The sequence below is a fragment of the Thioclava sp. DLFJ5-1 genome, assembly GCF_002020115.1.
GTDB lineage: Bacteria > Pseudomonadota > Alphaproteobacteria > Rhodobacterales > Rhodobacteraceae > Thioclava > Thioclava sediminum.
On the sequence record NZ_MPZU01000007.1, the window covers coordinates 113246 to 169810 of the forward strand.

At 64.4% G+C, this 56565-nt stretch carries 53 protein-coding genes (2 of these 53 only partly in view); 31 read left to right on the plus strand and 22 right to left on the minus strand.

What is annotated here, in order from left to right; translation table 11 throughout:
• The 4 genes in view from choV to BMI86_RS18810 are tightly spaced (at most 35 nt apart) and all read right to left on the minus strand, a layout consistent with a single transcriptional unit that may run on beyond the window.
• A protein-coding gene (gene choV, locus BMI86_RS18795) for a choline ABC transporter ATP-binding protein (RefSeq protein WP_078542700.1) crosses the window boundary here: on the minus strand, window positions 1-101 show its 5' portion. 952 nt of this gene lie to the left of the window's left edge; 101 of the gene's 1053 nt are visible here — the first part of the coding sequence; its start codon is at window positions 99-101; its stop codon lies off the left edge, out of view.
• Window positions 98-934 carry a choline ABC transporter permease subunit gene (gene choW, locus BMI86_RS18800; protein WP_078522866.1) on the minus strand — a complete coding sequence of 279 codons (837 nt, stop codon included), beginning with the start codon at window positions 932-934 and terminating at the stop codon, window positions 98-100. The genes choV and choW overlap by 4 nt, the downstream gene beginning before the upstream one ends.
• An 18-nt stretch (window positions 935-952) precedes the next feature.
• Window positions 953-1594 (minus strand): hypothetical protein, encoded by a 642-nt coding sequence (locus tag BMI86_RS18805; protein ID WP_078542701.1) that lies wholly within the window; start codon window positions 1592-1594, stop codon window positions 953-955.
• A 35-nt stretch (window positions 1595-1629) separates the two neighbouring features.
• On the minus strand, window positions 1630-2574 hold the full coding sequence (locus BMI86_RS18810; RefSeq protein ID WP_078542702.1) for a choline ABC transporter substrate-binding protein: 945 nt from the start codon (window positions 2572-2574) through the stop codon (window positions 1630-1632).
• Between the two features lie 116 nt (window positions 2575-2690).
• On the opposite strand from BMI86_RS18810, the gene betI reads away from it, so the two are divergent.
• The 3 genes from betI to betA all read left to right on the plus strand — a co-directional run bounded on the left by betI (window position 2691) and on the right by betA (window position 6480).
• On the plus strand, window positions 2691-3272 hold the full coding sequence (betI, locus tag BMI86_RS18815) for a transcriptional regulator BetI (protein ID WP_078542703.1): 582 nt from the start codon (window positions 2691-2693) through the stop codon (window positions 3270-3272).
• A complete protein-coding gene (betB, locus tag BMI86_RS18820) occupies window positions 3269-4720 on the plus strand; it encodes a betaine-aldehyde dehydrogenase (protein ID WP_078542704.1) in 1452 nt (483 codons plus the stop codon). Before betI ends, betB begins: the two co-directional genes overlap by 4 nt.
• Window positions 4721-4824: 104 nt before the next feature.
• Window positions 4825-6480, plus strand: a complete 1656-nt coding sequence (gene betA, locus BMI86_RS18825; RefSeq protein WP_078542705.1) for a choline dehydrogenase — start codon at window positions 4825-4827, stop codon at window positions 6478-6480.
• 1 nt (window position 6481) lies between these two features.
• On the opposite strand, the gene BMI86_RS18830 is transcribed toward betA, so the two are convergent.
• Window positions 6482-6865, minus strand: coding sequence for a DoxX family protein (locus BMI86_RS18830; RefSeq protein WP_078542706.1), 384 nt, complete (start codon window positions 6863-6865; stop codon window positions 6482-6484).
• Between the two features lie 80 nt (window positions 6866-6945).
• Here BMI86_RS18830 and BMI86_RS18835 point away from each other — a divergent pair, with 80 nt between their 5' ends.
• Both BMI86_RS18835 and BMI86_RS18840 read left to right on the plus strand, forming a co-directional pair.
• A complete protein-coding gene (locus BMI86_RS18835) occupies window positions 6946-7596 on the plus strand; it encodes a thermonuclease family protein (protein ID WP_078542707.1) in 651 nt (216 codons plus the stop codon).
• Between the two features lie 71 nt (window positions 7597-7667).
• The gene (locus BMI86_RS18840; protein ID WP_078542708.1) at window positions 7668-7913 is read left to right on the plus strand and encodes a YdcH family protein; all 246 of its coding nucleotides are present in this window, start codon (window positions 7668-7670) and stop codon (window positions 7911-7913) included.
• Between the two features lie 61 nt (window positions 7914-7974).
• Here the strand turns inward: BMI86_RS18840 and BMI86_RS18845 are convergent, their stop codons facing one another.
• Complete coding sequence (locus BMI86_RS18845) at window positions 7975-9369, minus strand: helix-turn-helix transcriptional regulator (RefSeq protein ID WP_078542709.1); 1395 nt, start codon at window positions 9367-9369, stop codon at window positions 7975-7977.
• Window positions 9370-9604: 235 nt separating this feature from the next.
• Here BMI86_RS18845 and BMI86_RS18850 point away from each other — a divergent pair, with 235 nt between their 5' ends.
• The 5 genes from BMI86_RS18850 (at window position 9605) to BMI86_RS18870 (ending at window position 15661) form a co-directional block, all read left to right on the plus strand.
• A complete protein-coding gene (locus BMI86_RS18850; RefSeq protein ID WP_078522856.1) occupies window positions 9605-11137 on the plus strand; it encodes an acyl-CoA carboxylase subunit beta in 1533 nt (510 codons plus the stop codon).
• An 8-nt stretch (window positions 11138-11145) separates the two neighbouring features.
• A complete protein-coding gene (locus BMI86_RS18855) occupies window positions 11146-11667 on the plus strand; it encodes a DUF6497 family protein (protein ID WP_246831770.1) in 522 nt (173 codons plus the stop codon).
• 889 nt (window positions 11668-12556) lie between these two features.
• Window positions 12557-12949 carry a hypothetical protein gene (locus tag BMI86_RS18860; protein WP_078522855.1) on the plus strand — a complete coding sequence of 131 codons (393 nt, stop codon included), beginning with the start codon at window positions 12557-12559 and terminating at the stop codon, window positions 12947-12949.
• Window positions 12950-13298: 349 nt separating this feature from the next.
• A complete protein-coding gene (locus BMI86_RS18865; protein ID WP_078542710.1) occupies window positions 13299-13505 on the plus strand; it encodes a hypothetical protein in 207 nt (68 codons plus the stop codon).
• 152 nt (window positions 13506-13657) lie between these two features.
• Window positions 13658-15661, plus strand: coding sequence for an acetyl/propionyl/methylcrotonyl-CoA carboxylase subunit alpha (locus BMI86_RS18870; protein WP_078542711.1), 2004 nt, complete (start codon window positions 13658-13660; stop codon window positions 15659-15661).
• Window positions 15662-15759: 98 nt separating this feature from the next.
• Here the strand turns inward: BMI86_RS18870 and BMI86_RS18875 are convergent, their stop codons facing one another.
• Window positions 15760-16236 (minus strand): DUF4174 domain-containing protein, encoded by a 477-nt coding sequence (locus tag BMI86_RS18875; RefSeq protein ID WP_078542712.1) that lies wholly within the window; start codon window positions 16234-16236, stop codon window positions 15760-15762.
• Window positions 16237-16414: 178 nt separating this feature from the next.
• Here BMI86_RS18875 and BMI86_RS18880 point away from each other — a divergent pair, with 178 nt between their 5' ends.
• From BMI86_RS18880 to BMI86_RS18900, 5 genes are all read left to right on the plus strand, one after another.
• A complete protein-coding gene (locus BMI86_RS18880) occupies window positions 16415-17344 on the plus strand; it encodes a hypothetical protein (RefSeq protein WP_078542713.1) in 930 nt (309 codons plus the stop codon).
• On the plus strand, window positions 17316-19445 hold the full coding sequence (gene scpA / locus BMI86_RS18885; protein ID WP_078542714.1) for a methylmalonyl-CoA mutase: 2130 nt from the start codon (window positions 17316-17318) through the stop codon (window positions 19443-19445). The genes BMI86_RS18880 and scpA overlap by 29 nt, the downstream gene beginning before the upstream one ends.
• Before the next feature lie 234 nt (window positions 19446-19679).
• Window positions 19680-20366: a TerB family tellurite resistance protein gene (locus BMI86_RS18890; protein ID WP_078522912.1), complete on the plus strand. Its 687-nt coding sequence runs from the start codon at window positions 19680-19682 to the stop codon at window positions 20364-20366.
• On the plus strand, window positions 20366-21373 hold the full coding sequence (locus tag BMI86_RS18895; RefSeq protein WP_078542715.1) for an endonuclease/exonuclease/phosphatase family protein: 1008 nt from the start codon (window positions 20366-20368) through the stop codon (window positions 21371-21373). The genes BMI86_RS18890 and BMI86_RS18895 overlap by 1 nt, the downstream gene beginning before the upstream one ends.
• Window positions 21374-21417: 44 nt before the next feature.
• The gene (locus BMI86_RS18900; protein WP_078542716.1) at window positions 21418-21846 is read left to right on the plus strand and encodes a hypothetical protein; all 429 of its coding nucleotides are present in this window, start codon (window positions 21418-21420) and stop codon (window positions 21844-21846) included.
• On the opposite strand, the gene BMI86_RS18905 is transcribed toward BMI86_RS18900, so the two are convergent.
• The 4 genes from BMI86_RS18905 to BMI86_RS18920 are packed head-to-tail and all read right to left on the minus strand — an operon-like array spanning window position 21843 to window position 27468.
• Complete coding sequence (locus BMI86_RS18905; protein WP_078542717.1) at window positions 21843-23393, minus strand: Ppx/GppA family phosphatase; 1551 nt, start codon at window positions 23391-23393, stop codon at window positions 21843-21845. The two genes, BMI86_RS18900 and BMI86_RS18905, sit on opposite strands and share 4 nt — an antisense overlap.
• A 39-nt stretch (window positions 23394-23432) precedes the next feature.
• Entirely contained in the window at window positions 23433-25598 is a 2166-nt protein-coding gene (locus BMI86_RS18910) for an RNA degradosome polyphosphate kinase (RefSeq protein WP_078542718.1), read from the minus strand.
• A 50-nt stretch (window positions 25599-25648) separates the two neighbouring features.
• A complete protein-coding gene (locus BMI86_RS18915; protein ID WP_078542719.1) occupies window positions 25649-26323 on the minus strand; it encodes a DnaA/Hda family protein in 675 nt (224 codons plus the stop codon).
• A 2-nt stretch (window positions 26324-26325) separates the two neighbouring features.
• The gene (locus BMI86_RS18920; RefSeq protein WP_078542720.1) at window positions 26326-27468 is read right to left on the minus strand and encodes an AI-2E family transporter; all 1143 of its coding nucleotides are present in this window, start codon (window positions 27466-27468) and stop codon (window positions 26326-26328) included.
• Window positions 27469-27705: 237 nt separating this feature from the next.
• Between BMI86_RS18920 and proS the strand changes: the two genes are divergently transcribed.
• The 5 genes from proS to BMI86_RS18945 all read left to right on the plus strand — a co-directional run bounded on the left by proS (window position 27706) and on the right by BMI86_RS18945 (window position 31983).
• A complete protein-coding gene (gene proS, locus BMI86_RS18925) occupies window positions 27706-29043 on the plus strand; it encodes a proline--tRNA ligase (RefSeq protein ID WP_078542721.1) in 1338 nt (445 codons plus the stop codon).
• Window positions 29030-29548: a hypothetical protein gene (locus BMI86_RS18930; RefSeq protein WP_078542722.1), complete on the plus strand. Its 519-nt coding sequence runs from the start codon at window positions 29030-29032 to the stop codon at window positions 29546-29548. The genes proS and BMI86_RS18930 overlap by 14 nt, the downstream gene beginning before the upstream one ends.
• 146 nt (window positions 29549-29694) lie before the next feature.
• On the plus strand, window positions 29695-30987 hold the full coding sequence (locus BMI86_RS18935) for a lipoprotein-releasing ABC transporter permease subunit (RefSeq protein ID WP_078522841.1): 1293 nt from the start codon (window positions 29695-29697) through the stop codon (window positions 30985-30987).
• Entirely contained in the window at window positions 30980-31663 is a 684-nt protein-coding gene (locus tag BMI86_RS18940) for an ABC transporter ATP-binding protein (RefSeq protein WP_078542723.1), read from the plus strand. Before BMI86_RS18935 ends, BMI86_RS18940 begins: the two co-directional genes overlap by 8 nt.
• Window positions 31660-31983: an ArsC/Spx/MgsR family protein gene (locus BMI86_RS18945; protein ID WP_078542724.1), complete on the plus strand. Its 324-nt coding sequence runs from the start codon at window positions 31660-31662 to the stop codon at window positions 31981-31983. The genes BMI86_RS18940 and BMI86_RS18945 overlap by 4 nt, the downstream gene beginning before the upstream one ends.
• Before the next feature lie 91 nt (window positions 31984-32074).
• Here the strand turns inward: BMI86_RS18945 and BMI86_RS18950 are convergent, their stop codons facing one another.
• The 5 genes from BMI86_RS18950 to phaC form a co-directional block, all read right to left on the minus strand.
• The gene (locus BMI86_RS18950) at window positions 32075-32281 is read right to left on the minus strand and encodes a cold-shock protein (RefSeq protein WP_075775516.1); all 207 of its coding nucleotides are present in this window, start codon (window positions 32279-32281) and stop codon (window positions 32075-32077) included.
• A gap of 229 nt (window positions 32282-32510) precedes the next feature.
• A complete protein-coding gene (thrS, locus tag BMI86_RS18955; protein ID WP_078542725.1) occupies window positions 32511-34460 on the minus strand; it encodes a threonine--tRNA ligase in 1950 nt (649 codons plus the stop codon).
• Window positions 34461-34759: 299 nt separating this feature from the next.
• Window positions 34760-35308, minus strand: a complete 549-nt coding sequence (gene phaR, locus BMI86_RS18960) for a polyhydroxyalkanoate synthesis repressor PhaR (RefSeq protein ID WP_078522837.1) — start codon at window positions 35306-35308, stop codon at window positions 34760-34762.
• 150 nt (window positions 35309-35458) lie between these two features.
• Window positions 35459-35908, minus strand: a complete 450-nt coding sequence (locus tag BMI86_RS18965; RefSeq protein WP_078542726.1) for a phasin, PhaP — start codon at window positions 35906-35908, stop codon at window positions 35459-35461.
• Window positions 35909-36050: 142 nt separating this feature from the next.
• Window positions 36051-37844: a class I poly(R)-hydroxyalkanoic acid synthase gene (phaC, locus tag BMI86_RS18970; protein ID WP_078542727.1), complete on the minus strand. Its 1794-nt coding sequence runs from the start codon at window positions 37842-37844 to the stop codon at window positions 36051-36053.
• A 110-nt stretch (window positions 37845-37954) separates the two neighbouring features.
• Here phaC and phaZ point away from each other — a divergent pair, with 110 nt between their 5' ends.
• Window positions 37955-39265, plus strand: coding sequence for a polyhydroxyalkanoate depolymerase (gene phaZ, locus BMI86_RS18975; RefSeq protein WP_078542728.1), 1311 nt, complete (start codon window positions 37955-37957; stop codon window positions 39263-39265).
• A 129-nt stretch (window positions 39266-39394) separates the two neighbouring features.
• A complete protein-coding gene (locus tag BMI86_RS18980; RefSeq protein ID WP_078542729.1) occupies window positions 39395-40174 on the plus strand; it encodes an NERD domain-containing protein in 780 nt (259 codons plus the stop codon).
• Here the strand turns inward: BMI86_RS18980 and BMI86_RS18985 are convergent.
• From BMI86_RS18985 to pepN, 6 genes are all read right to left on the minus strand, one after another.
• The gene (locus tag BMI86_RS18985; RefSeq protein ID WP_078542730.1) at window positions 40160-40870 is read right to left on the minus strand and encodes an alpha/beta hydrolase; all 711 of its coding nucleotides are present in this window, start codon (window positions 40868-40870) and stop codon (window positions 40160-40162) included. The two genes, BMI86_RS18980 and BMI86_RS18985, sit on opposite strands and share 15 nt — an antisense overlap.
• A gap of 97 nt (window positions 40871-40967) precedes the next feature.
• The gene (locus BMI86_RS18990; protein WP_078542731.1) at window positions 40968-41711 is read right to left on the minus strand and encodes an alpha/beta hydrolase; all 744 of its coding nucleotides are present in this window, start codon (window positions 41709-41711) and stop codon (window positions 40968-40970) included.
• A gap of 72 nt (window positions 41712-41783) precedes the next feature.
• The gene (locus BMI86_RS18995) at window positions 41784-42755 is read right to left on the minus strand and encodes a DUF808 domain-containing protein (RefSeq protein WP_078542732.1); all 972 of its coding nucleotides are present in this window, start codon (window positions 42753-42755) and stop codon (window positions 41784-41786) included.
• Window positions 42756-42897: 142 nt separating this feature from the next.
• Entirely contained in the window at window positions 42898-44415 is a 1518-nt protein-coding gene (gatB, locus tag BMI86_RS19000; RefSeq protein ID WP_078542733.1) for an Asp-tRNA(Asn)/Glu-tRNA(Gln) amidotransferase subunit GatB, read from the minus strand.
• Window positions 44416-44501: 86 nt separating this feature from the next.
• Window positions 44502-44915: a hypothetical protein gene (locus BMI86_RS19005; protein ID WP_078542734.1), complete on the minus strand. Its 414-nt coding sequence runs from the start codon at window positions 44913-44915 to the stop codon at window positions 44502-44504.
• A 141-nt stretch (window positions 44916-45056) separates the two neighbouring features.
• Window positions 45057-47627 carry an aminopeptidase N gene (gene pepN / locus BMI86_RS19010; RefSeq protein WP_078542735.1) on the minus strand — a complete coding sequence of 857 codons (2571 nt, stop codon included), beginning with the start codon at window positions 47625-47627 and terminating at the stop codon, window positions 45057-45059.
• Between the two features lie 321 nt (window positions 47628-47948).
• Here pepN and BMI86_RS19015 point away from each other — a divergent pair, with 321 nt between their 5' ends.
• The 9 genes from BMI86_RS19015 to BMI86_RS19055 all read left to right on the plus strand — a co-directional run.
• Window positions 47949-48281: a hypothetical protein gene (locus BMI86_RS19015; RefSeq protein ID WP_078542736.1), complete on the plus strand. Its 333-nt coding sequence runs from the start codon at window positions 47949-47951 to the stop codon at window positions 48279-48281.
• Window positions 48282-48448: 167 nt separating this feature from the next.
• Window positions 48449-50614 (plus strand): malate synthase G, encoded by a 2166-nt coding sequence (locus BMI86_RS19020; protein ID WP_078542737.1) that lies wholly within the window; start codon window positions 48449-48451, stop codon window positions 50612-50614.
• A complete protein-coding gene (locus BMI86_RS19025; protein ID WP_078542738.1) occupies window positions 50611-51033 on the plus strand; it encodes a heme-binding protein in 423 nt (140 codons plus the stop codon). Before BMI86_RS19020 ends, BMI86_RS19025 begins: the two co-directional genes overlap by 4 nt.
• Before the next feature lie 133 nt (window positions 51034-51166).
• Window positions 51167-52912: an arginine--tRNA ligase gene (gene argS / locus BMI86_RS19030; RefSeq protein ID WP_078542739.1), complete on the plus strand. Its 1746-nt coding sequence runs from the start codon at window positions 51167-51169 to the stop codon at window positions 52910-52912.
• A gap of 74 nt (window positions 52913-52986) precedes the next feature.
• Entirely contained in the window at window positions 52987-54033 is a 1047-nt protein-coding gene (locus BMI86_RS19035; protein ID WP_078542740.1) for an SPOR domain-containing protein, read from the plus strand.
• On the plus strand, window positions 54033-55034 hold the full coding sequence (gene nagZ, locus BMI86_RS19040) for a beta-N-acetylhexosaminidase (RefSeq protein WP_078542741.1): 1002 nt from the start codon (window positions 54033-54035) through the stop codon (window positions 55032-55034). The genes BMI86_RS19035 and nagZ overlap by 1 nt, the downstream gene beginning before the upstream one ends.
• Complete coding sequence (locus BMI86_RS19045) at window positions 55027-55809, plus strand: ScpA family protein (RefSeq protein WP_078522820.1); 783 nt, start codon at window positions 55027-55029, stop codon at window positions 55807-55809. Before nagZ ends, BMI86_RS19045 begins: the two co-directional genes overlap by 8 nt.
• Complete coding sequence (gene scpB, locus BMI86_RS19050) at window positions 55806-56471, plus strand: SMC-Scp complex subunit ScpB (protein WP_078542742.1); 666 nt, start codon at window positions 55806-55808, stop codon at window positions 56469-56471. Before BMI86_RS19045 ends, scpB begins: the two co-directional genes overlap by 4 nt.
• Before the next feature lie 14 nt (window positions 56472-56485).
• Window positions 56486-56565: the start of a hypothetical protein gene (locus BMI86_RS19055; protein ID WP_078542743.1), read on the plus strand. The gene runs 136 nt beyond the window's last position; only the first 80 of its 216 coding nucleotides appear in the window; the start codon lies at window positions 56486-56488; its stop codon lies off the right edge, out of view.

The window sequence follows — 56565 nt, forward strand, 5'->3', positions numbered from 1 at the left end:
AGCCCTTCGTCCATCATCGGCAGCGCCTCTTGCGGGCGATCGCCGAAGACGATGGAGACATTGTCGAATTTGACGGCCGTTTTGGCTTTGGTCTGGGTCATTTCGAACCTCCGCGGCGCAGCATGCGGTCAAGGATGATGGCGACGACGACGATCACGAAGCCGGACTCGAAGCCGAGCGCCGTGTTGACGGTGTTGAGCGCGCGCACGACCGGCACGCCAAGCCCGTCCGCGCCGACCAGCGCGGCTACCACGACCATCGACAGCGAGAGCATGATCGTCTGGTTCAGCCCCGCCATGATCTGCGGCGTGGCGTAGGGCAGTTCGACCTTCCACAGAAGCTGGCTCTTGGTCGCGCCGAAGGATTGGGCGGCCTCGGTCAGCGTGTCCGGCGTCGAGGAGACGCCCAGGTGGGTCAGGCGGATCGGCGCGGGCAGCACGAAGATCACGGTCGCGATCAGGCCCGGCACCATGCCGATGCCGAAGAAGACGATGGCCGGGATCAGGTAGACGAAGGCCGGCAGCGTCTGCATCAGGTCCAAGACCGGTTGCAGCACCGCGTAGAGGCGCGGGCGGTGGGCGGCGGCGATGCCGATCGGCACGCCGATCCCCATGCAGACCACGCAGGCGGCGATCACGAGGGTGAGGCTCTCGGTGGTTTCCTCCCAGTAGTCCTGATTGAGGATGAACAGGAAGCCCACGATCACCAGGAGCGAAATCTTCCAGCTACGTTGCAGCAGGTAGGCGATCACCGCGAAGGCGAGGATCACGAGAAGGGGCGGGGGGCCTTGCAGCACCCAGAGCGTTGCGTCGATCAGCGCTTTCAACGCGACGGAGAGCGCGTCGAAGAGCGGTGCGGCGTGGTCCTGCAGCCAGTCGATCACGATCTTGGCCGTCTTGCCCACGGGGATTTTGGTTTCGGTCAACCAGTTCATAACTGTCCTTGCGAGTTGTTATTTCTGGCGCGTTTCGATGCGGTCGAAGGCGACTTGCGATTGCGCCTTGCCGGTTTCGGGGTCGAGCTTGGTGACGCGCAGGACCAGCCCGGCCTTGGGAGAGAATTCCTTGAGGAAGGCGGTGCGCAGCTTGCCCATCGCGATCCGTTCGACGACCTGCCAGACATCGTAGCGGCACGCGCCGATCTGCACCGAGCCGGTGCCGCGATAGGCGTAGGAGATGATGCCGCGATCCTTGGTCTCGCCGTCGACTTTCAGGCTCACCGGGGTGCGCCAGTTGCCCAGCTGCGGCAATTGGTCGAGCCGCGCGGGGTCGTCGTCATAGATGAGCGCGAAGCTGCGCCCGTCCATTTCCTGCAGGCTCACCGCCAGCGGATGGTCGTAGCGCTCGCGCTTGGGCGGCCGGCCGAGTTCGGGATCGTCGACCCGGTAGGAGGTCAGCGTGCCGTTCTCGTAGCGATAGGCCTGCGCCATTTTCGGGCTGTTGCGGGTGAGCGTGACGCCTGCCGCGTGCAGGGCCTCGGCGTCCGGGCAATCCGCGGCGCGCGCGGGGGCGAGGGGGGCGGCTATCATCGCCGCGAAGAGAAGGGCCGCGCCGGTGAGGGCGCGGACCGAGGGGAAGCGGGGGCGGAGGGGCATGCCCTGTCGCCCGCGCGAATATTTTGCCCGAAGGCTCACGAGTTCAGCGCTTTCTCGACCGCTGCCTGCGCGTCGCCGCCGTCCTTCGTGGTCACACCGTCGAGCCAGGCTTTCCACGCATCGGGGTTGGCTTTGAGCCAAGCCTTCGCGGCGTCCTTGGGATCATCGCCATCGTCGAGAATCTTGCCCATGATCTCGTTTTCCATCGCGAGGGTGAACTTCAGGTTGGAGACGAATTTGCCCGGGTTCGGGCATTCGTCGACATAGCCCGCGCGGACATTGGTCATGACCGTCGCGCCGCCGTAGTCGGGGCCGAAGAAGTCATCGCCGCCCGAGAGATAGGTGATGTCGAAGTTGGAGTTCATCGGGTGGGGCTCCCACGCGAGGAAGATGATCGGCTTGTCGGCTTTGTCGGCGCGCGCGACCTGCGCGAGCATGCCCTGCTCGGAGCTTTCCTTCAGGTCGAAATCTTTCAGGCCGAACGCGTCCTTGTCGATCATGTCGAGGATCAGCGCGTTGCCGTCATTGCCCGGCTCGATGCCGTAGATCTGGTTGTCCAGCTCGTCGGCGTGCTTGGCGATGTCGGAGAAATCCTTGATGCCGGCCTTGGCACCGGCGGCGTTGGTCGCGAGCGTGTATTTCGCGCCGGTCAGGTTGGTGCCGAGCGTCTCGACCGTGCCGTCCTTGGTGTAGGGATCCACGTTGGCGGCCATCGAGGGCATCCAGTTGCCGAGGAACACGTCGACATCGCCCTTCGAGAGCGCCTCGTAGGTCACCGGAACCGAGAGCACCTTGGTGTCGGTCTCGTAGCCGAGCGCTTCGAGGATCGTGGTCGCGACCGCGGTGGTCGAAGTGATGTCGGTCCAGCCGACATCGGAGAAGGTCACTTTCGAGCAATCGGCGGCCTGTGCGGGCGCGGTGCCTGCCAGTCCGAGCGAGAGCGCAGCCCCCATTGCGAGGAGCGTGGAACGAAGTTTCATGCTTTTTTCTCCCTGTGCAGCGTTAAGAAAAACCGCGGGATGCGGTTGTTGATTGACGAGTCAATAAACATGTTCTAGCTCGACATGCAAGCAAGCCACCCGGAAGGAGGCCGAACATGCCGAAGCTTGGAGCAGAGCCTATACGGCGCGCTGCCTTGGTCAAAGCGACTATTGAGACAGTGGGCGAGGCGGGATCGCTCGACGTGACGGTCGCGCAGATCGCCCGGCGCGCAGGTATGTCCTCGGCGCTGGCGCACCATTATTTCGGGTCGAAAGACCGGATTTTCCTCGCCGCGATGCGGTCGATTCTGTCGATCTATGGCGCGGAAGTCCGTGGCGCGATGGCGATGGCGCAGACCCCGCATGAGCGTGTTCGCGCAGTTGTGATGGGCTCTTTCGCGGCTGGCTCGTTCCGTCACGAGGCGATCGCCGCGTGGCTGAACTTCTACGTTCTCGCGCAGTCGAGCGCCGAAGCCCGGCGCCTGCTGCATATTTATCAGCGCCGTCTGCGCTCGAACCTCATGCACGGGCTGCGTCCGCTGGTCGGCGACCGTGCGGGCTCCGTGGCCGAGGGTTTGGGCGCGATGATCGACGGCGTCTACATCCGCGCGGCGCTTGTCGCGGGCGAACCTGACCGCGAGGCCGCCTGTGAACTGGTGCTGGCGCATCTGGAAAAAGAATTGGAGGTCCACCAATGAGGGCACAGCCGAAAGCAAGCCATTTCGTCAATGGCGACTGGATGGAAGACACCGATGGCGACGAGCTGATCGTTACCTATCCCGGCACCGGCGAGGTGATCGCCAAGCTGCATGCGGCGACGCCTGCGGTGATCGACGCCGCGATTTCGGGGGCGGTTAAAGCGCAGAAGGACTGGGCCGCGCTGCGCCCGGTTGAGCGCGGACGCATCCTGACCCGTGCCGTCGCGATCATCCGCGAGCGCGCCGAGGAACTGGCGCAGCTGGAAACTCTCGACACCGGCAAGCCGATTCAGGAAACCCGCGAGGCGGACTGGCCCTCGGGCGCCGAGGCGCTGGAATATTTCGCGGGTCTCGCGCCGACGCTGACCGGCGAGACGATGCCACTGGGCGGTGATTTCGCCTATACGATCCGCGAGCCGCTCGGCGTCTGCGCGGGTATCGGCGCGTGGAACTATCCCAGCCAGATCGCCTGCTGGAAATCGGCGCCCGCGCTGTCGACCGGCAACGCGATGGTGTTCAAGCCTTCCGAGATGACGCCGCTGGGCGCGCTGAAGCTGGCCGAGATTTTCATCGAAGCCGGGATGCCCGCGGGGATCTTCAACGTGGTGCAGGGCTTCGGCCCGGTGGGGGCGGCGCTCTCGACCGATCCGCGTATCGCGAAAGTCTCGCTGACGGGCTCGGTGCCGACGGGCACGAAGGTCTATCAGGCGGCCTCGGCAGGCATGAAGCACGTCACGATGGAGCTTGGGGGGAAATCCCCGATGATCGTGTTCGACGACGCCGATATCGAGAGCGCAATCGGGGCTGCGATGCTGGGGAATTTCTATTCCTCGGGGCAGATCTGTTCCAACGGGACGCGGGTCTTCGTGCAGAAGGGCATCAAGGAAAAATTCCTCGCCCGTCTGAAAGAGCGCACGGAGACCATCGTCGCGGGCGATCCGCTGGATGAGGAAACGCAGTTCGGTCCGCTGATCTCGAAGGCGCAGTTCGACAAGGTGATGTCCTATGTCGAGAGCGCGAAATCCGAAGGCGCGCGGCTGGTCTGCGGCGGCTCTGCGGGCAATGAGGGGCCGCTCTTCGTGCAGCCCACGGTCTTCGCCGATGTCACCGACGACATGACCATCGCGCGGGAAGAAATCTTCGGCCCGGTCATGTCGGTGCTGGATTTCGACACCGAGGAAGAGGCGATCGCGCGGGCCAATGACACGCAGTTCGGCCTCGCCGCGGGTGTGTTCACCGGTGATCTGGCGCGCGGCCATCGTGTGGTCAGCCAGCTGCAGGCGGGCACGACCTGGATCAACGCCTATAACCTGACGCCGGTGGAGATGCCCTTCGGCGCGGTGAAGCAATCGGGCTTCGGGCGCGAGAATTCGCGCGCGGCGGTGGAGCATTATACGCAGCTCAAATCCGTCTATGTCGGCATGGGACCGGTCGAGAGCCCTTACTGAGTTCGAATTTGGGGAGGCTGGGGGCGCTGCCCGTCGCCGATTGGTCTTTGGGCCGATGGCGCACCAACCGGCGACCCCCGGGATATTTCCGCCAAGGGGAAGATATGAGTGTTTCGGCAGAATTTGTGATCGTAGGCGCGGGCTCTGGTGGCTCTGCGCTGGCGTATCGGCTCGTAGAAGCGGGCCGCGACGTCGTGGTGATCGAGCATGGCGGCTCGGATGCGGGGCCGTTCATCCAGATGCCCGGCGCGCTGAGCTATCCGATGAATATGGGGATCTATGACTGGGGCTTTCAGTCGGAACCCGAAGAGCATCTGGGCGCGCGGCGTCTTGCGACCCCGCGCGGCAAGGTGCTGGGCGGCTCGTCGAGCATCAACGGCATGGTCTATGTCCGGGGCCACGCGCGCGATTTCGACCATTGGGAAGAGAGCGGCGCGACCGGCTGGGGCTATGCCGATGTGCTGCCTTATTACAAGCGGATGGAGCATTGGCATGGCGGCGGAGAGACCGAATGGCGCGGCCGTTCGGGGCCGCTGCATGTGACGCGCGGGCCGCGCGCCAACCCGCTGTTCGACGCTTTCGTCGCGGCGGGCAAGGCGGCGGGCTACCCGGTGACCGAGGATTACAACGGCCAGCAGCAGGAAGGCTTCGGGCCGATGGAGGCCACGATCTACAAGGGGCGTCGTTGGTCGGCGGCCAATGCCTATCTGCGTCCGGCGCTCAAGACCGGCAAGCTGCGGATCGTGCGCGGTCTGGCGCGGCGCGTCGTCTTCGACGGCAAGAAGGCTGTCGGCGTCGAGATCAAGCGCAAGGGGCAGATCGAGGTGGTCCGGGCGAGCTCGGAGGTCGTGCTGGCGGCCAGCTCGATCAACACGCCGAAGCTGTTGATGCTGTCGGGCGTGGGTCCGGCAGAGCATCTGCGCGAACATGGAGTCGAGGTGCTGGCGGATCGCCCCGGTGTGGGTGCGAACCTGCAGGATCACCTTGAGATCTATATGCAATTTGCCGCGAAACAGCCGGTGACGCTGTTCAAATACTGGAACCTCTACGGCAAGGCGCGGGTGGGTGCCCAGTGGCTGTTCACCAAGGGCGGGCTCGGCGCGTCGAACCAGTTCGAGAGCTGCGCTTTCATCCGCTCGGATGCCGGGATCGACTATCCGGACATCCAGTATCACTTCCTGCCGATCGCGGTGCGCTATGACGGCAAGGCCGCTGCCGAGGGGCACGGCTTCCAAGCGCATGTTGGGCCGATGCGCTCGAAATCGCGTGGGCATGTGCGGCTCAGCTCGGGCGATCCCGAGGCCAAGCCGGAGATCAAGTTCAATTACATGAGCCATCCCGACGACTGGGCCGAGTTCCGCAAATGCGTGCGGCTGACGCGGGAAATCTTTGCCCAAGCGCCGATGGCCGCGCATGTGAAGCACGAGATCCAGCCGGGAGCTGCGGTCGAGACGGATGAGCAGATCGACGCGTTCATCCGCGAGCACGCCGAGAGCGCCTATCACCCCTGCGGCACCGCGAAGATGGGGGCGGCGGACGATCCGAGTGCCGTCGTCGACCCGGAAGGCCGCGTGATCGGGGTGGAGGGGCTGCGGGTCGCCGACAGCTCGGTCTTCCCGCGCATCACCAATGGCAACCTGAACGCGCCCTCGATCATGGTGGGCGAGAAGATGGCCGATCACCTGCTGGGCCGCGCTCCTCTCGCGCGCGAGAACCTCGAACCGTGGGTCGCGCCGAACTGGCAGGTGGCGCAGCGCTGAGTTAACGGTACTCGCGGCGCAGGGTGCTGAGGGCATAGCGTCCCGGCCCCTGCGCTGCGAGGATCAGCAAGCCGCCTGCGATTGCCCAATTCTTCACGAAGATCGTCACCTGCCACGGGTCGGCGCGCAGCTGCCAGTGAAACCAGCTGGTGAAGATGCAATAGCCCGCAAGGATGAGGGCCCAGCCCCGCACCTTCGGGCCGAAGATCAGGCCGAGCGCCGCGATCAGATTGAACAGCGCCACGGGCCAGACCAGCCAGCCGGGCAGGCCAAGCCAGCCGATCATCTCCTCCACCATCTGCGGATCGGTGACTTTCTGCACCGCGCCGCCAAAGAACAGCAGCGCGATCAGGATGCGGCCGATCAGGTTGAGCGCGTCGGACATGTGGGGCTCCCAAGTTTCGAGTTTACCATTCAGCTACGAAATCTGTTGCGTACGAGATCAGTTCCGCCGATATCTGGGGCATGTTAAGGATTTGTTCACTCCTCGTTCTTCTGGCTGTGCCCGCCGCCTCGCAGCTCTCGGCGGCCACGGTGACCGGTCTGCCGCGCGTCGTCGATGGCGATACGCTGGTGGTCCAGAACACGCGGGTGCGGCTTTTCGGGATCGACGCGCCGGAGGCGAAGCAAAGCTGCAAGACGGCGCAGGGTATGCGCTGGGCCTGCGGTCGGGCGGCCACGGCGGAGCTGCAGCGGCTTGCGGGGCAGGGGGTGCGCTGCTCGGGCGATGAGGAAGATCGCTACGGGCGGCTGATCGCGGTCTGCCGGGCAGGCGGGCGCGACCTGAATGCCGAGATGGTCGCGCGCGGGGCGGCCTTCGCCTATCGGAAATATTCGCGCGATTATGTGTCGCAGGAGGACCGGGCGCGGCGCGCGGGGCTCGGCGTCTGGCAGGGCGCGGCGGAGCGCCCCGCAGAGGTCCGTGCAGCCGCCAAGATGCAGAACCCGCCGGGAAATTGCGCGATCAAGGGCAATATTTCCGGGCGCGGGCGGCTCTATCATCTGCCGGGCACGCGCTCTTATGCCGCCACGCGGATCAACGAGGCCAAGGGCGAGCGGTGGTTCTGTTCGGAAGCCGATGCAAAATCGGCCGGATGGCGTCGCGCGGGCGGCTGATTTGATGCGCATCAAGGTGGGCCGAGTCGCGCTGGCCTAATGTCGACCCGACAGCAAGGAAAGGGAGCGACATGGCCAATACGCCGCACACGCTGCAAGAAGAATTCCCGACGAAACTCGATCGGATTCACGAGTTGAAAATCTCCAACGCGCATTTTGCAAAATTGTTGGACGATTACGACGCGCTCAACGATCGCGTGCATCGGGCCGAGACGAATGTGGAGCCGATGGACAGCTTGGCCGAGACCGACCTGCGCAAGCAACGCGCCGCAGTGAAGGACGAGATCGCGCGGATGCTGGGCACCGCCGACGCCTGAGTTGTAGGGTAACGAGTGATTTTGGTGAGACGCCTCGGGGCTTCGGCCCCGGGGCGTTTTTCTATGCGATGTCGTAGGGCAGAAGGCCGCGATGGTCGGGATCGACATGCAGCCGGCGTTCCAGCGGCGGAACCGAGCGCTGGTGGCAGTCCTTGCGCTCGCAGATTCGGCAGGAGATCCCGATCGGCTGGTAGGCCTTCGGGTTGCCGAGCTCCATATCGTCGGCATAAACGAGCCCCTTCGCGTGGCTCACCTCGCAGCCCAGACAGATCGCGTAGCGCCGCACCGGCGCGGTGAAGCTGCCACCCGATTTCGAGACGTCGCGCGCGAGGCAGAGATAGCGCACGCCATCGGGGGTCTCGGCGAGTTGGCGCAGGAATTTCGTCGGTGTCTCAAAGGCTTGGTGGACGTTCCAGAGCGGGCAGGCGCCGCCGAACCGGGCGAATTGCAGCCGGGTCGCGGAGTGGCGCTTGGTGATCGTGCCGGCCTGATCGACGCGGACGAAGAAGAAGGGGATGCCCTTCGCGCCGGGCCGTTGCAGGGTCGAGAGGCGGTGGGCGACCTGCTCGGTCGAGGCGGTGAAGATATCGCAGAGCCGCTCCAGATCGTGGCGCGTGTCCTGCGCCGCCTCGAGGAAGGGGCGATAGGGCAGTAGCGCCGCGCCCGCGAAGTAATTGGCCAGACCGATCTTGGCGATAGCGCGGGCGGTGTCGGACTGGAAGCGCGCGAGGTCGAGCGTGGCCTCCAAGAGGTCGTTCTGGGTCAGCAGCGCCACTTGATGAAGCAGCTGGAAGGCCTGCGTCGGGCGGCCCGCATGGGCGTTGATCAGAAGGCGATTGCCGTCACGCTCGCGCAGTTGCGAAATGTCGGAAAACTGCACTTCGATGCCCCGTTTCGCGAGGGTGTCGATCGCATGAGGAATGGGCTCCAACCGATTGCCATCGCGGCAGGAATAGCGCTCGGCGGCGCGGTCGACGGCGTCGATGTAATTGTCGCAATAGTGGAAGAAGTCGCGGACCTCTTCCCAGGGGGATACCACCGTTTGCGCGCCTTCGCGGCCCAGGGCTTCGTCGAGCGAGGCGAGGCGTTCATGGGTTTGGCGATAGGCGCGGTGCAGTTCGAGGAAGGACCGGGCGAGGGCGGGTGCGTTGGACGCCGCGAGCCGCAGATCGGCCAAGGGCGGCGCGCCATCGGAGAAGATCGGGTCGGCCAGCGCTTCGCGCATGTCCGAGACCAGCCGCTCCGCGTCGCCTGCCGAGAGTTCGGTCACGTCGAGGCCGAATTCGCTCGCCAGCGCCAGCACGACCTGCGCCGAGACCGGGCGGTGGTTGTTCTCCATCTGGTTGAGATAGGGCAGCGACACGCCGAGCCGCTCGGCGAAGGCTTTCTGGGTCAGGCCAAGCCGCGTGCGGGTTTCGCGTAGTTTCACACCGGCATAGAGTTTCTGAGTCGCCATCTGCCCCTCCCTTTGCAAATGAATTTGTAGCTTTGCAAAAATCCTGCGTCAAATTTTCCCGGGTCAGAAACGGCGCCACGCGGTCAATCGGCGATACGCTTCGATCAGCAACGAACTTCGCAGTTATGCAATTCGCTATCCGTTGCTTGCCAATTATTTGCAAATTTTCTCGAATCCCCTTTGTAAGATTGTTGCGTTCGGAATAGTGTGCCGGGAAATTATGCGGAGGACCCTCATGAGAGATATCCTGAAGGAGCTGGAGCATCGGCGCGACGAAGCCCGCCTTGGTGGCGGCGAGAAACGCATCGAGGCGCAGCACAAGAAGGGCAAGCTGACCGCGCGCGAGCGGATCGAATTGCTGCTCGACGAGGGCTCTTTCGAAGAGTTCGACATGTTCAAAACCCATCGCTGCACCGATTTCGGGATGGAAGAGAGCAAGCCCTATGGCGACGGCGTCGTCACCGGCTGGGGCACCGTGAACGGGCGCATGGTCTATGTGTTCTCGCAGGACTTCACGGTGTTCGGCGGCTCGCTTTCGGAAACCCATGCCGAGAAGATCTGCAAGATCATGGATATGGCGGTGCAGAACGGCGCGCCGGTGATCGGCATCAACGATTCGGGCGGTGCGCGGATTCAGGAAGGCGTGGCCTCGCTTGCGGGCTATGCGGACGTGTTCCAGCGTAACATCATGGCCTCGGGCGTGGTGCCGCAGATCTCGCTGATCATGGGCCCCTGTGCCGGCGGTGCGGTCTATTCGCCCGCGATGACGGACTTCATCTTCATGGTGAAGGACACCTCCTACATGTTCGTCACCGGCCCCGACGTGGTGAAGACGGTTACCAACGAGCATGTGACGGCCGAGGAGCTGGGCGGCGCGTCCACCCACACCAAGAAAAGCTCGGTCGCCGACGGCGCCTATGAGAACGACGTCGAGGCGCTGTTCGAGACTCGCCGCCTGATCGACTTCCTGCCGCTGTCGAACCGCGAGAAGGCCCCGGTGCGGCCCTTCTTCGACGAGGTGGACCGGATCGAGGCGTCGCTTGACACGCTGGTGCCGTCGAACGCGAACACCCCCTACGATATGAAGGAACTGATCCTGAAAATCGCGGATGAGGGGGATTTCTTCGAGATCCAGAAGGATTTCGCAGGCAATATCATCACCGGTTTCATCCGTCTCGAAGGTCAGACGGTCGGCGTGGTCGCGAACCAGCCGATGGTTCTGGCGGGCTGTCTGGACATCGATTCCAGCCGCAAGGCCGCGCGCTTCGTGCGTTTCTGCGATGCGTTCGAAATCCCGATCCTGACGCTTGTCGACGTGCCGGGCTTCCTGCCGGGCACCAGCCAGGAATATAACGGCGTCATCAAGCACGGCGCGAAGCTGCTGTTCGCCTATGGCGAGGCGACCGTGCCGAAGGTCACCGTCATCACCCGCAAAGCCTATGGCGGGGCCTATGACGTTATGTCCTCCAAGCACCTGCGCGGCGATTTCAACTACGCCTGGCCGACCGCGGAAATCGCGGTGATGGGCGCCAAGGGCGCGGTCGAAATTCTCTACCGTTCGGAGCTGGGCGAGCCCGAGAAGATCGCCAAGCGCACCGCGGATTACGAGGACCGGTTCGCAAATCCGTTCGTGGCGGCCGAGAAGGGCTTCATCGACGAGGTGATCCAGCCGCGCTCGACGCGTCGCCGGGTGGCCCGTGCCTTTGCGGCGCTGCGCTCGAAGAAGCTGTCCAACCCGTGGAAGAAGCACGACAACATCCCGCTCTGAGGAGGCGCATGACGGGCAGGCCGAGGATCACGACGCTCTTGCCCGGCGCTCTCGCCGGGCTGGTGCTGGCATTGCCCGCATCGGCTCAGGAGCTGCGGGAGGTGACGCCGGTGCCCGATTACGGTGCGGTGATGCATCCGGGCAATCTGGGGGCGGATCTGGGGCCGGGCGATGGGCCGGAGGGGACCAAGGGCGATGCGATCCCGGTCCCGTCCGGGCAGAAGGTCTGGTGGATCGACGTGATCCATAACGAGGCCGGGCCGGATGGGCTGACCTATCGCTTTCGCTTCCTCGCGCCGCAGATCGGAGGGCGCAGTCCGCTGTCCTCCGATATCGCGCTGCAGGATATCGAGGCGCTGTGCAACGGGTGGGTGGTGCCGCGCCTGCCGCAGCCCGGTCCGGAGCCCGCACAGGTGATGGTGAGCCTGTCGGACCAGATCGTGCCGTTCGGCGATGCCGCCCCCGAGGTGGTGCAATATTTCGACAGCTTTTCCGTCGAGGACGGAAACTGCGTTTGGGAGTTTTTCTGATGGCTTTGGCCGGAACCGCAGATCACAGCTTGGAGGGCATGATGCCGGGGCGCGCGCAGGCGCGGTCGCTCACGGCGAAATCGCGCTTTCGTGAGCGGGGTTTGCGGGCTAACCTGTCCTTGGGGAAAGCAATTTCGGTCCCCGCATTGAAACGGGTCGTGCCGGACCTCGCCGAGATCGGGGCGGGCGCCCCCTTGGACAGGAGAACGACATGTCGAAAGCTCTCATCGCGCTTGGCCTCGTGGCCTTCGTCGCAGCCTGCGCGCCCAAGCCCGAGCCTGCGCCGGTGGCCGTCACCACCGAGCCGACCTACACCGGCAAGTACAAATAATCTGCGTGCGGGGCGGGGCGGCAGCCATCGCCTTGCCCCCACGATCCCTGCGGGGGCGGTGGCGTTGTGTGATACGCCATACGGTTACCTGGCGGCAATTATCCTTCCAGAGTATGCTCTTAGCCATTCTAACAAAGAATGGGGGAGAGTGAGATGGTCCGAATTTCTCTGGGCGCGGTTGCCTGCGCGGCTCTGCTTGTGGGCTGTGCGCCCAAGCCGGAACCTGCACCTGTCACCGTTGAGCCGGTCTATACCGGCAAATATGGCGGCCCCGTCGCCAGTGGCGGCTCCTGCCGACCGACTGGACGGCTTGTCGACTCGCAATATCCGGCTTCCGTGCCCGACTGTCCGCTCGAATGCGGACCGCTCGAGACTGCCACGGCGGCAACAACGCAGCGACCGGCACAATGTGTGCCCGAGCCGCGCGGCGGATCAATGCGTCAGCCGACGGGAACGCCTCGCTCGACAACTCCGAACGACCCGACGCGCGGGTAACAGTGTTGCACCGCTAACGCTCAGCACGCGCCGTCCCAACATCTTCAAAGGGGAGGGCGCGTCATGCTGAAGCATCGCGGTTTCCCGTCGCGGTTACCCTCGACGGATTATCAATTCACCATTCGCCGTGCCAACAAGAAGGGCGCGACGAAACTTATTCGGCGTGAACGCTATGCCGATCGCGGCCATGGCGATCGCAAGGCCGATGCGGGCTTCATGGCCGCGCTCTGGGCGCAGTTCGGCGAAGAGCCGTTCGAGCGCGGCAATCTCGATGCGGGCCGGTTGAGCTGGCTCTTCGGGCGCGAGGTGGTGGCCGCCGAGGATCCGTTCGATCCCGAAAGCTACGAGGCGCTTCTGAAAATCGACGTGAAACGCGCGGAAGCCTCCTTCCCGGAGGTCTTCGCCGATCCCGATGCCTTCACCTTCGATGATGACGAGGATGAGGATTGGGCATGATTTCGCTGATGTCCTGCGCGAAATGGCGGCATGCCGCCGAACCTCATGGTTGCAAGGATTTCGCCTTTGCAATCGCCGGTGCGCGCGGTCACATTGAGCGGGCAAGCCGTACTGTCCCCAACACCCGCGGCTTGTGTAATATCCCTACCCCTTCCCTATTCCTGCGGCCTGATCTTATGGTCGGGCCGCAGCTTTTTTCTTCGCAGGGTCAAGGGGGGCACCGCAAAGATGTGAAGGGGAGCGGCGATAGCTCGCCGATGGGGCTTCAGCTCGCGTTTTCGCCGTTGGCTTTTCACGGCGCCGCGATAAACTCGCGTCCAATCATAACCGCTATTGGAGGCAGTTTCCCATGCGTAAAACCCCGATCCTTCTTGTCCTTGCCGGCCTCGCTCTCGCAGGCTGCATGCAAACCGACGGCCAGCGCGCCCTCGCCGGTGCGGCCGGCGGCGCGATCATCGCGGATGCGACCGACAACAACGCGCTCACCGGCGCGGCTCTCGGTGCGCTCGCAGGCACGTATTGCGACGACGCGGGCGTCTGCACCCGCTCCTACTAAGCACATCCGCGCGGCTTTCGTCGCGTCTGATCGCTATTCGACCGCCATCGGGGCTGCACGCCCCGGTGGCGGTTTTTCTTTTGTCTCACATCATGAACACGACACGCGGGGCGGGGGGATGCCCCTCCCGCACCGGAAGGGAAGGGCCTGACATGTTCAAGAAAATCCTGATCGCCAACCGTGGCGAGATCGCTTGCCGCGTCATCAAGTCGGCGCAGAAGATGGGGATCAAGACGGTCGCCGTCTATTCCGATGCCGATGCGCAGGCGCTGCATGTTCAGATGGCCGACGAGGCGGTGCATATCGGCCCGCCGCCGGCGAACCAATCCTATATCGTGATCGACAAGATCATGGATGCGATCCGCCAGACCGGCGCCGAGGCGGTTCACCCGGGCTACGGCTTCCTGTCGGAGAACAAGAAATTCGCCGAGGCGCTGGAGAAAGAGGGCGTCGCCTTCATCGGTCCGCCCTCCGGCGCGATCGAGGCGATGGGCGACAAGATCACCTCGAAGAAGCTCGCGAAAGAGGCGGGCGTGTCGACCGTGCCCGGCTATATGGGGCTGATCGAGGATGCCGAGGAAGCGGTGAAAATCTCCGACGAGATTGGTTACCCGGTGATGATCAAGGCGTCTGCCGGTGGCGGCGGTAAAGGCATGCGCATCGCGTGGAATGCCGATGAGGCGCGCGAGGGCTTCCAGTCGTCCAAGAACGAGGCGGCGAACAGCTTCGGTGACGACCGTATCTTCATCGAGAAATTCGTGACGCAACCGCGCCACATCGAAATTCAGGTACTCGCCGACAAGCACGGCAACTGCGTCTATCTGAACGAGCGGGAATGCTCGATCCAGCGCCGCAACCAGAAGGTCATCGAAGAGGCGCCGTCGCCCTTCCTCGACCCCGAGACGCGCAAGGCGATGGGCGAGCAGGCCGTGGCCCTGTCGAAAGCGGTGGATTACTGCAGCGCGGGCACGGTGGAATTCATCGTCGACGGCGAGAAGAACTTCTACTTCCTCGAGATGAACACCCGTCTTCAGGTGGAGCACCCGGTTACCGAGCTGATCACCGGCATCGACCTCGTCGAGCAGATGATCCGCGTGGCCGATGGCGAGAAACTTCCGATGAAACAGGAAGATATCGGCATCAACGGCTGGGCGATCGAGAGCCGCCTCTATGCCGAAGACCCCTATCGCAACTTCCTGCCCTCGATCGGGCGTCTGACCCGCTACCGTCCGCCGGAGGAAGGCAAGACCGCGACGGGTGGCATCGTGCGCAACGATACCGGAGTCTTCGAGGGCGGCGAGATTTCGATGTTCTACGACCCGATGATCGCCAAGCTCTGCACCTGGGCGCCGAGCCGCGGCGAGGCTATCGAAGAGATGCGTCTCGCGCTCGATATGTTCGAAGTCGAGGGCATCGGTCACAACCTGCCGTTCTGTGCCGCGGTGATGGATCACGAGCGTTTCGTGACCGGCAACATCACCACCGCCTTCATCGAAGAGGAATATCCTGAAGGCTTCGCCGGTGTGACGCTGGACGAGGGAATGCTGCGCAAGGTCGCGGCAGCCACGGCGGCGATGGAGCGCGTGGCCGAGATCCGGCGCACGAAGATCTCCGGCACGCTCGGCAATCACGAGCGCAAGGTCGGCAAGGATTGGGCCGTGTCGCTGCAGGATCAAGATTTCAAACTCAAGGTGAACGCGGATCGCAACGGTTCGACCATCCTCTTTGAGGATGGCGAGGAGATGCGCGTCGAGAGCGACTGGACGCCGGGCGACCCGCTGGCCGAGCTGACCGTGAACGGGGCGCCGCTGGTGCTGAAAGTCGGCAAGATCCCGATGGGCTTCCGTATCCGCGTGCGTGGCGCCGATCTGAAGGTCCATGTCCGCACGCCGCGCCAGTTCGAGCTCGCGCAGCTGATGCCGGTGAAACTGCCGCCTGATACCTCGAAATTCCTGCTCTGCCCGATGCCGGGTCTCGTCGTGAAGATCTCGGTCGAGGAAGGCGCGGAAGTGCAGGAAGGTCAGCCGCTGGCCACCGTCGAGGCGATGAAGATGGAAAACATCCTGCGCGCCGAGAAGAAGGGCACCGTGAAGAAGATCAACGCCGAGGCGGGCGCGAGCCTTGCCGTCGACGACATCATCATGGAGTTCGAATAAGTGACGCCCGCGCCGTGGCATAGGGAGGCCGGGCGACCGGCTCACCCCGCCATGGCGGGGCGCGATCTATTGGCGCGCGGTGCTGTGCGGGGATGTGCTCAGAAGCCGCGCTCTTCGCGGATCTCGTCGCGCCGGATCGGCATCTTGTCGATCGAGCGGACGATCTCGCGCGCGTCCCACGGGGCGGGCTTGCGCAGGTTCACCGTGCCGTCCTTGGCGATGATGACGAGGGAAAACCCGCGCGGGCGCAGCGTGCGGCGCACGTCGCTGGCCGGATCGGGCGTGGTGTCGGTGATGACGACGACGTCGCGCCGGGCCAGTTCCGCCCAGTGGTCCTTAAGATATCGGATCTGTTCCTTGAAGGCGGGGTCGAGCGGGCTGTCGGCGAAGACGACGATGGGCCGTTTCTGCCAGACGAACGCGTCCAGCTCCGCATCCGCCCCATCGACCGGCGCGAAGGGGGGCGTGACCTCGGGCTCTGCCACGGCGAGATCGACGGTGCTGTCCTGGGCTGCGGCCGCAAAGGGCGTCAGCGCAAGAAATGCAGCGAGTCCAAGGGATAATAGACGGGTCATGGGCTCCTCTCTCGTTCCTGATATATGCGTGCGAGCCCCCTCGCACCATGCCGGACCGTGCGAATTTTCGCCAAATGCGGCCTTTAAGCGCCGCGCAAGGACTCGCGGTGCAGACTGGCGCCGGGTTTTCGGGGCTGCGGCGGGGTGCCGCTTGGACCCGGGGCCGTGGGGGCCGGGCATGGATGTCATTCTTCATATCGGGGCGCATCGCACCGCGACGACGACGTTTCAGGCGTGGATGCTGCAAAACGCCGACGCGCTGGCGGCGGGCGGGATCGCCTATTGGGGGCCGGACCGGACGCGGGCGGGGCTGTTCTCGGGGCTGGTGAAGCGCCCCGATCTGGTGACGCCCGAGGATGGGGCGGCGCTGTCGCGGTTGCGAACCGCGCTGGCGTTCGAGCTGGACCGGCTCGCCGATCAGGGGATGCGCCATTTGGTGATCTCGGAGGAGAACCTGCTGGGCGCGATGCCGCATTGCGTGGACATGCTGACGCTCTACCCGGATGCGGCGGGGCGGCTGGAGCGTGCGCGGCAGGTACTGGGCGGGCATCTGGGCGGCGTGGCGCTGTCGATGCGGCGCTATGATATGTGGTGGTCCTCGGTGCTGTCGGTAATGGCGGGGCGGGGCGCTGGCCTGCCCGATGCGCGCGGGCTTGCGCGGCTTGCCGATCATCCGCGCGGCTGGCCGGAGGTGATCGCGCAGGCGCAGGCCGCGCTTGAGGCGCCCGTCACGGTCTGGAGCCATGAGGCGCTGAGGGCGGAGCCGCAGGCCCAGCTGCAGGCGCTTGTGCCGGGCGACGGCCTGCCTGCCGGGCTGTTCGATGCCGGCAAACGGCGTAACGCGGCCCCGGGGCGCGCGGCGCTGCGCGAGGGGCTGGTTCGCGCCGGGCACCGCGTCGCGGCGGGGCCGGGGCGCTGGATGCCTTTCGATCAGGCGCAGCGCGCGCAGATGACCGCCCGCTATCTGGAGGATCTGACCTGGTTGCGCCACGCGCCGCCGGGACTGAATTTCGTGGAAATGACGGCCGAAGACGCGGGGAAGACACCCGCCGCGGCGACAGTGGAAGAAGGATTTGGCCATGACGGACAAGAAAGAGGACTGGCGTAAGCTCGCCGAGAAGGAACTGCGTGGCAGGCCGTTCGAGGACCTGACCTGGAACACGCTCGAAGGGATCGCGGTCAAGCCGCTTTACACCGAAGAGGACGTGGAGGGGCTCGACCATCTGGGCACCATGCCGGGCCTTTCGCCCTTCACGCGCGGGCCGCGGGCTACGATGTATGCGGGCCGTCCGTGGACGATCCGGCAATATGCGGGTTTCTCGACCGCCGAGGAGTCGAACGCCTTCTACCGCAAGGCGCTCGCCGCCGGGCAGCAGGGCGTGTCGGTGGCCTTCGACCTCGCCACCCACCGCGGCTATGACAGTGACCATCCGCGCGTCGAGGGCGATGTCGGCAAGGCGGGTGTGGCGATCGATAGCGTCGAGGACATGAAAATCCTGTTCGACGGCATTCCGCTCGATCAGATTTCGGTCTCGATGACGATGAACGGCGCGGTGATCCCGATCCTCGCCAACTTCATCGTCACCGGCGAAGAGCAGGGCCATGACCGCAGCGTTCTGTCGGGCACGATCCAGAACGACATCCTCAAGGAGTTCATGGTCCGCAACACCTATATCTATCCGCCCGAGCCTTCGATGCGGATCATCGCGGATATCATCGAATACACCTCGAACGAGATGCCGCGCTTCAACTCGATCTCGATCTCGGGCTACCACATGCAGGAGGCCGGCGCGAACCTCGTGCAGGAGCTGGCCTACACGCTGGCGGACGGGCGCGAATACGTGCGCACCGCGATCAAGGCGGGGATGGATGTCGACAAGTTCGCGGGCCGCCTGAGCTTCTTCTTCGCGATCGGGATGAACTTCTTCATGGAGGCCGCCAAGCTGCGCGCGGCGCGCCTGCTGTGGAGCCGGATCATGGAAGAGTTCGAGCCGAAGAAGCCGCAAAGCTCGATGCTGCGCACCCACTGCCAGACTTCGGGCGTCTCGCTCGCCGAGCAGGATCCCTATAACAACGTGATCCGCACGGCCTATGAGGCGATGTCGGCCGCGCTTGGCGGCACGCAATCGCTGCACACCAACGCGCTCGACGAGGCGATCGCGCTGCCCACCGAGTTCTCGGCCCGGATCGCGCGCAACACGCAGCTGATCTTGCAGGAAGAGACCGGGATCACCAACGTGGTCGATCCGCTCGCGGGCTCCTACTACGTCGAGAGCCTCACGGCGGAACTGGCCGAGAAGGCCTGGGAGCTGATCGAGGAAGTCGAGGAGATGGGCGGCATGACGAAGGCCGTGGCCTCGGGCATGCCCAAGCTGCGCATCGAGGAAACCGCCGCCCGGCGTCAGGCGCTGATCGACCGGGGCGAGGATGTCGTGGTCGGGGTGAACAAGTATCGCCGCGAGACCGAGGACGAGCTGGATATTCTCGATATCGACAATGCGAAGGTGCGCGACAACCAGATCGCGCGGCTCGAGAAGATGCGGGCCAGCCGCGACGAGGCGGCCTGCGAGGCGGCGCTGACGGAACTGACGCGCCGCGCCTCCGAGGGTGGCAACCTGCTCGAAGCGGCGGTGGAAGCTGCACGCGCCCGGGCCTCTGTGGGAGAGATTTCTATGGCGATGGAAAAGGTGTTCGGACGTCACCGCGCCGAGGTGAAGACTTTGGCTGGTGTTTATGGCGCGGCCTATGACGGCGATGAGGGCTTCGCGCAGATCCAGAAGGACGTCGAGACCTTCGCCGAGGAAGAGGGCCGCCGCCCGCGGATGCTGGTGGTGAAGATGGGTCAGGACGGCCACGACCGCGGCGCCAAGGTGATCGCGACCGCCTTCGCCGATATCGGCTTCGACGTCGATGTGGGCCCGCTGTTTCAGACGCCGGAGGAAGCCGCCCAGGACGCGATCGACAACGACGTCCATGTGGTCGGGATTTCGTCGCAGGCGGCGGGTCACAAGACGCTGGCACCGAAGCTGATCGAGGCGCTCAAGGAGAAGGGCGCCGAGGATATCATCGTGATCTGCGGCGGCGTGATCCCGCAGCAGGATTACGACTACCTCAAGAAGGCCGGTGTGAAGGCGATCTTCGGGCCGGGGACCAACATCCCGCTGGCCGCGCGCGAGATCCTCGACATCGTGCGTCAGGCGCGGGCCTGAGGGGCTCACGGGAGAGGGGGCACGGGCGAGGGGGCTCTGCCCCCGCGCTGACGCGCCCCCCGGGATATTTTGACCAAGGCGAAGTTCGGGCTTTGCTTTGAATTTGGGCGGCGCGCGGGGGAACTCTGCGCGCCGCCAGTCATTTCAAAACATTACAACGATTTAATCACAGGGCGGATTTGCGCGGGTGCATTTCCGCCGCAGCGCGGCTAGACTTGAACCATGGACAAGCCCATCTCCCTTTGGTCGCGTATCGCGCAGGCGCTCTCCGCTCTCGGGCGGGGGGAGGCGCTGTCGACGGTCTTCGACAACCTGCGCCAGCCGCCGGAACGCTCGGTTGCTTTCACCATCGCGGTGATTGCGCTGGGGGCGAAGATGGCGAAGGCCGACGGGCAGGTCACGCGCGACGAGGTGGCGGCGTTCCGGCGCATCTTCCAGATCCCGCCGGAAGAGGAAGCCAATGCCGCGCGCGTCTTCAACATGGCGCGCACCGATGTGGCGGGTTTCGACGCCTATGCCCGCAAGATCGCCAACATGTTCGGCCCTGGCGCGGATGTGCTGAAGGACGTGCTCGAAGGCCTGTTCTTTATCGCGCTGGCCGATGGCGATTACCACGAGGGCGAGGATGCCTTCCTGCTGGAGGTCGCGCGGATTTTCGGGCTGGAGGAATGCTGTTTCCGCGCGATGCGTTCGGCCTTCGTGGAAGATGCCGATCCCGATCCGTGGACCGTGCTGGAGGTCGAGCCGGGCACGCCGCTCGATCAGGTGCGCAAGGTCTGGCGCAACAAGGTGCGCGAGGCTCATCCCGACCGGGCGATTGCCCGTGGTCTGCCTGAGGAAGCCGTGCAGCTGTCTCAGGCGCGGGTCATTGCGCTCAACAAGGCCTGGGAGGAAATCCGCGCCAGCCATGCGGAGGCGTGATGCGGATCGCCACTTGGAATATCGAGTGGTTCAACAGCCTTTTCGCGCGCAACGGGACGCTTCTCGACGATAGTGAATGGTCGGCGCGCTACAACGTGACGCGCAGCCAGCAGACCGGCGCGATCGCGATCGTGATGAGCGCGCTGGAGGCCGATGTGCTTCTGGTGGTCGAGGCGCCCGACGACAATCATCGCCACAAGACGGTGGATATGCTTGAAGGCTTTGCGGAGCGGTTCGGGCTGCGCCAGCGTCGCGCGCTTCTGGGCTTTTCCAACGATACCCAGCAGGAGCTGGCGCTGCTCTACGACCCCGATGTCGTAACGGCGCGGCATGATCCGCAAAGTTCGGAGGCGTGGCCGCGCTTCGATGGCAGCCTGCGGATAGACCTCGATATCGACGCGCGGATGGATGTGGTCACCTTTTCCAAGCCGCCGCTCGAGGTCGCTCTGGGAACGCAGAGCGGGGAAGTGCTTCGGCTGATCGGCGTGCATGTGAAATCGAAAGCCCCGCATGGGGCGACGAGCCTGGAGACAGCCACCCGCATGGCGATCGAGAACCGGCGCAAGCAATTGGCGCAGTCGATCTGGATCCGGGGCCGCGTGGAGGAACATCTCGCGGCGGGCGACAGCCTTATCGTGCTGGGGGATTTCAACGACGGTCCGGGGCTCGATGAATACGAGAAGCTGTTCGGGCGCTCCGGCGTGGAGATCGTCGCGGGCGAGGGCGGACCGGACGCGGAGCGGCTGCACGATCCCCATGCGCGGCTGTCGAAAGCGCATCATACGGCCGCAGCGCCGAGTTCCGCGCGGTTCTATCTCGTCGATCAGAAGCAGTATTTCTCGGCCATGCTGGATTATGTGATGCTCTCGCCCGATCTGGCGGCCCGGGCGAAGAAATGGCGTATCTGGCACCCGTTCGACGATCCGCATATCTACCGCGTGCCCGAATTGCGCGAGGCGCTTTTGCAGGCTTCGGATCATTTTCCCGTCTCGGTCGATATCGACTGATCGGGGGCGTGATTTTCGCGCCGCTTCAGCGTAGGATCGGAGCTATGAAACAGCCGCTCGTCATCGCTCTCTCGCTCGCCCTTCTGGCAACGCCCGTCTCCGCGCAGGAGGAGGGTGGCGACGCTGGCGGCGATGTCGATCGCGGGTTCTCGTTGCTGCAGGAGGGCGCGCAGTCGCTGTTTCGCGGGCTGATGGATGAGATGAAGCCGCAGCTCGACGAGATGCAGAAAGGCTTGGGGGAGGCTGCGGCCCAGTTGGGGCCGAAGCTGCGCCAGTTCCTGGCGCTGGTCGACGACATGTCGAATTACGGCGCGCCCGAGCGGTTGCCAAATGGCGATATCATCATGCGGCGGAGCCCGGACGCGCCGCCGCCGCCGCCCCTGATGACCGAGCCGCCCGAGGATGCGCCGCAGAAAGACGGCCCGAACCAGGGCGGGCCCATCGAGATCCCGGAGGGCGGGATCGAGCTTTAATCCGTGATGATCGGCTCGGCCTTCAGCGCATTCGCAAGCGAGCGGAAGCGCGACTCGGCAACTTCGCCCATCAGCGCCTTGCCGCGCTTGGTCAGTTTCAACTCCAGCTCGCCCTTCTTGGCCGAATATTTCAGCTCGCCCGCATCGGCGGGGCTGTGGGTCGCGAACATCGAGCCGAAGCGCATCGCCTTGCCAAGAACCTCGGCCTCCTGAATCTGCTCTTCCGTCAGCAGCGGCAGGAAGGGCTCCAGCCGCGAGCCGCCGCGCGAGTTCTTGTAGCGGTGCAGCAGCGCCACGCCGAGCCAGATCCGCTCGGGGTGGGACATGGCCGAATAGTTCGCGCGGGTGACGTTCTCGAAACAGGCCTCGGCGCGGTAATCGGGATGGGTGCGCCACGTCGTGTCATGCAGCAGGCAGGCCGCACGGACGAGGCGAAATTTCTCGGGCGGAAGGGGCCCGAAAATCGGTTCGATGAAGGCGTGGAGCTTCTTGCCGAATCCGGGCATCCGGCTCATCACGCGCTCGGTATGGCGCGCGGCTTCCACCAGCGGATCGCGGCGGCGCAGCCGTTCGGGCATCTGTTCGTAAAGCAGCCCTTCGCGGATCCCATAGGCAGAGACGTCGATCTCCTTGGGCTCGAAGGTGGCGATCAACTCGCGCAGCACCTGGCTTGCCAGCGGGACGAGTTCCATCCGCGCCGAGGAGGTGCCGGTTTTCGCGCGCAGCTTCTCCATGTCGGATTTCCCGATCCACTCGATCGTCTCGCCCAGCTCGTCGGGCTTCATCCGGTATTCGTGCTGCACGAGGAGCGGGTAGTCGCGTCGCTCCATGTCGAGACGTGCGATGGCGCGCCACGAGCCGCCGACGAGGTAGATGCGTTCGTGTTCGGTGCCGACCTTCTCGGCCAGCTCCTGCATCGTCGCCTGAATATGGGCGGTGATCGCTTTCTTGCCGCCCGGGATCTGCTGCAGGCGGAAAGGGCCGAGCTGCGAGGTCGCGCGACGCCAGACCTTGCCGCCGCGGATCTCGGCCAGCTCCATCGAGTTGCCGCCGATATCGCAGACGAGGCCCTCGGCCTCGGGCCAGCCCAGAAGCACCCCTTGTGCCGAAAGCCGCGCCTCTTCGAGCCCGTCGACGATATGGACCTTAAGGCCGGTCTCTTTCTCGATCTTGCGGTGAAACTCGGGGCCGTCCTCGGCATCGCGCATCGCGGCGGTCGCGACGCAGGTGAGCGGGCCGATGTCCATCCCCTCGGCGAGCGCGGCGAAGCGTTTGAGCGCGGTCAGCCCGCGTTCGCGCCCCTCGGGATTGAGCTTTCCGGTTTCCGCCAGACCTTGGCCGAGACCCGCCATGACCTTCTCGTTGAAGAAATAGGCCGGGCTGCGCGCCGCGCCATCGAAGACCACCATCCGGATCGAGTTGGAGCCGATATCGACGACGCCGACGCGCGAGAGCGCGCGCACGGATGGGTCATCGAAGAGAGGCTGGCCGAACGGATCCCAATCGTCGCTGTCATCAACTGCCGGCGCCGCTTTGTCTTTGCTCATCTGCCCGTCCGTTCGAGTCGTTCGCACCCAAAGCTAGGGCTAGTCGAAGCTATGGGCAAGTTCGGGAACGTCGCTTGCCCCTGCGGAACCCCGGCCCGAGAGCGAGGGGTATTCCATGAAGAACCGGTGGCAGGAGAACAGGTCCTCGCGGTCGTCGGGCAGGTGGCGGATGAACTTGCCGTCGGGCTGCAAAATCCAGCTCTGCGCCTCGTCGGCCATGTTCGCCGCCATGATCTGGCTGACGATCTGCGCCTTCACCGTGGGGTTCTTGGCCTCCACCAGCGTCTCGACCCGGCGGTTGAGGTTGCGCCCCATCCAGTCGGCGGAGGAGAAGAACACCCGCGCGTCGTTCGACGGCAGGGCATGGCCATTGCCGAAGCACACGATGCGCGAATGCTCCAAGAACCGTCCGACGATGGATTTGACGCGGATATTCTCGGACAGGCCCTTGATGCCGGGGCGGATGCCGCAGATGCCACGGATCACGAGCGAGATTTTCACCCCCGCCTGCGACGCCCGGTAGAGCGCGTCGATCACGTCGGATTCGATCAGCGAATTCATCTTCGCCCAGATCGCCGCCGGTTTGCCCGCCTTAGCGTGTTCGATCTCCCGGTCGATCAGGTCCAGCAGGCGCGGCTTCAGCGTGATCGGCGAGATTGCGAGGTTCTCCAGGCCCTCGGGTTGCACATAGCCCGAAAGGTAGTTGAAGACCTTCGTCGCATCGCGCCCCAGTGCCGCGTCGCAGGTGAAGAAGCTCAGATCGGTATAAATCTTCGCGGTGATCGGGTGGTAATTGCCCGTGCCGTAATGGGTGTAGGTCACCAGTTGATCGCCCTCGCGGCGCACCACGGTCGAGATCTTGGCGTGGGTCTTGTAGTTGATGAAACCATAGACGACATGGGCGCCCGCGCGCTCGAGACGGCGCGACTGGCGGATATTGGCGGCCTCGTCGAAGCGGGCTTTCAACTCGACCAGAGCGGTCACCGATTTGCCGTTCTCTGCCGCCTCACACAGCGAGGATACGACGGGGCTGTCCTTCGACGTGCGATAGAGCGTCTGCTTGATCGCCAGCACGTTGGGATCGTTCGCGGCCTGATCGATGAAGCGCACCACCAGATCGAAGGTCTCGTAGGGGTGGTGCAGTAGGATATCCTTCTGCTTGATCGCGGCGAACATGTCGCCCTCGTGGTCCTGCACGCGTTCGGGCACGCGCGGGATGAAGGGCGGCCAGAGCAGATCGGGGCGCTCGCCGAGGATCAGTTCCTTCACATCGGCAATGCCCACGAGGCCCTTTTCCTCGACCACCTCTTCGGGATCGACATGCAACTCGCGCATCACCAGCGCCTGCAGATCTTCAGGCGCGCCGGGCGAGACCGACATGCGGATGACCTGCCCGCGGCGGCGGCGTTTCAGCGCGGTTTCGAATTCGCGCACGAGGTCTTCGGCCTCGTCCTCGACTTCCAGATCGCTGTCGCGCAGCACCCGGAACGAGCATGAGCCGACATCCTTGTAGCCCGGGAAGAGCGAGCCCAGATGCAGCATCAGAAGTTGTTCGAGCGGCAGGAACCGCGCCTCGCCCGGCAGCCGCACGAAACGGTCGATCTGCGCCGGGATCGGCAAGAGCGCCTGCAACCGGCGCTGATCGCTTTCCCGCTCCAGCTCCAGCGCGAGGCAGAAGCCGGTATTCGGGATGAAGGGGAAGGGGTGCGCCGGGTCGATCGCCAGCGGCGAGAGCACCGGAAAGACGTTGTTGAGGAAGTGATCCGAGAGGAAGTCGAGATCGCGCTTGGTCAGCCGCGAGCGGCTCACGACATGGATGCCTTCGCGCTCCATCTCGCGCTTGAGCGCCGACCACGTCGCCTGCTGCGTGTCCATCAGCCGCCGGGCGTTGGCGTTGATCTTCTCCAGCTGCTCGGCCGGGGTGAGCCCGTCATCGGAGGCGTTCACGTTGCTCTCGCGCACGAGCTCCATCAGGCCCGCCACGCGCACGGTGTAGAATTCGTCGAGGTTGGTGGCCGAGATCGACAGGAAACGCACGCGTTCCAAGAGCGGCACACGCGGATTGCGCGCCTCTTCCAGCACCCGCCAGTTGAAGGCCAGCCAGCTCAGTTCGCGGTTGAAGAACCGGCCCGGTCCGCTGATCTCCGACTCGGGTAGCGCGATTGGCGTGGGGAAGGGGGTCTTGAGGAAATCTGCTTGGGTCATGGCGCGCTTATCGTTGGATTTTGTAATGGCTCCGTGACAGTTTGCGCGGCTCAGTCGAGACTGTCCAGAACCTCCGCCGCCAGTCTTTGGGTGATCGCACGGCGTTGTGCGAGCGCCTGCCGATCGAGCGCCGCGACCAGTTTGCGCGCAGTCGCCAGAGAGCGGTCCATCCGCGTGACCAGCCAGCCGATCAGGTTGGGCGGAACGGTCAGTTGCCGGTCCGAGAACAGCTTCACCAGAACGGCCGCCAGCAGCGCGTCATCGGGGGGTGTGATCCGCACCGTCGCGGTCGCCTCCATCCGGCTGATCAGGTCGGGCAGGGTCATCCCCCAGTCGCGCGGCGGCGTGCGCGCGGTCAGCAGAAGCCGCCCGCCCTCGGCCTGCATCAGATTGTGCAGGTGAAACAGCGCGCGCTGACCCGCCTCATCCGCGCCGATCCTCTCGGCCCGTTCGATCACGGCGGCCCCTTTCGCGACGAGGGCAGGGGCCATCTCTTCGGTCAGCTCGCGCGCGGGCAGGATGTCGGCACCCTGTTCATCGGCCCAGATCGTCGCGAGATGCGTCTTGCCCGCGCCTTCTGGCCCGATCAGGATCATCCGGCCCAGCGGCCATGTTTCGGGCGCATCGAGGGTCGTCACCGCCAGCGCATTGGCTGGCGAGATGAAGAAGTCTTCACGCCCCTGCGCGGAACGCAGGTGCAGCGGGAAGGTCAACTGCTCGGCCATTCTCAGCTCTCGTGTTCGGTCGTCTCGGTCGCGCCCGTCACTTCCCCGGTCTCCTCGTTGATGAGAGAGATCGGCGAATGGGCTGTCGGCTCGCGCTCCGTTTGCCCTCGGTAAAGCGCCCCTTGCAGATATTGGTCGATGAAGAAGCGCGCAACCACTCCGATCACCGCAGCGACGGGAACGGCGACCAACATGCCAACAAAACCGAACAAAGTGCCGAAAGCAGAGAGGGCGAAGATCAGCCAGAGCGGATGCAGCCCGACCGAATCGCCCACGAGTTTCGGGGTGACGAAATTGCCTTCGAGAAACTGGCCGAGCACGAAGATGCCCGCGACGATGCCGATATTGAACCACTCGCCCCAGAACTGGAACAGCGCGAGGCCGATGGCGAGCGCGCCGCCGATGATCGCGCCGATATAGGGGATGAAGGTCAGCGCGCCTGCGACCGAGCCCACCAGCAGCCCGAAATCGAGCCCCGCCGCCATCAGCGCGATCGCGTAGAAGGTGCCCAGCACGAGGCAGACCGTGACCTGACCGCGCACGAAGCCCGAGAGCACCCGGTCGATATCGGTCGCAATGGTGCGGATCGTGTGGACGTGATCGCGCGGCAGCCAGCCGTCGATCTTGGCCACCATCCGGTCCCAGTCGAGCAGCATGTAGAAGGCCACGACCGGCACCACGACGATGAAGACGACCACGTTCACCAGCGTCATCGCCGAACTCAGCAGGGTCGCCGCCAATTCGCCGCCCCGCGCCTTGATCGCGGTGCCGAGGGTGTTGAGCGTGTCATTCACGACCGAGTTGTGCAGGAGATTGGGGAAACGCTCGTTCAGGAAAGTCTGAAACGAGGCCAGAAGATCGGGCGCGAGGGCGACCAACTGCGCCAGCTGACGCGCCAGCATCGGCACCACGGCGAGCGCGAGGATGACGAAAATCAGCACCGTCACCAGCCCGATGATCGCGGTTGAGACCGCGCGGCTCAGCCCCAGCTTCTCCAGCCGGTCGGCCAGCGGGTCGAGGAAATAGGCGATCGCGCCGCCCATGATGAAGGGCAGGATGACATTGCCCAGCCACCACAGCGACAGGACCAGCACCAAGGCGGCGACGGACCAATAGGTGACTTGCTGGCGGGCAGGCAGGGCCATGCGCGGTCCTTTTCAGCGATGCGTTCGCTCTAACGTGGCGAAATGCGGTGGGAAATCAAGGCCAGGATCGCGCGCGCCCCTTCCTCTTGGCGGAAATATCCCGGGGGAGGCGCGGATGCGCCGGGGGCGGAGCCCCCTCATAGGCGACACCCGCAACCTGCGCCACCATCTTGCCCAACGCCCCCGTTTCCTCTAGGCCAAACGCAACGTCTGACACCAACCCTCGAAGGACCGCTCATGCGCCTGTCCCGCTATTTTCTTCCCGTTCTCAAGGAAACCCCCGCCGAGGCGCAGATCGCCTCGCATCGGCTGATGCTGCGTGCGGGTATGATCAAGCAGCAGCAGGCCGGGATCTATTCCTGGCTGCCGATGGGCTTCAAGGTGCTGCGCCGGATCGAGCAGATCGTGCATGAAGAGCAGGCGCGTGCCGGCCATCTCGCGATCCAGATGCCGACGCTGCAATCGGCAGATCTGTGGCGCGAGTCGGGCCGCTATGACGGCTATGGCGAAGAGATGCTGCGCATCACCGACCGTCAGGGGCGCGATATGCTCTACTCGCCCACGGCCGAGGAAATGGTCACCGACATCTTCCGCGCGCATGTGTCGAGCTACAAGCAGCTGCCGCTGACGCTCTATCAGATCCAGTGGAAATTCCGCGACGAGATCCGCCCGCGCTTCGGCGTGATGCGCGGCCGCGAATTCCTGATGAAGGACGGCTACAACTTCGATCTGTCGAAGGAAGACGCGCTGCACGCCTATAACCGCCATCTCGTCAGCTATCTGCGCACCTATGAGCGCATGGGCCTGCAGGCGATCCCGATGCGCGCCGATAGCGGCCCGATCGGCGGCGACTACACCCATGAATTCCTCGTGCTGGCCGAGACGGGCGAGTCGGAAGTGTTCTACGACAGCGAGATCACCGATCTGACCTTCGGCGACCGTGAGATCGATTACGACGACGTGGCGCAGTGCCAGAGCGTGCTGGAGGAATTCACCTCGCGCTATGCCCGCACCGACGAGACCCATGACGAGGCGGCCTTCAACGAGGTCCCGGAAGAGCGTCGCCGCGTCGCGCGCGGCATCGAGGTCGGTCAGATCTTCTATTTCGGCACGCAATATTCCGAGGCACTGGGGGCAAGTGTCCAGACCCCGGACGGCTCGAAAGTCCCGGTCCATATGGGCTCGCACGGGATCGGCGTGAGCCGCCTCGTCGGCGCGCTGATCGAGGCGAACCACGACGAGAAGGGTATCATCTGGCCCGAGGGCGTGACGCCGTTCCATGTCGGTATCGTCAATCTCAAGCAGGGCGATGTCAGCTGCGACAGCGCCTGCGAAGCGCTCTACCGGGCGTTCCTCGATCACGGGCTCGACCCGCTCTATGACGACCGCGAAGAGCGCGCAGGCGCGAAATTCGCCACCATGGACCTGATCGGTCTGCCGTGGCGCATCACCGTCGGTCCGCGCGGGATCGCGGCCAACAAGGTGGAACTGACCTGCCGCCGCACCGGCGAGAGCGAGGAGATGCCGGCGGAAGAGGCGGTCGAGAAGATCGTGGGCATCTATGCGGGGCTTTGATCTGATCGTTGCTGCGGTCGCGGCAGGCCTGCTCGCCGGGCCCGCTTTGGCCGAAGGCTCGGGGCAGGGCGCCCGGCAGGGCCTCGTGGCGTGGTCGAGCGACGCGCTCGGCATCTCGGCGAAAGTGCCGCAGGGCTGGACGTCGGACGAGATGCCGGGGGGCGGGATCCTGTTCTCCGCCCCCGATATCGATCCGCACAAGACCGCCCATGTCGCGCTGCGCGCCCATGCCGATCAGGGGTCTGATCTGGCGGCTGCGCATGATCAACTGCTGCACACGATCCTGCTCGATGGCGATACCGTGCTGTCGGACGATGTGACCGAGGACGGGTTCGCAATCCGCTCCAAGGACACGTTCGGCAAGGTGACGCTGCGCAAGACCGAGCGGCTCGATTGCGCGGGTGGGGCGGTGCTCGCCTCCGTCCAGACCGATTACCCCGCCGATCTGGCCGAGGGCATGGCGCCGCTTCTGGCGGATGTGCCCGGCACGTTGGGCTGCAAATAGGGGGCTCTGCCCCCGCCCGTTCCGGGCTCCCCCGGGATATTTCGACCAAGCCGAAACAGGCGCGCTCTCGCCGCTATGACCGGGCGCAGGCTTGACCTTTCGACCCCGCCGCGCCAGCTTGCGCCGAATTTTCGTGGATGGAGCCGATGGCCGCACGCACTGCCCCGTTTTCCCGTTTCGAGTTCATGATCGCATGGCGCTATCTGCGCGCGCGCCGCGCCGAAGGTGGCGTCTCGGTCATGACATGGATTTCCCTGATCGGCATCGCACTGGGCGTGGCCGCCCTGATCGCGACGCTTGCCGTGCGCGCGGGCTTCCGCGCCGAGTTCGTCTCGACTATCGTCGGCTCGAACCCGCAGATCACGGTCTATTCCGCGCCGATGGAAGTGGCCGAGGGCTCGGGCGTCTATTCCAAGCTGATCCGCGACTATGCCGCGCGCACCGAGCGGATCAAGGCGATCCCCGGTGTGGTCAGCGCGGCCCCGGCCGTGCGCGGTCAGGCGATGGTCAGCTTCGGCGACCGCTCCAACGTGGCGGATGTTTACGGGCTGGCGCTGTCGGATCTGAAGAACATCCCCAATATCGCCCATTCCGACGACGCGCAGGGCGATATCGACAATTACGGTGAAGGCATCGCGATCGGCATCGGGATGGCGCGTGATCTGGGCGTGACGGTGGGCGACACGGTCAAGGTGATCTCGCCGAACGGGGCCAAGACGCCGTCCGGCACGAGCCCGCGGGTGAATGCCTACAAGATCTCGTATGTGTTCTCGGCCGGGCGGTATGACATCGACCAGACGCGGCTTTATATGCCGTTCAAGGAGGCGCAGAGCTTCTTCAACCGCGAAGGCGGGGTGGATGAGATCGACGTCGACGTGGCCGATCCGGAAGGCATCGCCGAATGGGAGCCCGCGATCATGGATGCGAGCGGCAAGGGCACGCTTTTGTGGACGTGGAAGGACGCCTCGTCGAGCTTCCTGCGCGCGCTCTCGGTCGAGGATAACGTGATGTTCATCATCCTCTCGATCCTCGTGCTGATCGCTTCGATGAATATCACCTCGGGGCTGATCATGCTGGTGAAGAACAAGGGTCGCGATATCGGCATCCTGCGCACGATGGGGCTTAGCGAGGGCTCAATCCTGCGGGTCTTCTTCCTGTGCGGGGCCTTCACCGGGGTGATCGGAACGCTTGCGGGGCTGGCGATCGGGGTGCTGTTCGCGGTGAATATCGACCACGTCATGGGCTTCGTGAACTGGCTCAATGGTGGCGATGCCTGGGACCCGTCGATCCGCGGCATCTATCATCTGCCAGCGAAATTGCAGCCCTGGGACGTGACCAAGGCGGTGGCGCTGTCGCTGACGCTGAGCTTCATCGTGACCATCTTCCCGGCGCGCCGTGCTGCGCGCATGAACCCGGTGGAGGCGCTGCGCTATGAATGACGTTCTGATCTGCGAACAGTTGGAAAAGTGCTACAACCGGGGCAAGCCGAACGAGATCACGGTGCTCAAAGGTCTCGATCTGACCATTCCGAAAGGGCAGGTCGTGGCGCTGGTCGCGCCCTCGGGGGCGGGGAAATCGACGCTTCTGCATATCGCGGGGCTGCTGGATACGCCCGATTCAGGCCGGGTTCTGATCGACGGCGAAGACCTCACCGGGGCGCGCGATGGCAAGCGCACGGCGGCGCGGCGCGAGAAGCTGGGCTTCGTCTACCAGTTCCACCACCTGCTGCCGGAGTTCTCGGCGGTCGAGAATATCGTGCTGCCGCAGCTGGCCAATGGCGTCAGCCGCAAGGCGGCGGAAGAGCGGGCCAAGGACTTGCTGAGCCGCGTCGCCATGGCGGGCCGGATGGATCACCGCCCCTCGGCGCTGTCGGGGGGTGAGCAGCAGCGCGTGGCGTTCTGCCGGGCGCTCGCGAACGGGCCGAGCCTGTTGCTGGCCGACGAGCCCACGGGCAACCTCGACCCGGCCACCTCGGATACCGTGTTCGACGTGCTGATGGGGCTGGTGCGCGAGACGGGTCTGTCGGCGCTGATCGCGACGCATAACATGGAGCTCGCCGCCAAGATGGACCGCGTGTTGCATCTGGATAACGGCGCGCTGGAGGAGGGGATATGATCGTTTACGGGATTTCGACCTGCGACACGGTGCGTAAGGCGCGCAAGGCGCTGGAGGCGGCCGGGCGCGACGTGGAGTTTCACGACGTGCGGGCGGAGCCTCTGACGGGGGCCGAGGTCGCGGAGTTCGAAGCTGCCTTCGGAGACAAGATCGTCAACCGCGCCTCCACGACGTGGCGCAACCTGCCCGAAGGCGAGCGCGAAAAGCCCGTCGCCGATCTGCTCGGCGAACACCCCGCGCTGATGAAGCGCCCGGTGATCCGCGAGGGCGACAAGCTGACGCTGGGCTGGGCGAAGGCCACGCAGGCCGAGTGGCTCTGAGAGGGGAGCCCCTCATCGAAGACTGAGACAGAAAAACGGCGCGCATCCCGCGATGCGCGCCGTTTCAAATCCTTACCGTCCGATCCTAAGATCAGAGCAGGACCAGATCCGATGCCGAGGAGCGGCCGTCGCGACCCGACTGCAGCTCATATTGGATCTTCTGATTGTCATCGAGCCCCTTGAGACCCGCACGCTCGACAGCAGAGATGTGCACGAACACGTCCTTGCCGCCTTCGTCGGGCGCGATGAAGCCGTAACCCTTGGTGGAATTGAACCATTTCACGGTGCCAGTGGCCATTACCGTCTTCTCCTTCGTAGTCTCCCGGCGCGATATTGCGTCCGGGCCGTGCAGCCAGTCTCTTTCGGGTCTTCCGGCTGCCTTTTTCAGAAGCGAGGCGGTAGGAAAGTCTGTAACACACGCATATTCAAGTCTCTCCGAGAATTGCAAAAATGCAATGACATTCCGTGAGGGGCGCAAGCCCCTCACAGGTCTGTGAAAATTCCGGATCGGCCTGAATTTGCGGCAATTATCCGCGCAAATCGGGCGGCGTCGATTCGGTGATCAACTGCTCGACGATCTCGTCGATTGCCACCGTGGAGGTGCGGGTATCGCCGAGTTTGCGGACCGAAACCGTGCGCTCCTCGACCTCTTTCATCCCGATCGCGAAGATATAGGGGACCTTGCCGAGCGAGTGCTCGCGGACCTTGTAGTTGATCTTCTCGTTGCGGGTGTCGGCCTCGGCGCGGATGCCCGCGGCGCGCAGCTTCGACGTCACTTCCAGCACGTAGTCGTCGGCATCCGAGACGATCGAGGCGACGACCACCTGACGCGGCGCGAGCCAGAGCGGCATCTTGCCCGCGAAGTTCTCGATCAGCATGCCGATGAAACGCTCGAACGAGCCGAGCACCGCGCGGTGCAGCATCACGGGGCGGTGGCGTTCGCCATCCGAGCCCACGAATTCCGCATCCAGCCGCTCGGGCAGGTTGGTGTCGACCTGCAGCGTGCCGCATTGCCAGTCGCGCCCGATCGCGTCGGTCAGCACGAATTCCAGCTTCGGCCCGTAGAACGCGCCTTCGCCTTCGAAGATCTCATAGTCGTAGCCAGCAGCCTTGCAGGCATTGCCGAGCGCGGCTTCGGTGTAATCCCAGCTCTCATCGCTACCGATGCGCTTCTCGGGGCGCGTCGACAGCTTGATGCGCCAGTCGGTGAAGCCGAGATCGTCATAGATCCCCGAGAGGAACTTGATGAACTTCTCGGTTTCCACCTCGATCTGATCCTCAGTGCAGAAGATATGCGCATCGTCCTGCGTGAAGCCGCGCACGCGCATGATGCCATGCAGCGCGCCCGAGGGCTCGTAGCGTGCGCAGGAGCCAAACTCGGCCATGCGCAGGGGCAGGTCGCGATAGGATTTGACGCCCTGATTGAAGATCTGCACGTGGCAGGGGCAGTTCATCGGCTTGAGCGCGTTGACCGTCTTTTCGCGCGCATGATCCTCGTCGACTTCGACGATGAACATGTTCTCCTGATAGTTCTCCCAGTGGCCCGAGGCCTCCCAGAGCTTGCGGTTAACCACCTGCGGCGTGTTCACCTCGACATAGCCGTCATCGCGCTGCTTGCGGCGCATGTAGTCCTGCAGCGCGGTGTAGATGGTCCAGCCGTTCGGGTGCCAGAAGATCTGGCCCGGCGCCTCTTCCTGCATGTGGAACAGGTCCATCTCGCGGCCGAGCTTGCGGTGGTCGCGCTTGGCGGCCTCCTCCATCATCGTGACCCAGGCGTTGAGGTCCTTCTTGGTCTTGAAGGCCACGCCATAGATGCGCTGCAGCATCGGACGGCTGGAATCGCCCAGCCAATAGGCACCCGCGACATGGGTCAGCTTGAACGCATCCGCGGGAACCTGACCGGTATGCTGCAGGTGCGGACCACGGCAGAGATCCTGCCAGTTTCCGTGCCAATACATCCGGATGTCTTCGCCTTGCGGGATCCGGTTGATCAGCTCGACCTTGTAGGGCTCTTCCGTCGCCAGATAGTGGTCGATCGCGTGTTTGCGGCTCCAGACCTCGGTCTTGATGGCGTCGCGCGCGTTGATGATCTCGCGCATCTTCTTCTCGATCGCGCCGAGGTCTTCGGGCGTGAAGGGCTCTTCGCGGTCGAAGTCGTAGAACCAGCCATTGTCGCGGACCGGGCCGATCGTGACCTTCACGCCGGGATAGAGCTCCTGCACGGCGCGGGCCATGATATGGGCGAGGTCGTGGCGGATCAGCTCCAGCGCGGGGCCGTCATCCTGCATCGTGTTGATGGCGATCTGCGCGTCTTCCTGGATCGGCCATTGCAGATCCCAATGCGCGCCATTGACCTGCGCGGAGATCGCTTTCTTCGCCAGCGACGGTGCGATCGAGGCGGCCACTTCGGCCGGCGTCACGCCCGCGTCGTAGTCGCGCGAATTGCCATCGGGAAAGGTGAGGGAGATCTGGGACATGTCGTCCTCCTCGTCGGTTTGGCGCCCACGGAACGCCCGGTTGCGGGATATATGCTTCCCGAGCCTTTTGCGCGGCTCGCGCGCGGCTGTCAATGGCTTGGGGCTGGGGGAGGTGTCGCAGGGGGGCTCCGCCCCCGCGCTGACGCGCTCCCCCGGGATATTTCGGCCAAGCCGAAGCTGAAAGCGTTGTGCGCGTTCGTGTTGGCAAAAATATCCCGGGGGTGAGGTGCGCAGCACCGAGGGGGCAGAGCCCCCATGGCCATGAGCCAAGAAAAAGGCGCCGCGCGGGCGCCTCTCGCTTACATCTTGTTGAGCTTGCTCTGCAGATCGGCGAGCTGTTTCTTGATCGAGTCCAACTCGCCGCGATCATCGCCGTCATCGGGCGCGGGGCCGGACGAGCCTGCCGTGCCCCAGCCGGCCATCATGTTCTGCAAGAAGGCCTGTTGCTGCGCCTGCAGCGCCTCGAAGCCCGGCATCGAGGCCATGGGATTCGGCATCTTGTTCATGTTCTCGAGCATATGCGAGTGCCCCTCGCGCAGCATCTCGAAGCTGGCTGCGAGGAATTGCGGCACCACCGATTGCGCAGCCCCCGTATAGGAGCGCACCAGATCGGTCAGCACATCGACCGGAAGGACATTCTCGCCGCGGCTTTCGTGCTCGGCCACGATCTGCAGCAGATATTGCCGCGTCAGGTCGTCGCCCGATTTCAGATCGACAATCTGCACCTCGCGTCCGTCGCGGATGAATTTCGCGATGTCTTCGAGCGTCACGTAATCGCTGGTCTCGGTGTTGTAGAGACGGCGGCTGGCGTAACGCTTGATCAGCAAGGGCTTTTCGTCTTCGGCCATGTGATGCGATCCTCCCCGGATTGTGCTTGTGCAGCGATTGTGTGACGCCGCGCTGCCAAAAGCAATAAAAGAAAAAGGGCGCGCCACGAGGGCGCGCCCGAGATACGCGAGGCCGACTGGGAGGAGGAAGCCGGTGCCCGCGGTGTATTCTTACTTCGCAGCCGCCGTGGCTTTCTTCGTCGCAGCGGTCATGTCGGCGGTCGCCTTCTTGACGTTTGCGGAGGCTTCTTCCGACATGTCCTTGCCGGCAGCCATCATCAGCTCGACGGTGTCCATCTGAACCTTTTTCGCGATTTCAGCGAAAGCAGCCATGTTTTCGGCAGCCATCTCGGCCGAAGCCGACGCGAAGTCGCTCATCGCCTTGGCGTAATCGGCGGGCTCTTCCTTGGTTTTGGTCAGGTCGCCCATCTTGTCGATGGTGCCCTTGGTCCATTTGGTCGAGATTTCGGTCGACTTGCCGGCAGCTTCAAGCGCCACCTGCGACATCTTCTCGCCCAGAGCCGCTTGCGATTTGAAAGCGTCTTGGAATTTCGAGGTGTCGACGGGGAAGGACGCCATCATGTCCTGCATGATCTTGGTGTAGTCTTGGGTCTTAGCCATGTGAGTGCTCCGTTGGGTTGGGGCCCGTGGTCTGGAACGTTGGCGGGGCCCTTTGGGTTACGCAACGTATATACATGCTGCGGCGCAGCATTTCAAGAGAAGAATTGCTGCGCCGCAGAAATTTTCAACCCAAGCGGGAAAGCTATATCTTAACTATCTCTTTGACATAAGTGCCGGGCGCATCAGCCAAAACCGGGTGGTCTGCATCGCCGGGCTGGCGTGCGGGCACCATCGCGCCGGACTTCTTGGCCAGCCATTCGCCCCAGCGCGGCCACCAGCTTCCCTCGTGGAACTCCGCCTGCGCGCGCCATTCGTCGGGATTCGCGATCGGGGCTGGGGAGGTGTAATGGCCGTATTTCTTCTTGCTGGGCGGGTTCACGATCCCGGCGATATGGCCCGATTGCGACAGGATGAAGGTCTTGTCCTTCGATCCCATCTTCGCGACCCCGTTGAACGAGGCGACCCAGGGCGCGATATGGTCGGTCTCGCAGGCGATGGCCATCAGCGGCACGTTCACGTCCGAGACCTTGACCGTCTCGCCCAGCACCTCGAAGCCGTCGCGCGCGAAGCGGTCCTTCTGGCAGAGCCCGCGCAGATACTCGACCGCCATCTTGCCCGGCAGGTTCGTCGAGTCGCCGTTCCAGAACAGCAGATCGAAGGCGGGCGGGGATTCCCCCATCATGTAGCTGCGGATCGCAGGCCGATAGATCAGGTCGTTCGAGCGCAGATAGGAGAAGGTGCGCGACATGAAGTAGCTGTCGAGCACCCCGTCGGCCTTGCATTGCCGCTCGATCCCGTCGACGAAATCGTCCTGCAGGAAGACCGCGAATTCGCCCTGATCCGAGAAATCGGTGAGTGTGGTGAAGAAGGTGGCCGAGTTGATCGACTTGTCCTTGCGCTTGTTCAGAAGGCCCAGCGTCAGCGACAGCGTGGTGCCCGCGATGCAATAGCCCACCGCGTTGACCTTCTTCTCGCCGGTGATCTTCTTCACCTCGTCGATCGCGGTCAGGTAGCCCTCCTGCACGTAGTCATCCATGCCGACATCGGCATAGCTCTGGTCGGGGTTCTTCCAACTGACCACGAAGAGGGTGAAGCCCTGATCGACGATCCAGCGGATCAGCGAGTTCTGCGGCTTCAGGTCCATGATATAGAAACGGTTGATCCAGGGCGGGAAGATCACCAGCGGGGTCTTGTGAACCTTTTCGGTGGTCGGCGTGTACTGGATCAGCTCGAACAGGCGGTTGCGATAGACCACCGCGCCCTCGGCGGTGCCGATATTCTCGCCCACGGTGAAGGCGTCCTTGTCGGCCAGTGTCACCAGCAGGTCGCCGCGGTTCGCTTCGATGTCGCGCACGAGGTTCTCGAGCCCTTTCACGAGGCTCTCGCCCTCGGTCTCGATCGCCTTCTCCAGCGCGTCGGGGTTGGTGGCGAGGAAATTCGTGGGCGCCATCAGGTCGATGATCTGGCGCGAGAAGTAGTTCAGTCGCTGACGGTCCACCGGATCGAGATCGTCGAGCTTGTCGACCGCCTCTTTCACGCCTTTGGCCGCGATCAGATACTGCTGTTTGATGTAGTTGAAATAGGGGTGGCTGTCCCAGAGCGGATTGGCGAAGCGCGGGTCGGAAGGCCCGGGATCTTCCGGTGGGCGGAACGCTCCCTTGGCGAGCGCCTCCTGCGCTTCGAGGTAATGCTTCATCGCCTGACCCCAGTAATTCACCTGGGCTTCGAGGATTTTCGAGGGCTTTTCGAGCCACTCGTTCATCATGGCGGCAGAGGACGTCATGTAGAGATCGGCGCCGGGGCCTTCGAGGGCCGGGTTCATCGGTCGCTTATGGGCGATCGCATCGACCATGCGCTCGGTCAGTTCTTCGATGCGCGCCAGATTGTCTTGCATCTTCTGCGATGCAGCAATTTTGTCCGTCTCCTCGGTTGTCATAAATGATATTCCTCCCTATCCTCTGCACCAGCATAATATCGCCGCAGTCTTGGGGTAAAGCGGCGTTTCCATTGCCGAGTGAGTGCGTGGCCCGCCCCGAGGAGTTGTATATGAAAACGATCATGTCCTACGACCTGATGGAGACCTTCAGGAACACGAACGAGTGGATGGGCGCCTCGGCGCGCGCCATGGCTTCCTACCCGGTCTGGGGGCTCGCCCCGCATCCGATGTTCAAGATCATGTCGGCCTGGGGCCGCGTGACGGAGCGCTCGTTCGCACGGATGGTGATCAAGCCCGATTGGGGCATCCATTCGATCGCGGCAGAGGACGGGCGCGATCACCTCGTCGAGGTCGAGACCGTGCTCGACAAGCCCTTCGGCAGCCTGGTGCATTTCAACGTCCACGGCCGCGAGCCGATGGAGCGGCGCATCCTGCTGGTGGCGCCGATGTCGGGCCACTACGCGACGCTGCTGCGCTCGACCGTGGCCTCGCTGCTGCCCGATGCGGACGTGTGGGTGACCGATTGGCATAATGCGCGCGACATCCCCGTCTCTGAGGGCAAGTTCGATATCGAGGACTACACCCTCTATCTTGTCGATTTCATGAAGAAGATGGGCCCTGACTGCAACGTGATCGCCGTGTGTCAGCCCGCACCGCTCGCGCTGGCCGCCACTGCCTATCTGGCAGCCGAAGACCCGGCTGCGCAGCCGCGCACGCTGACCCTGATCGGCGGGCCGATCGATCCCGACGCGAAAGCGACCGAGGTCACCGATTTCGGGCGTCGCGTCACGATGGGCCAGCTCGAGCAGATGGTGATCCAGCGCGTCGGCTTCAAATACAAGGGCGCGGGCCGTCTGGTCTATCCGGGCCTGATGCAGCTCGCCTCGTTCATCTCGATGAACATGGACAAGCACGCGCAGGCCTTCCAGGAAAAGATCTGGAGCGAGGCGCAGGGCGAAGGCTCCGAGCATGACAAGCATTACCGCTTCTACGACGAATACCTCGCGGTGATGGATATGACGGCGGAATTCTATCTCTCGACGGTGGAGCGCATTTTCAAGGGCCTCGAGATCGCCCAGAACCGCTTCGAGGTCGGCGGCAAGATGGTCGATATCTCGAAAATCACCAAGGTCGCGGTGAAGACCGTGGAAGGCGAGAAGGACGACATCTCCGCCCCCGGCCAATGCGTCGCCGCGCTCGACCTGTGCTCGGGCGTGCCGGATTCGATGAAACAACAGCACCTCGAGCCCGGCGCAGGCCATTACGGCATCTTCGCAGGCTCGCACTGGCGCAACAATATCCGCCCGCTGGTGCTCGATTTCATCGACGAGAACGCCGACAACCCCGCGCCCGGGAAGGGGAAGCCCGCGACGGTCACGCCGATCCGCAAGAAGAAGGTGAAGACGGCCGAGGCGGGGTGATCTCACTCCACGCGAGAGTTTCAGAAAAGCGCTGCTTCGGCAGCGCTTTTTTATTCGCGACTTCGCCATCGTTTTGACGGGTTTCGGCGCATGATCGGAAAATCACTTTGATTTTTTGAGACCGAGATTATGGACGCATTGTTTTTCCCCGTTGTGCTGCTTCTCCTCCTCTTAGTTGCGATCGTAAAATCCCCCCGTTTCAAGGGGTTCATCGGAGAGGTTTACGTCAGCAAAGGACTTAAGAAACTAGCTGAAGAGAGGGGCATGCATCTCTTCGATGATGTGACTCTGCCCGTGAAGGACGGGACAACGCAGATCGATCATGTCCTCATATCGCGGAGCGGCGTGTTCGTGATCGAGACCAAGAACATGAGCGGCTGGATATTCGGTGCCGAGAGGCAATCTCAATGGACGCAGGTTCTCTATAAGAAAAAGACCAAGTTTCAGAATCCGCTGCGGCAAAACTACAAGCACATCAAAGCGATCGAAGAGTGTCTTGGTGTAGACGGCCGCAAGGTTCAGGGGGTTATCGTCTTCGTTGGTGGGGCGGTGCCGAAAACCGAGTTTCCTTCCAGCGTTCACTGGCGGCGGAACTCGATGCTCAGCTTTCTGAAGTCTCCGCACCAAGTGATACTCACCGAGAGTGAGGTCGATGCGCTATGTCAGGCGTTGGCAAGCCGGCGGTTCGAGCGGGGTTTGCGGACCACGCAGCAGCACATCAAGAACGTCAGGACGCGAGTGGAAGCGCAGGCTTCGACAGATGCGTGCCCGCGATGCGGATCCGCGATGGTCGAGCGCCGTAGCAAGAAAACGAATGACGTCTTCCTGGGCTGCACGAATTTCCCGAAATGCCGTGGGACCCGGAAAGTCGAAGCGTCCAAAGTTGTTGCGTTCTCACGCCAACAATAACGGTGCCTCCAGCCAGTCGCGCAGGTTCTGGGTGATCTTCTCGGGTTGCTCGAGCGGGCTGAGGTGGCCTGCGCCGAGGATCAGGCGGAATTCGGCGTGCGGCATCAGCTCGGCGAGGAATTCGTGGCGGCGGGGCGGGCAGATCTTGTCGTATTCGCCGCACATCAGCAGCGCGCGGGTTTTCGTGGCGCGCAGCGTGCGTTGCAGGTCGGGGCGGCGCATCAGGGCGCGCGATTGCGCCTCGAACCTGTCGGCGCCCAAGCCTGCCGCCATTTCCAGCATCATCGCCTGAATCTCGGCGCGGCCGGGACCGGGAGCAAGGCTCTCGGCGGGGATTTCTTCCAGCATCATCTCGTCGAGCCGCCCGGTGAGCGCCTTCACGATCCGAGTCTCGCGCGCGGCGGCGATCTGCGGCATCTCGGGCAGGGGAGAGACGTCGAGCAGCGCGACCTGGCTCACGCGGTCGGGCGCGCGGCGCAAGATCTCGATTGCGACCACCGCGCCCAGCCAATGCCCGACCAGCGCGAATTGCGGCGGGGCTTCGTCGAGCACGGTCTGCGCCATCTCCTCGATCGTCGCGCCACGCAGCCGCGCCACCATCACCGAGCGCTCGGAGGACAGTTCCTGCAGCGGGTGCCAGAACAGCCGTGCGTCGCACATGAATCCGGGTAGAAAGACCAGCGGGTCGCTTGGCATCGCTCGAAACCTCAATCGCGGCGCGTTTTCGCGCTTCTCGCGTCGAGTGTGCCGCAAGGGCCGAGGTCAAGCAAATCGAAATGCCGCAAGCAGCGGATCACAGCCGGGCCAGCACCTCCGCCAGCGCGGTCTCGATCAGCGCGAGGCAGTCCGGGTCCGAGAAGCGGTGATCGGCGCCCTTCACCAGGGTCAGGCGCATGTCCGCGCCCTCGGCATGCTCGAGCAGCCGGATCGCGGTCTCGGTGCTGACGGCCTCGTCGGCGGTGCCTTGCAAGAAGCGCGTGGGGAAGGGCAGCGCCAGCGGGCTGCGCAGCACCAGCCGCTCGCGGCCCTCGTTGATCAGGCGGCGCGTGATGACATAGGGCTCGCCGTAATCCGACGGAATCGCGATGGAGCCTTCGCTCTCAAGCTTGTGCCGGGTTTCCTTGTCGAAGCTCGCCCAATAGCCGTCCTCGGTGAAATCGGGGGCGGCGGCGATGGTGACGAGGCCTGCGACTTTCTCGGGGTGTTCGCGAGACATCAGGAGCGAGATCCAGCCGCCCATCGAGGAGCCCACGAGGATCTGCGGGCCTTCGGTCTTGGCCATGATCACGTCGCGCGCATCCTCGAACCAGTCGCCGATCGCGCCGTCCTCGAATGCGCCGTCCGAGACGCCGTGGCCGGAATAGTCGAAGCGCAGGAAGGCGCGGCCTTCGCGCTTGGCCCAGTCCTCGAGCGCCAGCGCTTTCGTGCCTTCCATGTCGGATTTGAACCCGCCGAGGAACACCACGCCCGGCCCTTCGCCCGGCGTCAGGTTATAGGCGATGCGGCGGCCTTCTTGGGTCTCGAAATACTCGGTCATCTGCGCTCCGTGAAATCTGTTCGCGCCCAGCCTAGCGAGCGGCGCGGGTGGCCTCAACCTGTCCGCTTGCGCTCAGTGTGCGGGCTTTTCCTTGCCGGTGACGGCGCGGTAGATCGGCTGGATGATCCGGGTGACGACCGGGATCAGGACGAGCCCGTAGATCAGCCCGAAGATGCCGTCGAAGAACGCGGTGACGGCCCAGCTGACGAAGCCTTCGGCGGTGCCTGCAGCATGGGCTGCGGCCTCGGCCTGATGGTGGATCCAGTCGTAGGGCGCGTGCCAGCCAAGCTCTGCCAGACCGTGCAGCACGATATTGCCGCCGACCCAGATCATCGCGGCGGTGCCGACGATCATCAGGGTCTTCATCAGCCACGGCATGACTTTCACCATGCCGCGCCCGAAGGCTCGGGTCGCAGCAAGGTTCGCGTTCTCGGCCAGCCAGAGCCCCGCATCATCGGCTTTCACGATCAGCGCGACCGAGCCATAGACCACCACCGTCACGCCGATCCCGATGATCGCAAGCGCAATCGCCTCCATCCAGATCGGCTGGCCCGAGGGCAGGGCGGCGAGGCCGATGGTCATGATCTCGGCGGAGAGGATGAAATCGGTCTTCACCGCGGCTTTGACGCGCTTTTCCTCGAGATGGTCGGCGGTCTCCGCCGCGACATGGCCTTCGGCATCGGGCTCATGCGGTTTGAACAGGTGATAGACCTTCTCCGCGCCCTCGAAACACAGGTAAGAGCCACCCAGCATCAGCAAGGGTGTGATCAGCCATGGCGCGAAGGCAGAGAGCAGCAGCGCCGCTGGCAGCAGGAAGATCAGCTTGTTCTTGATCGAGCCGAGCGCGATTTTCCCCACGATCGGCAATTCGCGGGCGGGCTTGAAGCCGTGGACATATTTCGGCGTGACGGCGGCATCGTCGATCAGCGCGCCGGCTGCCTTGGAGCCCGCCTTGGCCGCCTGACCTGCCGCGTCGTCGATCGAGGTCGCCGCCACCTTGGCGATCCCCGCCACGTCATCCAGCAATGCCAGCAAGCCACTCATCGCAAACCCTTCCTAATCACGCCCGCGTGAGCCTAGGGCGCATCTCCCCAAGCCACAAGCGCGAAGACTTGTTCCCGAATTCTTTCCGGGCGGACATGAAAAAGGCGCCCGAAGGCGCCTTGATCGGATTGGTTTGAAAGGCTTACAGCCCCAGCTTCTGCGCGACGATCTGGTTGACCGCCTTGGGGTTGGCCTTGCCGCCCGAGGCCTTGATGACCTGACCGACGAACCAGCCAGCCAGCTTGGGGTTGGCCTTGGCCTTCTCGACCTGATCGGGGTTCGCGGCGATCACCTCGTCCACGGCGGCCTCGATGGCGCCGGTATCGGTGACCTGAATCATGCCGCGCTCTTCCACGATCTTCTCGGGGTCGCCGCCTTCGGTATAGACGATCTCGAAGAGGTCCTTCGCGATCTTGCCCGAGATCTTGTCCGACTTGATGAGCCGGATGATCGCGCCAAGCTGAGCGGCATCGACCGGGCTCGACGTGATGTCGTGGTCTTCCTTCTTCAGGCGACCGAACAGCTCGTTGATGACCCAGTTCGCGGCGAGCTTGCCGTCACCGGCCTCGGCCACCACGGCCTCGAAGTAATCCGCGTTCTCGACCTCTGCGGTCAGCACCGAGGCGTCATATTCCGACAGGCCCAGCTCCTTGACAAAGCGCGCTTTCTTCTCGTCGGGCAGTTCCGGCATCGAGGCGCCGATATCGTCGACCCATGCCTGCTCGATTTCCAGCGGCAGCAAGTCGGGGCAGGGGAAGTAGCGGTAATCATGCGCCTCTTCCTTCGAACGCATCGAGCGCGTCTCGCCCTTGTCCGGATCGTAGAGGCGGGTTTCCTGCACCACTTCGCCGCCGTCCTCGACGATGGCGATCTGGCGACGGGCCTCGTATTCGATGGCCTGTTGGATGAAGCGCATCGAGTTCATGTTCTTGATCTCGCAGCGCGTGCCGAGATGGCTGAAATCCTGCGTTTCCTGATATTTCTCGTAAGCGCCCGGTTTGCAGATCGAGACGTTCACGTCCGCGCGCAGGTTGCCGTTCTGCATGTTGCCGTCGCAGGTGCCCAGATAGCGCAGGATCTGGCGCAGCTTGCCGACATAGGCGGCCGCCTCTTCGGGGCCGCGGATGTCGGGGCGCGAGACGATTTCCATCAGCGCCACGCCGGTCCGGTTGAGGTCCACGAAGGACATATGCGGATCCATGTCGTGGATCGACTTGCCCGCATCCTGCTCGAGGTGGATGCGCTCGATCCGGACCTTGCGGGCGACGCCCGGGCCCATATCGACGATGATTTCGCCCTCGCCCACGATGGGGTGGTAGAGCTGGCTGATCTGGTAGCCCTGCGGCAAGTCCGGGTAGAAATAGTTCTTCCGGTCGAAGGCCGAGCGCAGGTTGATATCGGCCTTGAGGCCCAGCCCGGTGCGCACGGCTTGCGCCACGCAGAACTCGTTGATCACCGGCAGCATGCCGGGCATCGCCGCGTCGACGAAGGCCACGTTCGAGTTCGGCTCTGCGCCGAATTTGGTCGAGGCGCCCGAGAACAGCTTGGCTTTCGAGGCCACCTGTGCGTGGACTTCAAGCCCGATCACCAGCTCCCAATCCGATTTGGCACCGGCAATGACCTTGGGTTCGGGGGCTTGGAATTCGAGATGGTCGAGCATGTCCACATCCTGTCAGTAAAGGCTTGGGCAAGCTTCTAGGACAGGGCAGGGGCGGGAGCAAGAGGGCGACCGCCCCGGATTGGGGATCAGACCACCGGCACCCCATAGGATTCGAAAATCGCGCTGAGCCGGTCGAGCGGCGGCGTGGCCTCTCGTGGCAGGTAGGCGCGGCGCCCGTCGCGCAGCGTGACCATGCATTCGTCGCCCGCAAGCTTGCGCCGCCGCAGCCGCGCCGAGTCGATCTGCGCAAGCGGGAACGTGCCCAGTTGCCGCCCGTTGCGATAGACCTCCATTCGCGCAGGCGTGATCCGCAGCAGCCCCGAGCGGTTGCGCATCAGCTTGTACAAAGTGAGGGCGAGATAGGTCCACGCAGCGACGTGAATCCAGGTCGTCGCGGTCAGTTTCATTGCGCTGTAAAGCAGCGCCATCCCGAAGGCGAGGGCGAGATAGCCTCCCGCCCGGCGGGCTTGGTGTCGGTATTCAAATTCATTGTCGTCCATGGTCGAGCCCATCCGCGAAATTGCGTAACGCCCGCAAGGCGCGGGCGTCCGCGTTTCGTAGCTCGCGAACCCGGCACGGATGGGCCGAAAATACGGCCAATCCGTGGTGAGATGGGCGCGCCTGCGGGCGCTGAGCGGAAATCAGCTCAACAGACGCTGCGTCATCTCCGACAAGTCGCGGCTGAGGCCTGGCTGGGCGTCGATCCGTTCCAACTCGCTGCGCATCTTGTCGCGCCGGCCTGCGTCATACCGAGTCCACGTCTCGAAAGCGGTGGACATGCGCGCTGCGACCTGCGGATTGACCGGATCGAGCTTGAGCAGCCAGTCGGCATAGAAGCGATAGCTCGCCCCGTCCGCGCGGTGGAAGCCCGCGTGATTGCCCGACAGCCCCGCCATCAATGCCCGGAAGCGGTTCGGCGTCTTCCATGTGAAGAGCGGATCGCCGGTCAGCGCCTCGGCGCGCTCCAGCGCCGTCTCTGGCGGGCAACTGGCAAGCTGGACGAGGAACCACTTGTCCATCACCAGCCGGTCGCCCTGCCAGCGCTCGCGGAATTCGGCCATGGCGGCGGCGTCCTGCCCGGTCTGCACCAGAGCTGCGAGCGCGCCGAGGCTTTCGGTCATGTTCTCCGCCGAGGCGAAAAGCGCCCCCGCCCGTGCCCCGCCGTCGATGCGGTTCAGGAGTCGCAGGACCGCAAGGCGCAGCGCGCGCGGACCGGCCTGCTCGGGATCGGAGCTATAGGGGCCTGTCGCTTCGGTGCTGGTGAAGATTTCGGCCAGAAGCGTCTTATGCGCAGTCGCCAGATCGCGGGCGAGCCCTTCGCGTGCCGCGTAGATCGCCGCCGGATCGGGCGTCTCGCCCTGATCGTAGAGCGCCTGCGCGATGCTGTCCTCGGAGGGCAGGTTCAGGCACAGCGCACGGAAGGCGGGATCGGCGGTCTCGTCGCGCAGCAGCGCCCCGATCGCATCGGAGAAGGACGTGTCGGTTTCCTGTCCCAGCACCCGCCCGATCAGCACTTTCTGGGCCAGCGCGCGGCCGGCTTCCCAGCGGTTGAACGGGTCGCGGTCGTGGGTCAGCAGGAAGGCCAGCTCGGACGTGTCGGCGTCGCGCTCTAGCCGCACGGGGGCGGAAAAGTCGCGCAGGATCGAGGGCACCGGGCGCGTCGCGAGCCCGTCGAAGGTGAAGCTCTGTTTCGCCTCGGTCATCTCCAGAACAGTGGAGGGCACGACCTCGTCGCCATTCTCGGACAGAAGGCCGACCTCGATCGGAATGTGGCGGGGAAGTTTCTCCGGCTGGCCGGGCGTGGGGCGCGTTTCCTGTTCGAATTCAAGCGTATATGTGCCGTCCTTGAAGCTGTCGCGCACCCGCAGGGTCGGCGTGCCCGCATCGGTATACCAGCGCTTGAACTGACTCAGATCGCGGCCCGAGCTGTCCTCGAAGACCTTCAGCCAGTCTTCGATCGTGCAGGCCTGCCCGTCATGGCGCTCGAAATAGAGGTCGAGCGCGGCGCGATAGCCCTCTTGCCCAAGCAAGCGATGCAGCATCCCCACGATCTCGGCGCCTTTCTCATAGACGGTCGCGGTGTAGAAGTTGTTGATCTCGCGGTAATGATCGGGGCGCGGCGGGTGCGAGAGCGGGCCGCGATCCTCGCGGAATTGCCGCCCGCGCAGCGAGAGGACGTCGTCGATCCGCTTCGTCGCATGGCCGCGCATGTCGCCGGTGAACTGTTGGTCGCGATAGACCGTCAGCCCCTCTTTCAGGCACAGCTGGAACCAGTCGCGGCAGGTGATCCGGTTGCCGGTCCAGTTGTGGAAATACTCATGCGCGATGATGCCCTCGATGCGTTCGTAATCGGCATCGGTCGCGGTCTCGGGCGAGGCGAGAACCCATTTGGAGTTGAAAATGTTCAACCCCTTGTTCTCCATCGCGCCCATATTGAAGTCATCGACGGCGACGATGTTGAAAATATCCAAGTCGTATTCGCGCCCGTAAGCCTCTTCATCCCAGCGCATCGAACGGTGGAGCGCCTGCAGCGCGAAGTCGCAGCGGTCCTCGTCGCCCGGACGGACCCAGATATTCGTCGCGACCTCGCGGCCGGACATCGTGGTGAATGTGCCCGAATGCGCGCGCAGATCGCCTGCGACCAGCGCGAAGAGATAGGCGGGCTTGGGCCACGGATCGACCCATTCGGCATAGCCGTCGCGGCTCTCGACGAGATCGCCATTCGCCAGCAGCACCGGCTGGTCGCCGGTGATCGTGACGTGGAAGCGCGCCATCACGTCGGGGCGGTCCGGGTAGAATGTGATCTTGCGGAAGCCCTCAGCCTCGCATTGCGTGCAATACATGCCGTTGGACATATACAGCCCTTCCAGCGCGGTATTCTTCGACGGCGCGATCCGGGTGACGGTCTCCAGCGTGAAGGGCTGAGACGGCAGAACATGCGCCGGGATCGTCAGGCCCGTCTTTGTCAGTTCGTAGTCGTCAGGCGTCAGCGCGCGCCCGTCCACTGCGACCGAGACAAGCTCCAGATCTTCGCCATCGAGTTCCAGCGCGGCCGCCTCTTGCCGGGGCGAGAAGGAAAGACCCGCGCGCACTTCGGTCGCGTCCGGGTCGAGCGTGAAATCAAGCCGCACGGTCTCGAGGGTGAAGGGGTAGGGGCGGTAGTCGCTCAGGCGCTTGGCAGGGGCGTCGGCAGCCGTCAGTTCAGCGGACATTCTAACGATATTCCTAATTAACTTCGGGTTATTTCAGGTGGCGCGCGCCCGTGCGAAAGCAAGTTCGCCTTTGCGTGAGCCGCGCCTCTGATGTTTGGCGGGCGCGACCCGGTCTTGGCGTCGCAGTCCCGCAGCTGGCGGAACAGTATCTGGCCCGCTCGGGGTTTTCAAAGCGGTTTCGCGGACCGCTCTGAGAGACGCGTGGCAGGCCGGACGAACCTGAAGCGGGTGGGTTGCGTTACCTGAGGTGAACGGGGCGGCTTGGCGCTAGGTCGCGACCGCCCCGACATGGAATTTGGAAAGATGGAAGGAGGACATCCGATGTCCACACCCGACACCAATGTGAAGACCCAGAAGAAAAGACACGCCCCCGCCCTGATCGGCATCGCGATCGTCGCGGTGCTGGGCGTGGCGGTGATCCTGGTCTGGATCGCGATGGCCACAGATACCTCGGAGCCCGCGGCAAGCGATGCAAGTCAGGCCGAGGTCACGACGCAGCCCGCGCCGGAGACCGAGGGTGTCGTGCGTTCGGAGCCGCCGGCGAAGCCGCTGGACGGGGCTGGCCTGTCGACCACGCAAGCGCCCGAGACGACCGGCGTCGGCACTGTTGAAAGCAATGGCGACGCGACGGAGGCCGACCCGATCCAGCAGTGAGCTCGGACGGGTCGCGCGCGGCTGCATCGCTCCCGTTTCCGTGAGCCGCTGGCCTTTTTACGCCCTTTCACCGTCTTAGCGTCTTCCCGCCCGCGACAGGCAATCCGCTGGACATTCACGCTCAGCGGTTTCATCTAGTACGCGTCTAAGAAAACCGGGAGGGCACAATGGCACAGCGGGTCGCACGTAACGAACTGCAGGTGGCGGTCGAACTGGCCGCCTTCATCGAGGATCAGGCTTTGCCGGGAACCGGCGTCGCGCCGGAGCGCTTCTGGGAGGGGCTGTCGGACCTGCTGCATACGCAGGGCCAGAAGAACCGAGCGCTGCTGGAGACGCGCGAGGCGATCCAGTCCAAGCTCGACGACTGGCACGCGCATCACCGCGCCGAAGGCTTTGATTTCGAAGACTATAAATCCTTCCTGAAAGAGATCGGCTACCTCCTGCCCGAAGGCGACGACTTCAAGATCGAGACGCCGGAAACCGATCCCGAATTCGCCACCGTCTGCGGTCCGCAGCTCGTCGTGCCGATCACCAATGCGCGCTATGCGCTCAACGCGGCGAATGCGCGCTGGGGCAGCCTTTACGATGCGCTTTACGGCACGGATGCGCTTGGCGATCTGCCGCAGCGCAAGGGCTATGACCCCGAACGTGGCGCCCGCGTGATCGAGCGTGCGAAGGCATTTCTCGACGAGGCAGTGCCGCTTGCAGGCGGCAGCTGGACCGGCGTGACCGCGCTGCGTGTCGAGAACGGCGTCTTCTTCGTGGAGAACGCGGTGGGCGAAACCGGGCTGGCCGATCCGGCGCAGTTCCTCGGGTTCAACATCTCCGACGAGGGCGCGCTGTCCGAAGTTCTGCTGGAAAATAACGGTCTGCATCTCGTGATCGAGATCGACCCGACGACCGAGGTCGGTCAGGCCGATCCTGCCGATATCGCCGATGTCATCCTCGAGGCCGCGATCAGCACGATCATGGATTGCGAGGACTCGGTCGCCTGTGTCGATGCCGAGGACAAGGTTCAGGCCTATGGCAACTGGCTGGGCCTGATGAAAGGCGATCTGCGCGAAAACGTCGTGAAGAACGGCGAGAAGACGGTCCGGCGGCTTGAAGGCGATTACCAGTTCACCGGCGGCGGTGGCGAGAAGATCACGCTGAAGGGCCGCTCGCTGATGCTGGTGCGCAATGTCGGCCACCTGATGACCACGCCCGCGATCCTGACCCGCGACGGCGAAGAGGCATTCGAGGGGCTGATGGACGCGATGGTCACCACGCTTTGTGCGATGCATGACCTCAAGAAGACCGAAGGCCCGCGCAACTCGGTCACCGGCTCAGTCTATGTGGTGAAGCCGAAGATGCACGGCCCCGAAGAGGTCGCCTTCGCGACCGAGATCTTCGACAAGGTCGAAGAGGTTCTGGGCCTGCCGCGCTACACCGTGAAGCTGGGCATCATGGACGAGGAGCGCCGCACCTCGGTCAATCTCAAGGAATGCATCCGCGCCGCGAAGAACCGCGTGGCCTTCATCAACACGGGCTTCCTCGATCGCACGGGCGACGAAATCTACACCTCGATGCAGGCCGGTCCGATGCTCGCCAAGGGCGAGATGAAGGGCCAGCCGTGGATCGAAGCCTATGAGGATCGCAACGTCGATATCGGGCTGGCCTGCGGGCTGGCGGGCAAGGCGCAGATCGGCAAAGGCATGTGGGCGATGCCCGACCGGATGGCCGATATGCTCGAGGCCAAGGTCAATCACCCGCTGGCGGGCGCGAACTGCGCCTGGGTGCCGTCGCCGACGGCGGCCACGCTGCATGCCACGCATTACCACAAGGTCGATGTGAAGCGCCGCCAGCAGGAGATCGCCGCGATGAACCGCCCGGCGCGGCTCGACGATCTGCTGACGATCCCGCTCGCACGGGGCAAGAACTACTCGGAAGAGGAAATCCGCACCGAGATCGAGAACAACGCGCAAGGCATCCTCGGCTATGTCGTGCGCTGGGTCGATCAGGGGGTGGGCTGCTCGAAGGTGCCCGACATCCACGACGTCGGCCTGATGGAAGACCGCGCAACCTGCCGGATTTCCAGCCAGGCGATCGCGAACTGGCTCGAGCATGGGCTGGTCAGCGAGGGTCAGGTGATGGAGGCGCTGCGCAAGATGGCCAAGGTCGTCGACCGCCAGAACGAGGGCGACCCGAACTACCGCCCGATGGCGCCCGGTTATGACGGATTCGCCTTCCAGGCGGCGTGCGATCTGTGCTTCCTGGGCACGGTCCAGCCCTCGGGTTATACGGAACCGGTGCTGCATCAGCGTCGCCTGCAAGTGAAGGAGGAACGCGCATGATCACGCTCGAACAAGCGCAGAAGATGATCGACACCGCGCTGGCGCAAGGTGTGGAAGATGGGCTGAAACCGCTCTCGGCGATCGTGCTGGATGCGGGCGGCCACCCGCTGGCTTTCGCGCGCGCCGATGGCGCCGCGCCGGGCCGGTTCGAGATCGCGCGCGCCAAGGCTTACGGTGCGGTGATGCTGGGCATGGGCGGCAAGGCGCAGATGGCGCGGGCTGAGGCGCAGGCCTATTTCATGGCCGCGGTGAACGGCATCTATGACGGCAAGACCTGCCCGGTGCCCGGCGGCGTGCTGATCCGCGACGAGAGCGGGGCGGTGATCGGCGCGATGGGCGTCACCGGCGACACCTCGGACAATGATGCGAAAGTGGCCGTGGCCGGGATCGAGGCTGCGGGCTTCACCGCCGAAGACTGATCCTCTCGCAAGGTTCGATTTCGGGCGGTCCGGCAGGCGATGCCGGGCCGCCCGCGTCGTCTCTGCTCCCGCTCGGGCCATTGACGCGCCCGGCGCGCTCTGGCAGGGGAGAGCGCAAATAAGGACAATGAGAATGCACCTGTTTTCCGACATCCGCGCCGCGGTGATTGCGGCACTCGATCAGATGGTTTCCGAGGGCGCGCTGCCCGAGGGGCTGGACTACGCAAACGTCGCGGTGGAGCCGCCGCGCGATCCGCTGCATGGCGACATGGCGACCAACGCCGCGATGGTGCTGGCCAAGCCCGCCAAATCGAAGCCGCGCGACATCGCCGAGACGCTGGCGGGCAAGCTGGCCGCAGATGACCGGATCGTCAGCGCCGATGTGGCCGGTCCCGGCTTCATCAACCTGCGCCTCGATCCCAAGGTCTGGGCGGATGTGACCCACGCCGTGCTGAAAGAGGGCGCGGATTACGGGCGTTCCGATCTGGGCAAGGGCGTGAAGGTCAACGTGGAATATGTCTCCGCGAACCCCACCGGCCCGATGCATGTGGGCCATACGCGCGGCGCGGTCTTCGGCGATGCGCTGGCGAGCCTGCTGGACTTCGCGGGCTACGACGTCACGCGGGAATATTACATCAACGATGGTGGCGCGCAGGTCGATGTGCTCGCCCGCTCCGCCTATGAGCGCTATCGCGAAGCCTGTGGCCTCGAGCCGGAAATTCGCGAGGGGCTTTACCCGGGCGATTACCTGATCCCGGTCGGCGAGGCGATCAAGGCGAAGTATGGCGAGAGCCTGCTCGACAAGCCCGAGGAAGACTGGCTCGAAGATATCCGCGAATTCGCGACCGAGCAGATGATGGAGATGATCCGTGGGGATCTCGCCTGTCTCGGCGTGAAGATGGATGTGTTCTCCTCCGAGAAGTCGCTCTACGGCACCGGCCAGATCGAGGCCGCGCTCAAGCGGCTCGAGGATCTGGGCCTGATCTACGAGGGCGTGCTCGACCCGCCGAAGGGCAAGCTGCCCGAGGATTGGGAGGAGCGCGAGCAGACGCTGTTCCGCTCGACCGAATATGGCGATGACGTGGACCGTCCGGTGAAGAAGTCGGATGGCTCGTGGACTTATTTCGCGCCCGATATCGCCTATCACTGGACCAAGATCGACCGCGGTTACGACCTGCTGATCGACGTCTTCGGCGCCGACCATGGCGGCTATGTGAAGCGGATGAAGGCGGCCGTGGCTGCGCTGTCGGATCGCAAGGTGACGCTCGACATCAAGCTGATCCAGCTGGTGAAGCTGTTCAAGAATGGCGAGCCCTTCAAGATGTCGAAACGCGCGGGCACGTTTGTCACGCTGCGCGACGTGGTGGAGCAGGCGGGCGCCGATGTGACCCGTTTCCACATGCTCACCCGCAAGAACGACGCGCCGCTGGATTTCGATTTCGACAAGGTGCTGGAGCAGTCCAAGGACAACCCGGTCTTCTACGTGCAATATGCCCATGCCCGGGTCTGCTCGGTGCTGCGCAAGGCGGCGGAGGCTGGCTGGGACATGTCCGACGCACGTCTGGCCGAGGTCGACCTGTCCGGCGACTGGCATCCGTCCGAGCTGGAACTGGTCAAGAAGATCGCCGAATGGCCGCGTCTTCTGGAGATCGCGGCGCGTGCGAACGAGCCGCACCGGGTGGCTTTCTACCTCTACGATCTTGCCTCGGACCTGCACAGCCTGTGGAACCGTGGCAATGACGAGCCGGCCCTGCGCTTCCTGCAGGATGGCAATGAGGCCGCATCGGCGGCGAAAATCGCCCTTGCCCGTGCCAGCGCCGTTGTCATTTCCGCCGGTCTTGGTATTCTTGGCGTGACCCCGGCTGAAGAGATGCGATAAACGCACGCCGCCGGGAACAGGCAAATTCCGGGTCAACCGGGCAAGGCCGGGCAACCGGCGGCGAGGCGACGAGCATGACGACCTACGACTACCGCGAGAGTGGGGGTTACGGGCATGAACACCCGCAGCCCCATTACGCGCATCCCGAAGATCCCGCTCCTGAACGTGCGCCACGCGTCGTGTCGCGCTGGGTCAATGTGGCCGGCGCGCTGACATCGGTCGCGATGATCGCGGGTCTGGTGGTCTGGGGCTACAAGCTGGCGATGCGCGACCTCAACGGCGTGCCGGTGATCCGCGCGATGGACGGGCCGGCCCGGATCGCGCCCGAGGACCCGGGCGGCGAACTTGCGCGCCATACCGGTCTGGCCGTGAACGACGTCGCTGGCACGGGGCAGGCGGCGCCTGCGCCCGAGAAAGTGACGCTCGCGCCCAGCCCGGAAGGCTTCACCGACGACGACAAGCCGATGGGCGAGCTGGCGGCAGAGGCCAAGGTGGCAGGCGCTGAGGCCGACGCTGCGTCCAATCCGGCCGTAGAGGCCGCGATCGCCGCGCTCGAGCCTGCCGCGCTCAATGCCGATCCCTCTCAGGTGAAGGACGCGCCCGACATTCCCGTCAAGCCCGCGCTGATGAGTCCGGCCATGCCCGAGACGCGCCCCGACGCGGTCGCGCAGGAGGCCGCGCCTGAAAGCGAAGCGGTCAGCGGCGTGATCCCGGCCTCAGTGCCGGGCGTCTCGCGCTCGCCGCGCCCGCAGGCCAAGCCGATGCGCGATCAGCTTCTGGCGGCGGCGCTGGAGCAGGCGGTGACGAAGCAGATGTCGGCGGGACAGGCCGAGAAAGGTGTCGTCGATCTCGATCCGTCGGAACTGTCCGCAGGCACGCGCCTCGTGCAGCTTGGCGCCTTCGACACTGAGGCCGCGGCCAAGGGCGAATGGGACCGCATCGCCAAGCGCTTCGACGCGCTGATGTCCGGCAAGAAGCGCGTGGTTCAGAAGGCCAGCTCCGGTGGGCGCGATTTCTATCGCCTCCGCGTCGCGGGCTTTGACGACGTGACCGAAGCGCGCCAGTTCTGCGCCGCCCTCGTGGCCGAGCGGCAGAACTGCATCCCGACGCAGGCGCGCTGATGGGCGTCGCCGCGATCTTCGGCTGCGAGGGGACCGAGCTCTCCGCGCGTGAACGCGATTTCTTCCGCGAGGCCGACCCGTGGGGCTTCATCCTGTTCTCGCGCAATATCGACACGCCTGAGCAGGTCGCACGGCTGACCGATGCGCTGCGCGGGGCCGTGGGGCGCGATGCGCCGGTGCTGATCGATCAGGAAGGCGGACGGGTGCAGCGGCTGCGCGGTCCGCAATGGCGCGAATGGCTGCCGCCGCTGGAACAGGCGAAGCGGGCAGGGGCGCAGGCGCCGCGCTCGTTCTGGCTGCGATCGCGGATCATGGCCGAGGAACTGCGTGCGGTCGGCATCGACGTGAACTGCGCGCCCACCTGCGATATCGCGGGGCTTCTGACCCATCCGTTCCTGCAAAACCGTTGTCTGGGCAAGGATGCGGCCACCGTGATCGCCAATGCCCGCGCCACCGCCGACGGGCTGCTGGCGGGCGGCGTGCTTCCAGTCATCAAGCATATTCCGGGCCACGGCCGTGCGATCTCAGACAGCCACAAGGACCTGCCCGTGGTCGAGGCCTCCAAGGCCGATCTGATCGCGAGCGATTTCGCACCCTTCAAGGCGCTCTCCGATCTGCCGCTGGGCATGACTGCGCATATCCGTTTCACCGCGCTCGATGACGCCCCCGCGACGCAGAGCGCGAAGATCATCAAGATGATCCGCGAAGAGATCGGCTTCGGTGGGCTGCTGATGAGCGACGATATCGGGATGGAGGCGCTGGCGGGTGGCTTCGGGACACGCACAGCTGCCGCGCTGGCGGCGGGCTGCGATCTGGTGCTCCATTGCAAGGGCGACATGCCCGCGATGGAAGAGGTGGCGATGGCCGCTCCGGCGATGAGCGAGGCGGCAAAGGCGCGCGCCGAGGCCGCGCTGGACCGGCGCTTGCCGCCCGAGACAGTTGACATGGCCGCGCTCGATGCCGAACTTGAGGCACTCTTGAGCGGCGGCATGGATGAGTGACACCGAAAATCTGTTCGACTCGCAAACGGTAGCGGATCGGCTTCAGGCCGAGGCGCTGATCGTCGATGTCGACGGGTTCGAAGGCCCGCTCGACCTTCTTCTGACGCTTTCGCGCAGCCAGAAAGTCGATCTGCGCAAGATCTCCGTGCTGCAACTGGCCGAGCAATATCTGGCCTTCGTTGACCGCGCCAAGGCGCTGCGTATCGAGTTGGCCGCCGATTACCTCGTGATGGCGGCGTGGCTCGCCTTCCTGAAATCGCGGCTTCTGCTGCCGCCCGACCCGGAGGCCGAAGGCCCCTCGGCGGAAGATCTGGCAGAACACCTCGCCTTCCAGCTGGAACGCCTGCAGGCGATGCGCGAGGCGGCGGCGCAGCTGATGGCGCGCGACCGACTGGGGCGCGACACCTTCGCGCGCGGCATCTCGGAAGAGGTCGAGCGCGTCCGCAAGGTCACCTATTCGGCCTCGCTGATGGACCTGATGCAGGCCTATGCGCGCATCCGCACGCGCGATGAGTTCCGCCCCTACGCGTTCGATCGCACCAATGTTTTCACGATGGAGGAGGCGCTGGACCGGATGCGCGGGCTGATCGGTTTCGCGGGCGGCTGGTCGGAGCTGACCACCTTCCTCCCCGACGGCTGGACCGCCGATCCCAAACGCCGACGCTCGGCCACCGCCGCGACCTTCGCGGCCTCGCTGGAGATGGCCAAGCAGGGCCAGATCGAGCTGCGCCAGAGCGATACGTTCCAACCCATTTCGATCCGGAAGAAGACATGAGCGACGAACCGGAACAGACTGAAGAAAAAGAAGAAACCCTTTTCGCGGCGCCACCTATCGCCGAGCAGGAGCGGATGGTCGAAGCGATCCTCTTCGCCTCTGCCGAACCCGTCCGCATCCGCGAGATGGAAGAGCGGATGCCGCATGGCTGCGACCCCGCCGAGGCGCTCGTGCATCTGCGCAAGCGCTACGAGGGGCGTGGCGTGCGGGTGGTGAAGGTCGGCGACGCCTGGGCGGTGCGCACTGCGCCCGATCTCGCCTTCCTGATGCAGAAAGAGACGGTGGAGGAGCGCAAGCTGTCCCGCGCCGCCGTCGAGACGCTCGCGATCATCGCCTATCACCAACCGGTCACCCGCGCGGAGATCGAAGAGATCCGCGGCGTCGCCGTCTCGCGCGGCACGATCGACCAGTTGCTGGAGATGGAATGGATCCGCTTCGGCCGCCGCCGGATGACGCCGGGCCGTCCCGTCACCTTCGTCGTGACGCAGGAATTCCTCGACCAGTTCAGCCTCGAGAGCGCCCGCGACCTGCCGGGCCTCAAGGAGCTGCGCGCCGCCGGTCTGCTGGACTCGCGCCCCCTTCCGGGTGCAGGTTCGGATGACGACGAGGAGGGCGAGGAGGACGAGGCCCAGACCGGCCAATCCGAATTGTTCGAGGATTGACAGGGGGATATCCGATGAACTTCAACCAGATTATCAACATGGTCATCCGGATGTTCCTGCGCCGCGGGATCAACTGGGGGATCAACAAGGGCGT

Coding starts and splice junctions, on each gene's coding strand:
- betB (WP_078542704.1), top strand. CDS start 3,269: ATGAGGGCACAGCCGAAAGCAAGCCATTTCGTCAATGGCGACTGGATG.
- betI (WP_078542703.1), top strand. CDS start 2,691: ATGCCGAAGCTTGGAGCAGAGCCTATACGGCGCGCTGCCTTGGTCAAA.
- scpB (WP_078542742.1), top strand. CDS start 55,806: ATGAGCGACGAACCGGAACAGACTGAAGAAAAAGAAGAAACCCTTTTC.
- BMI86_RS18895 (WP_078542715.1), top strand. CDS start 20,366: ATGCGGATCGCCACTTGGAATATCGAGTGGTTCAACAGCCTTTTCGCG.
- nagZ (WP_078542741.1), top strand. CDS start 54,033: ATGGGCGTCGCCGCGATCTTCGGCTGCGAGGGGACCGAGCTCTCCGCG.
- scpA (WP_078542714.1), top strand. CDS start 17,316: ATGACGGACAAGAAAGAGGACTGGCGTAAGCTCGCCGAGAAGGAACTG.
- BMI86_RS18875 (WP_078542712.1), bottom strand. CDS start 16,236: ATGACCCGTCTATTATCCCTTGGACTCGCTGCATTTCTTGCGCTGACG.
- BMI86_RS19035 (WP_078542740.1), top strand. CDS start 52,987: ATGACGACCTACGACTACCGCGAGAGTGGGGGTTACGGGCATGAACAC.
- BMI86_RS18845 (WP_078542709.1), bottom strand. CDS start 9,369: ATGGCGACTCAGAAACTCTATGCCGGTGTGAAACTACGCGAAACCCGC.
- betA (WP_078542705.1), top strand. CDS start 4,825: ATGAGTGTTTCGGCAGAATTTGTGATCGTAGGCGCGGGCTCTGGTGGC.
- BMI86_RS18995 (WP_078542732.1), bottom strand. CDS start 42,755: ATGAGTGGCTTGCTGGCATTGCTGGATGACGTGGCGGGGATCGCCAAG.
- BMI86_RS18945 (WP_078542724.1), top strand. CDS start 31,660: ATGATCGTTTACGGGATTTCGACCTGCGACACGGTGCGTAAGGCGCGC.
- thrS (WP_078542725.1), bottom strand. CDS start 34,460: ATGTCCCAGATCTCCCTCACCTTTCCCGATGGCAATTCGCGCGACTAC.
- phaR (WP_078522837.1), bottom strand. CDS start 35,308: ATGGCCGAAGACGAAAAGCCCTTGCTGATCAAGCGTTACGCCAGCCGC.
- pepN (WP_078542735.1), bottom strand. CDS start 47,627: ATGTCCGCTGAACTGACGGCTGCCGACGCCCCTGCCAAGCGCCTGAGC.
- BMI86_RS18860 (WP_078522855.1), top strand. CDS start 12,557: ATGCTGAAGCATCGCGGTTTCCCGTCGCGGTTACCCTCGACGGATTAT.
- proS (WP_078542721.1), top strand. CDS start 27,706: ATGCGCCTGTCCCGCTATTTTCTTCCCGTTCTCAAGGAAACCCCCGCC.
- BMI86_RS19015 (WP_078542736.1), top strand. CDS start 47,949: ATGTCCACACCCGACACCAATGTGAAGACCCAGAAGAAAAGACACGCC.
- BMI86_RS18850 (WP_078522856.1), top strand. CDS start 9,605: ATGAGAGATATCCTGAAGGAGCTGGAGCATCGGCGCGACGAAGCCCGC.
- argS (WP_078542739.1), top strand. CDS start 51,167: ATGCACCTGTTTTCCGACATCCGCGCCGCGGTGATTGCGGCACTCGAT.
- BMI86_RS18835 (WP_078542707.1), top strand. CDS start 6,946: ATGTTAAGGATTTGTTCACTCCTCGTTCTTCTGGCTGTGCCCGCCGCC.
- BMI86_RS18870 (WP_078542711.1), top strand. CDS start 13,658: ATGTTCAAGAAAATCCTGATCGCCAACCGTGGCGAGATCGCTTGCCGC.
- choW (WP_078522866.1), bottom strand. CDS start 934: ATGAACTGGTTGACCGAAACCAAAATCCCCGTGGGCAAGACGGCCAAG.
- phaZ (WP_078542728.1), top strand. CDS start 37,955: ATGAAAACGATCATGTCCTACGACCTGATGGAGACCTTCAGGAACACG.
- gatB (WP_078542733.1), bottom strand. CDS start 44,415: ATGCTCGACCATCTCGAATTCCAAGCCCCCGAACCCAAGGTCATTGCC.
- BMI86_RS18950 (WP_075775516.1), bottom strand. CDS start 32,281: ATGGCCACTGGCACCGTGAAATGGTTCAATTCCACCAAGGGTTACGGC.
- BMI86_RS18905 (WP_078542717.1), bottom strand. CDS start 23,393: ATGAGCAAAGACAAAGCGGCGCCGGCAGTTGATGACAGCGACGATTGG.
- BMI86_RS18840 (WP_078542708.1), top strand. CDS start 7,668: ATGGCCAATACGCCGCACACGCTGCAAGAAGAATTCCCGACGAAACTC.
- BMI86_RS18865 (WP_078542710.1), top strand. CDS start 13,299: ATGCGTAAAACCCCGATCCTTCTTGTCCTTGCCGGCCTCGCTCTCGCA.
- BMI86_RS18990 (WP_078542731.1), bottom strand. CDS start 41,711: ATGACCGAGTATTTCGAGACCCAAGAAGGCCGCCGCATCGCCTATAAC.
- BMI86_RS18830 (WP_078542706.1), bottom strand. CDS start 6,865: ATGTCCGACGCGCTCAACCTGATCGGCCGCATCCTGATCGCGCTGCTG.
- BMI86_RS19020 (WP_078542737.1), top strand. CDS start 48,449: ATGGCACAGCGGGTCGCACGTAACGAACTGCAGGTGGCGGTCGAACTG.
- BMI86_RS18805 (WP_078542701.1), bottom strand. CDS start 1,594: ATGCCCCTCCGCCCCCGCTTCCCCTCGGTCCGCGCCCTCACCGGCGCG.
- BMI86_RS18980 (WP_078542729.1), top strand. CDS start 39,395: ATGGACGCATTGTTTTTCCCCGTTGTGCTGCTTCTCCTCCTCTTAGTT.
- BMI86_RS18855 (WP_246831770.1), top strand. CDS start 11,146: ATGACGGGCAGGCCGAGGATCACGACGCTCTTGCCCGGCGCTCTCGCC.
- BMI86_RS18985 (WP_078542730.1), bottom strand. CDS start 40,870: ATGCCAAGCGACCCGCTGGTCTTTCTACCCGGATTCATGTGCGACGCA.
- BMI86_RS18940 (WP_078542723.1), top strand. CDS start 30,980: ATGAATGACGTTCTGATCTGCGAACAGTTGGAAAAGTGCTACAACCGG.
- BMI86_RS18930 (WP_078542722.1), top strand. CDS start 29,030: ATGCGGGGCTTTGATCTGATCGTTGCTGCGGTCGCGGCAGGCCTGCTC.
- BMI86_RS19025 (WP_078542738.1), top strand. CDS start 50,611: ATGATCACGCTCGAACAAGCGCAGAAGATGATCGACACCGCGCTGGCG.
- BMI86_RS18910 (WP_078542718.1), bottom strand. CDS start 25,598: ATGACCCAAGCAGATTTCCTCAAGACCCCCTTCCCCACGCCAATCGCG.
- phaC (WP_078542727.1), bottom strand. CDS start 37,844: ATGACAACCGAGGAGACGGACAAAATTGCTGCATCGCAGAAGATGCAA.
- BMI86_RS18810 (WP_078542702.1), bottom strand. CDS start 2,574: ATGAAACTTCGTTCCACGCTCCTCGCAATGGGGGCTGCGCTCTCGCTC.
- BMI86_RS18915 (WP_078542719.1), bottom strand. CDS start 26,323: ATGGCCGAGCAGTTGACCTTCCCGCTGCACCTGCGTTCCGCGCAGGGG.
- BMI86_RS18900 (WP_078542716.1), top strand. CDS start 21,418: ATGAAACAGCCGCTCGTCATCGCTCTCTCGCTCGCCCTTCTGGCAACG.
- BMI86_RS18935 (WP_078522841.1), top strand. CDS start 29,695: ATGGCCGCACGCACTGCCCCGTTTTCCCGTTTCGAGTTCATGATCGCA.
- BMI86_RS19045 (WP_078522820.1), top strand. CDS start 55,027: ATGAGTGACACCGAAAATCTGTTCGACTCGCAAACGGTAGCGGATCGG.
- BMI86_RS18920 (WP_078542720.1), bottom strand. CDS start 27,468: ATGGCCCTGCCTGCCCGCCAGCAAGTCACCTATTGGTCCGTCGCCGCC.
- BMI86_RS18965 (WP_078542726.1), bottom strand. CDS start 35,908: ATGGCTAAGACCCAAGACTACACCAAGATCATGCAGGACATGATGGCG.
- BMI86_RS18880 (WP_078542713.1), top strand. CDS start 16,415: ATGGATGTCATTCTTCATATCGGGGCGCATCGCACCGCGACGACGACG.
- BMI86_RS19005 (WP_078542734.1), bottom strand. CDS start 44,915: ATGGACGACAATGAATTTGAATACCGACACCAAGCCCGCCGGGCGGGA.